We start from the raw sequence: 56,913 nt of genomic DNA, 5'->3' as shown, positions 1-56,913 counted from the left end.
GTGCAGTTCGGCGGCGGTCGCGGTCCGCGAGGTGTAGTAGAGCGTCCGCATCAGATGCTGGGGGACCAGCCGGGCGAGATGGGTGGCGGCGCCGAGGGCGCCCCGGTCCAGCTCGGGCAGACCGAAGACGGCGTCCTCGGCGGCGACGATCGCGTCGGCGTTGCCGACGAGCCCGATGCCGCCGCCCAGACAGTGCCCGGCGACCGCGGCCACCACCGGCACCTCGCACTCGTAGACGGCGGCGAAGGCCTCGGCGCAGCCGCTGTTGGCGCCGATCAGGGAGGTGTGCCCGGGGTCGCGCTGCAACTCCTTGATGTCGACGCCCGCGTTGAAGCCGCGGCCCTCGGCGGTGAGGACGACACAGCGGACCTCGGGGTCGCGGCCGGCCGTGCGGACGGCGTCGGCGAGCGCGTACCAGCCCTTGACGGGCAGGGCGTTGACGGGGGGGAAGTCGACGGTGACCAGGGCCACGCCCGGAGCGGGGCGCGAGGTGCAGACACCCATGAGTGGATCAGCTACCTTTCCACCAAACGTTTGTTAGGTAACCTCTTGAGGAGGAAGGTAGCAGCCGATGGAGCTGGACGGGAGGGTCGTGCTCGTCACCGGCGGAACCCGAGGCGTCGGAGCGGGCATCGCACGCGCCTTTCTGCGGGCCGGCGCCCGGGTCGCCGTCTGCGCCCGCAGACCCCCGGACACACCGGTCGCGGCGGAGGGCCGCACCGCCGACTTCCACCCGCTCGACCTGCGAGAACCCACCGCCGTACGGGAGTTCTTCACCGCCTTCGCCGAGCGGTACGGACGGCTGGACGCGCTCGTCAACAACGCGGGCGGCACGCCGTACCGACTCCTCGGCGAGGGCGAGGCCGAACGCCACGCGCGGGTCGTCGAACTCAACCTCACCGCCCCGCTCACCGTCAGCCTCGCCGCCCGCCCGCTGCTCCGCGCCTCGCGCGGCGCGGTCGTCATGATCGGCAGCGTCAGCGGCACCCGGCCCTCCCCGGGGACCGCCGCCTACGGCGCGGCCAAGGCGGGCCTGGAGAACCTGGCCCGCTCCATGGCCGTCGAATGGGCCCCCGAGATACGGGTCAACACCCTCGTCCTCGGCATGGTCAGGACCGAACTGTCCCATCTGCACTACGGCGACGAGGACGGGATCGCCGCCGTCGGCCGGACCGTACCGCTGGGCCGGCTCGCCGAACCGGACGAGATCGGGGAGGCGGCCGTCTTCCTCGCCTCCGGCCGGGCCGGCTATGTCTCGGGGGCCTCGCTCCTCGTGCACGGCGGCGGCGAACGCCCCGCCTTCCTGGACGCCGCAACCGCCAACAAGGAGAGCTGACATGGGGATCTGCGAGGGTCGCGTGGTCATCGTGACGGGAGCCGGACGCGGGCTCGGACGGGCGCACGCGCTCGCCTTCGCCGCCGAGGGCGCCCGGGTCGTCGTCAACGACCTGGGAGTCGGCCTCGACGGCCGCCCCGGGCCCGACAGCCCGGCGGCGGCGGTCGTCGAGGAGATCAGGGCCGCGGGCGGCGAGGCTGTCGCGCACGGCGGCGACATCGCGACCACCGAGGGCGCCGCCTCCCTCGTCGCGACCGCCCTCGACACGTACGGGCGGCTCGACACCCTCGTCAGCAACGCCGGCTTCCTGCGCGACCGGATGCTCGTCAACCTCGACGAGGAGGACTGGGACGCCGTCATGCGGGTCCACGGCAAGGGCCACTTCCTGCCGCTGCGGCACGCCGCCGCGTACTGGCGGGCCGAGGCGAAGGCCGGACGGACACCGGTGGCGCGGATCGTCCACACCACCTCGGGCGCCGGGCTCCTGGGCAGCGTCGGGCAGGGCAACTACGCGGCGGCCAAGGCCGCGATCGTCGGCCTCACCCTGGTCGCGGCGGCGGAACTGGCCCGCTACGGGGTCCAGGTCAACGCCATCGCCCCGTCGGCCAGGACCCGGATGACCGAGCAGGTCTTCGACGGGCTCGAAGCGCTGCCCGAGGACGTGTCACCGCTGGTGGTGTGGCTGGGCTCGGCCGCCTCCGAGGGTGTGACCGGCAGGGTCTTCGAGTCCGAGGGCGGCCGGCTCACCGTCATGGAGGGCTGGCGTCCGGGCCCGACGGCGGACAAGGGCGGACGCCGGACCCCGGCGGAGGCGGGCGAGACGGCCCGCGAACTCCTCGCGGAGGCGGAGCCGCCGGGCAAGGTGTACGGGGCCTAAGAGCTGCCTCTCGGATCACGCCGGCGGGGGTGTCCGGCCCTCTTCGGTGAGGCGTCCGGTCGCGGGGCGTCGGCGGTCGGTCGCCCCGGCCTGGATACGGGTGACCGTCGCCGGCTCCCCGTCGCCTCCGGCATGCGGGGCTTCCTCCCGGTCCTCCCGGTCCTCCCGGTCCTCCCGGTCCTCCCGGTCCTCGCGATCCCCGCGCCGCACACGGGATCCCCACGTTCGCGGGGAAGGGGTTAACGTCCGGAGAATTGAGGCCCGTCGGCCTTCCCGGCGGGATCTACGCGCGTCATCGTCGTAGTCATGCGAATCCCCCCTCGATTCACCCTCGCCGGCGGTGTCGCCACCGCCCTCCTGTCCTCCCTCCTCCTCGGCGCCCCCGCCACCGCCGCGCCGGCCCCCGCGCCCGCCGCCGTCGTGACCACCGTCGCGGCGACCGCCTCCGTCGGGGACATCTGCTACTCGGCCCTGCCGAGCCAGGCGTACACGACGCTGCGCCTCATCGACGCGGGCGGGCCCTTCCCGTACAGCCAGGACGGCTCCGTCTTCCAGAACCGGGAAGGCGTCCTGCCCTCCCACACGCTGGGCTACTACCACGAGTACACGGTCAAGACCCCGAACGTCTCCACCCGGGGCGCCCGCCGGATCGTGACCGGGAACGCGGCGGACGAGGACTACTACACCTCCGACCACTACGCGTCGTTCGACCTGATCGACCACGGCTGCTGACGCCCCTCCGCGCGCTCAGGCGCGGCGCGGGTGCATCCACTCCAGCCGGGTCCTGACCCGGGGGTCGTGCACGTACTCCAGGGCGGCGAGCGCTGTCTCCCGCGCCGCGCCCTCCGGGTCGCCGTCCGCCAGGACCGCGGCCAGCGCGTCGACGGCGCGCGGGTCCTGACGGATCGCCAGCCCGCGCGCCGCCTCCGCCGCCGTCTCCGGATCGCTGTCGCCGAGCCGCTCCGCGAGCCCCTCCCGTACGAGCGGGGTGTCGTCGGGCAGTTCGGCCAGGGCGAGCGTCGCCCAGTCCCGTACCCGCGCGTCACCGTCCCGGCTCAGCGCGAGCAGCACCCCGAGCGCCTCCACGTGCCCGGCCGGCACGATCCCGGCGAGCGCCCCCGCGACGGCCCGCCGCACCACCGGGTCGGGATGCTCCGCCACCGCGAGGAGTTCGGGCACGGCCGACGGCTCCGCGCACTCCCCGAGCGCCCACACCACCGACAGCGCCGGTTCGCGCGCGGTGCCCGCGGCCTCCGCCGCCACCCTCCGCAGCACCGGCACCGCGCTCGGCCCGAAGCCGGGCAGGGCGCCGAGGACCCGCGCGCCGAGCGCCCGGCGCAGCGGATCGCGGTACGCGCACCAGGCCGCCGCCGCCACGAAGGTCTCCTCGTCGGCCCGGCCGGCCAGTTCGGCCACCGCCGTCGTCCAGTCGTCCAGCTCCGGATCGCCGCAGCGCAGCGCCCGCGCGGCCAGCTCCTCGTGCGAGGTGTGCAGTCCGAGCGCGGTCTCCAGGAGGGTGGCGACCGCCGCGTGCCCGGTTCCCCGGTCGTCGCCGCGCCCCGGGGCGCCGTCCTCCCGCAGCAGTTCGACGACCACCGTCACCCCGCCGTCCTCCCGGACCCGGCGCACCACCGCCTCGTACGTCTCCCCGCCCTCGTTCCCTGCGACGAGCCCGCGCCGCAGCTCGGCCGCGATGTCCACGCCGATCCAGCGCCGCGCTTCCCGGAGCGCGGCCTCCCGCGCGTCCGCCCCGTGGTCCAGGAGCGCCCGCACACAGCCGGTGGAGCCGCGCCGGGCGGCGGCCACCAGGGGGAGCAGCCCGTCGGGTCCGCGCCGGTCCGGGTCGGCCCCGTACTCCAGGAGCACCCTGGCCGTGTCCGCGTGCCCGAGGCGCAGCGCCCAGGCGAGCGCCGTGAAGCCGTAGGCCTCCTCCTGGTCCGCCGGCGCGCCCGCCGAGAGCAGGGCCCGGACCACTCCTGCGTGCCCGCCGCAGGCGGCCCCGCACAGCGGCAGGTCGCCGTCGTCCTCGCCGCTGCCCCGGCCCGGGTCCGCCCCGGCGGCCAGCAGGACCCTTACGATTCCGGCCTCGTTGCTGACGGCCGCCCGGTAGAGGGCGGTCTCCTCGTCCTCCCGGTCCTCGGGGTCGGCCCCGTCCCGCAGGGCGCGTACGGCCCCGTCCTCGTCCCCGTCGCGGATGGCGTCGAACAACGTGCTCATGCCCCGACCCTGACCCCCCGTCCGGTCCTGGCGCAAATCGATCGCCCTCGCCGGGCGCGCCGCCGGGCCCGTCTAGGGCCTGTCGTCGAACTCCCGCCTGCCCCATGGGCGACGACGGGAGTGTGACGACAGGCCCTAGCCCGCGCACTCCAGTACCGTCCGGCACACCCCGCACCGGGCCCGCAGCGCCCGGCCCGCCGGGACGCGGAGGCGCTGGCGGCAGACCGGGCAGCGGAAGGAGACGCCCGTGGCAGGTGCTCCGCCGTCGAAGCGGTACGGGGCGCCCTCGCCCGCCCGGCCCCGCCGGCGCTCCCAGCCGTACCGGCGGCGCTCGGCCCAGCCCGCTCCGGCGAGCGGCGGCGGCGTCCGCTCCCGGTCGGCCTCCGCCCGACCGCGCACCCAGGCCTCGTAGGCCACGTCGCTGGTGAACCAGGGCGAGGGGTCCTCGCCGAAGACCTCGGCCCGTTTGGCGAGGACGTAGCCGAACTCCTCCGGGGTCAGATAACCCAGCTTCTGGCTCTCCACGCCGTCCTGCCGGAACGCGTCGAGCAGCAGCCAGCCCGCGCCCAGATAGGTGGTGACGACATCGGTGAGGATCTCGTTCTCCGCGGCGCCGGGGAACCCGAGGCCGAGCCGGTGCAGCAGGACATGGGTGATCTCGTGGGCGAGGGCCGCGCCGATGTCCCGGCGGCGGCTCCGGAAGCGGTCGTTCAGCTCCACGAAGTACTCGGGTCCCGCCGTGAGTTCGACGGCCGCCGCGTGCTCCATCTGCCGGAAGCTCACCACCATGCGCGCCTCGGGCAGCCGCAGGTGCCGGACCAGGGCGCGGGCCACCCGCTGGGTGCCGAGGTGGAGGTCCTCGTCGTCGCCGAGGGCCACGTCGGCGGCCGGCACGCTCGCCGGGTAGCGCTGCACGCCGTCGGGGGAGAGGCGCCGGTAGAGCGCGGTGACCGAGTCCCCGACCGCGGCGCGGTGCGGGAAGCCGTGGGCGACGCGAGCGCCCTCCTGGCGGTGCGGCATACCGGTTCCCCCCTTCCGTCCACTGTACGGTCCCCTTGCCGGGCCTGGCCGAAAACGCTTCCTTGTGGGGCCAGTTGGCCGTTGTCCATAATCCGGACATGCCTTGACGGGCGCATGTCATCGCCTGTGGAGGCCAACCCCCCATGAGAGAAGGCAGGCACATGAAGCAGCACCGCATGGTCCGCGCACTCCAGAAGCTGGCCGCCGCAGGCGCCGTCGTCCTGGCGGCCGTCAGCCTCCAGCCCACCACCGCGTCCGCCGCCCCCGCCCCCGTCGTCGGCGGCACCCGCGCCGCCCAGGGCGAGTTCCCCTGGATGGTCAGGCTCTCCATGGGCTGCGGCGGCTCGCTGATCAGCCCCCAGGTCGTGCTCACCGCCGCGCACTGCGTCAGCGGCTCCGGCAACAACACGAGCATCACCGCCACCGCCGGTGTCGTCGACCTGCAGAGCTCCAGCGCCATCAAGGTCAAGTCCACCAAGGTGCTCCAGGCCCCGGGCTACAACGGCAAGGGCAAGGACTGGGCGCTGATCAAGCTCGCCAGCCCCATCACCTCGGTGCCCAACCTGAAGATCGCCGACACCACCGCGTACAACAGCGGCACCTTCACCGTCGCCGGCTGGGGCGCCGCGACCGAGGGCGGCGGCCAGCAGCGCTACCTGCGCAAGGCGAACGTGCCGTTCGTCTCCGACGCCTCCTGCCAGTCCTCGTACGGCACCGACCTCGTCCCCGCCGAGGAGATCTGTGCCGGCTACAGCCAGGGCGGCGTCGACACCTGCCAGGGCGACTCCGGCGGCCCGATGTTCCGCAAGGACGACGCCGGCGCCTGGGTCCAGGTCGGCATCGTGAGCTGGGGCGAGGGCTGCGCGCGGGCCGGCTACCCCGGCGTCTACACGGAGGTCTCGACCTTCGCCGCCGCGATCAACTCGGCTGCGGCCACGCTGTAGCGGCCCCGTGAACAGGTGCCCCGGAGCGGCCTCGGCTCCGGGGCACCGTCACGTCCAGTGCGGCACCGTCACGACGTCCACGCGCGGCACCGTCACGTCCACGCGGGGCTCCGGGGCGCCGTTGTGTCTACGCCGGATCCAGCTCCACCGACGGAGCCGCGTCCCCCTCCAGCTCCAGCACCCACACCTCGTTCGTGCCCTCCCGCAGCACCGGACCCGGCACGAACAGCGCGTCCTGCGGCCCGGCCGCCGCCCAGTAGCGGCCCAGGCAGAAGCCGTTCACCCAGACGAAGCCCCGGGTCGCGCCCGGCAGCCGCAGCACCGCGTCCCCGGCCCCGGCCACCTCCAGCGTCCCCCGGTGGAGTCCCGGCCCGTACGCCTCCGCCGCCGCCTCGAACGCCAGCTTGTCCACCGCCGCCGCCTCGAACGCGTCGAGCCGCAGCCCCCGGGACCGGAACCCGTGCAGATACTGCCGCTCGTGCCGTACGCCCCCGGTGATCCCCTTCGGCTCCGCGAGGCGCGGCCCGTAGTTGACCCGGCCGAGCGACTCCACCCACAGGTCCACGACGGCGGGACCCGGCACCGGCTCGGGCAGGACGGAGTCCTCCCCGTCCAGCACCCCCGCCCGCAGCCCGTCGACCCACACCACCGCCCGGTCCCGCAGCCCCGTCACGCCCAGCGGATACGGCTGCCGGGGACCCGGCACCGCCACCCGGTAGCGGACCAGACCCCGGTCCACGCCCAGCTCCTCGAAGGCCGGCGGCACCGGCGTCACCGTCTCCTCCCCGCCGAGAGCCCCCAGGACCCCGTCCAGCGGCACCCAGCCGTCGAGCGCCCCGGAGACCGGCGCCGCGAGCCGCGCCGGCGGCTCCGGCACCTCCGGCAGCGGCCCCTCCGCGTACGCCGCGAGCACCTCGCGGAAGGCCCGGAACTTCTCCGTCGGCCGCCCCGCCTCGTCGATGGGAGCGTCGTAGTCGTACGAGGTCACCGTCGCCCGCAGCGGCCCGTCGTGCAGCTCACCGTCCCGGTTCGCCCCCGCCCAGCCGCCGAAGTTCGTCCCGCCGTGCGCCATGTAGACGTTGACCGAGGCCCCGCACTCCAGGATCTCCCGCAGCGCCTCCGCCGCGTCCGCCGCGTCCCGCACCGCGTGCTCCGTGCCCCAGTGGTCGAACCAGCCGCACCAGAACTCCATGCACATCAGCGGCCCCGACGGCTGATGGCGCCGCAGCGTCGCGAAGCCCTCCCGCGCCCCCGAACCGAAGTTCGCCGTGGCCAGCACCCCCGGCACCGAACCACCCGTCAGCATGTGGTCCTCGGGACCGTCCGAGGTGAAGAGCGGCACGCTCACCCCGCAGTCCCGCAGCAGCTGCGCCAGCCACTCCAGATATCCCCGGTCGCTGCCGTAACTCCCGTACTCGTTCTCCACCTGGACGAGGATCACCGGGCCGCCCCGGTCCACCTGCCGCTCCACCACCTGCGGAAGCAGCCGCCGGAACCAGGCCTCCACCGGCGCCAGGAACTCCGGGTCGAAGGTCCGCACCCGCCGGCCGAGCGGCCCGGTCACCCAGTGCGGCAGCCCGCCGTTCTCCCACTCGGCGCAGATGTACGGCCCCGGGCGCACGATCGCCCGCATCCCGGCCCGCGCCACCGCGTCCAGGAACCGGCCGAGCGCCTCCACGTCCGCGAACCGGCCCGGCTCCGGCTCGTGCAGATTCCAGGGGACGTACGTCTCCACGCAGTCGAGGCCCATCGCACGCAGCATCCCGAGCCGGTGCTCCCAGTGGCCCTCGTGCACCCGGAAGTAGTGCAGCGCCCCCGACAGCAGCCGCACCGGCCGCCCGTCGAGCAGAAAGTCCTCGTCACCCACAGCGAACGTGCTCATGGCCTCACCCTCACCCCCTGGCGGCGAACCGGTCCATGGACAAAGATCGTCGAAGTTTGGACGTTCAGGGTCCGCCGATGCCGGCCCCGACGTCAGGGCCCGACGGGGCCCGCCCGACCACGTGCCGGCCCGGGGAGGGCAACCACCGCATGTACCACACCTGGATGCGCTACTTCACGCCCAGCCCCGTCCACCACCGCCTCGGCCTCGTCTGCCTCGGCGTCGGACTCCAGCACGGCACCCTGCCCACCGTCGGCCCCCGCACCCTCGACCACCACGTGGCCGTCGTCGTCTCCGCCGGCAGCGGCTGGTACCGGGGCGCCGACGGGCGCCGCACCACCGTCACCGCCCCCGCCCTCCTCTGGCTCACCCCCGGCGTCCCCCACCACTACGGGGCCGACCCCGGCACCGGCTGGGACGAGGCCTTCGTCGACTTCTCGGGACCGGCCACCACCACCTACACCGAACTCGGCTACATCGAACCCGACCGGCCCGTCGTCCCCCTCTCCGACGCCGCGCCCGCCCGCGCCGCCATCGCCCGGATCGCCCGCGCCGCCCGCCCCGGCAACCCCCTCCTTGAGGTCGAGACCGGCGCCGCCGTCCACGAACTCCTCGTCGCGCTGCGCCGTGCCCGCGCCGACACCAACGCCGACGGCGACCCCGTCCTCGCCGCCCTCGCCCGCGACGCCTTCCAGCCGCTCTCCGTCGCCGAGCACGCCGCCCGGCACGGCATGACCGCCGCCGAACTGCGCACCGCCGTCCGCCGGGCCGCCGGATGCAGCCCCAAGGACTACCTGCTCACCGTCCGCCTCGGCCGCGCCAAGGAACTCCTCGCCGCCACCGAACTGCCCGTCGCCGCCGTCGCCCGCCGCGTCGGCTACGACGACCCCGCCTACTTCTCCCGGCTCTTCACCCGACGGGTCGGCACCGCCCCCATCCGCTTCCGCGAGCAGCAGGGACGGTCCGTGCACGGGGGCTGGAGCAACCGCGTTCCGGATCCCGAACACCCGCCCACGATCCTCCCGAGATCCGTCTAAGCTCGCAGATCATGAGCGACTCCCGCGCGAATGACCCCACCGTCCCCGCAGACGCGATCGACCCGGCCGTCACCGCCGAACTGACCCGCCTGCGCGAAAGCATCGACAACATCGACGCGGCGGTCGTCCACATGCTCGCCGAGCGCTTCAAGTGCACCCAGCAGGTCGGCGTCCTCAAGGCCCGCCACCAGCTGCCGCCCGCCGACCCCGCACGCGAGGCCCGCCAGATCGCCCGGCTGCGGGAACTCGCCGGGAACGCGAAACTGGACCCGGCCTTCGCGGAGAAACTCCTCAACTTCATCATCGCCGAGGTCATCCGCCACCACGAGACGATTGCGGACGGAGCACGCTGATGGCCCGCGTCACGGTCTTCACCCTCGGAGGGACGATCTCCGCCCGCGGCGGCGACGCGGCCCGGATGAGCGGACAGGAGGTCCTCGCCGAGCTCGGCGGCGACCTCGACGTGGTCCTCAAGGACTTCCGCCGCGTCCCCAGCTCCTCCCTCACCCACGAGGACCTCGCCGCCCTCGCCGCCGAGGTGCGCGCCACCGTCGCCGACGGCTCCGGCGTGGTCGTCGTCCAGGGCACCGACACCCTGGAGGAGACCGCCTTCGTCCTCGACCTGCTCTGCACCACCGAGCGGCCGATCGCCGTCACCGGCGCCATGCGCCGCCCCGACCTGCCGGGCGCCGACGGCCCCGCCAACCTGGCCGCCGCGCTCGCCGTCGCCGCCGACCCCGCCTGCCGCGGCCTCGGCGTCCTCGTCGTCCTCGCCGACGAGATCCACGCCGCCCGGTTCGCCCGGAAGACCCACACGACCTCCGTGGCCACCTTCGCCTCGCCCGGCGCCGGGCCGATCGGCTCGATCGTCGAGGGGGAGCCCCGCATCCTGCTCCGCCCCGCCGTCCCGCCCGCTCTCTGCCGGCTGAAACTCGACCCCGGGGTACGGGTGGCCCTGGTGACCCTCTCCCAGGGCGACCGCGGCGAACTCCTCGAAGCCGTCGACCACCGCTTCCAGGGCCTCGTCGTCGCCGCCTTCGGCGCCGGACACGTCCCCACCTGGCTGGTCGAACCCCTCGAAGAGCTCGCCCACCGCATCCCGGTCGTCCTCGCCTCCCGTACCGGCGGCGGCGCGACCCTCTCGCACACCTACCGCGGCCCCGGCTCCGAGTACGACCTGCTGCACCGCGGACTGATCCCGGCCGGCCCGCTCGACCCCGCCAAGGCCCGGATCCTGCTCCACACCCTGCTCTCCAGCGGCGCGGCCGGCCCGGCCGGCTACGACCGCCCCCGGATCGCCGCCGCCTTCGCCCACCTGAACGGCTCCGGACTCGCCTGAGCGGGATTGTCCGACCACCCCTGCCCGTCGCCGCGAGCATCGGGCAGCATAGGGCCATGTCCGTACTGACGCGCGACGAAGCGCAGACCCGTGCCCAGCTCCTCGACGTCCACCACTACCGCGTGGACCTCGACCTCACCACCGGCGACGAGACCTTCCACTCACGGAGCCTCATCCGCTTCACGGCCCGCGCCGCGGGGGACACCTTCGTCGAGCTCAAGCCCGAGACACTGCACTCCGCCCTCCTCGACGGCATGCCCCTCGACATCAGCGCCCTCGACGGCAACCGCCTGCCGCTGAGCGTCACCGAGGGCGAGCACGTCCTGCGGATCAGCACCACCATGCGGTACTCCCGCACCGGCGAGGGCATGCACCGCTTCACGGACCCCACGGACGGCGAGTCGTACGCCTACACCCAGCTCTTCATGGAGGACGTCCAGCGCGTCTTCGCCGCCTTCGACCAGCCCGACCTGAAGGCCGTCTTCGAGCTGTCCGTCACCGCCCCCGAGGGCTGGACCGTCCTCTCCAACGGCATCACCGAGCAGCAGCCCGACGGCCGCTGGCAGTCCGCCCCCACCCCGCTGCTCTCCACCTACTTCGTCTGCGTCGCCGCCGGCCCCTGGCACAGCATCCGCACCGAGCACGCCGGGCTGCCGTTCGGCATCCACTGCCGCCGCTCCCTCGCCGCCCACCTCGACGCCGACGCCGACGAGATCCTCGCCGTCACCAGGGCCTGCTACGACCGCTACCACGAGAAGTTCGACGAGCCGTACCCCTTCGACTCGTACGACCAGGCCTTCGTCCCCGAGTTCAACGCGGGCGCCATGGAGAACCCCGGCCTCGTCACCTTCCGCGACGAGTTCGTCTTCCGCTCCGCCGTCACCGTCACCGAGCGCCAGAGCCGCGCCATGGTCATCGCCCACGAGATGGCCCACATGTGGTTCGGCGACCTCGTCACCCTGCGCTGGTGGGACGACATCTGGCTGAACGAGTCCTTCGCCGAGTACATGGGCTTCCAGACCGTCAACGAAGCCTGCGCCGACCTCTTCCCCGACACCTGGGTCGACTTCGGCGTCACCCGGAAGGCCTGGGGTTACGAGGCCGACCAGCGGCCCTCCACCCACCCCGTCGCCCCCGACCCGGAGTCCGTCCCCGACACCGCCTCCGCGCTCCTCAACTTCGACGGCATCTCCTACGCCAAGGGCGCCTCCGCCCTCCGCCAGCTCGTCACCTGGCTCGGCGAGAAGGACTTCCTCGCCGGCATCAACATCCACTTCAAGCGCCACAAGTTCGGCAACGCCACCCTCGCCGACTTCATCGACAACCTCGCCGCCGCCACCGACCGCGACGTCCACGCCTGGGCCGAGCAGTGGCTGCGCACCACCGGCGTCGACACCCTCACCCCCCGCCTCGAAGGCGAGGGCAGCCAGTGGCGGCTGCACGTCGACCGCGACGGCAGCCGCCCGCACCGCATCCGGGCGGGGATCTACGACCGGCAGCCCGACGGCGCACTCGCCCTGCGCGAGCGCCGCGAGCTCGACGTCCCGCAGGAGGCGCCCGCCGAGCTGACCGGCCCGCGCCCCGCGCTCGTCGTCCTCAACGACGGCGACCTCACCTACACCAAGCTCCGCTTCGACGAGGTCTCCGAGGAGTCCGCCCTGCGCGGCCTCTCCCGCATCCCCGACGCCCTCACCCGGGCCGTCGTCTGGAACAGCCTGCGCGACATGGTCCGCGACGGGCAGCTGGAACCCGCCGCCTATCTGGAGACCGCGCGGGCGCACCTCGCCGACGAGAACGAACTCGCCCTCGTCCAGGGCGTCCTCGGCTTCGCCCGCCACCAGATCGCCGACCGGTACGTCACGGAGGCCGAGCGTCCGGCCGCCCTCGCCGTGATCGGCGAGATCGCCCGCGCGCTGCTCCGCCGCACCGAGGACGGCGAGGAGCCCGGACTGCGCCTGACCGCCGTCCGCGCCTGCGTGGACAGCGCCACCACCCCCGACAAGATCGCCTCCTGGCTCGCCGAGGACACCGTCCACGGCGGCCCGGAACTCGACCACGAGCTGCGCTGGCGCATCCTCGCCAGGCTCGCCGTCCTCGGCGCCACCGACGAGACCGTGATCGCCGCGGAACTCGAGCGGGACCCGAGCGCCACCGGGCAGGAGGGCGCCGCCCGCTGCCGGGCCTCGCTCCCCACGGCGGAGGCCAAGGCGGCGGCCTGGTCGGCCCTCTTCGACACGGACGACCTGTCCAACTACCTGTTCACCGCCACCGCCGTGGGCTTCTGGCAGCCCGAACAGGCGGAGCTGGTACGGGAGTACGTGCCGCGCTTCTACCCGGCCGCCATCGCGCTCGCCGGCCGCCGGGGCCCGGCGATGGCGGAGGCGGCGGGGCGCTACGCGTTCCCGTCGTACGCGATCGACGCGGACTCCCTGGCCCTGGGCGAGTCCCACCTCGAGGCGGACCGGATGATCCCGGCCCTCCACCGCAAGCTGGTGGACCAACTGGACGACCTGCGCCGCGCGCTGACGGCCCGAACGGCGTGACCCGGTCGCGGGGGCCGCTCCACCGGGACGGCCCCCGCGCCCCTCGTGGTGGGCAACTGTTCCACGGGGGCGGCTCCCGGCCACCCGCACGCCCGCCGCGTGCGGGCCGGGCGCCGCCGCCCACCGCCGTGTGCCGCAGCGCCGCGTTCCTGGCGTCCCACATCCCATCCCCCGTTCGGGTCACAACAGCCTCACTCCCCGGACAAACCCCGACAACCCCCGGCACCCTGTCGACCATGCGTGCCGCACCCCCACCCCTCGCCGGAGGCGCCCCCGGCGCCGACGCCCTCCGCCCCCTCCTGGACACCGTCCTCGACGCCCTCCGGGAAGGGGCGCACGCCAGGGGCGGGCCCCTCCCGGCCGGCGGTCCGGAGGCGGCGGCACGGCGGGTGCGCGAGGCCCTCGGGGAGCCGCTCCCGGATACGGGCCGGGGCGCCGACGAAGCCCTCCGCACCCTCGTACACGCCCTGGCGGAAGGCGCCGCCGACCCCGCCCACCCCCTCTGCGCCGCCCACCTCCACACCCCGCCCCTCGCACTCGCCGCCGCCGCCGATCTCGCGGCCTCCGCGCTGAACCCGTCCATGGACTCCTGGGACCAGGCGCCCGCCGCCTCCGCCGTGGAGGCCCTGGTGACGGCCGCGCTCGCCGCCGAGGTCTTCCCCGCCGCCGACCGGCCCGACGCCCTCGTCACGACCGGCGGCACCGAGTCCAACCAACTGGCCCTGCTCCTCGCCAGGGAGCGCCACGGCCCCGCCCTCCGTACCGTCGTCGGAGCCAACGCCCACCACTCCTTCCACCGTGCCGCCTGGCTCCTCGGCCTGCCCGAGCCGGTCGTCGTGCCCACGCCCCGGGGGACGCTCGACCCGGCCGCCCTCGACACGGCACTGGCGGCCCTCGGGGGCCCCGGCCGCCCCGTCCTCGTAGCCGCCACCGCGGGCACCACCGACGAGGGCCTGATCGACCCGCTCCCGGACCTCGCCGAACTGTGCGAGGCCCGGCACGCCGTGTTCCACGTCGACGCGGCCTACGGCGGCCCCGCCCTCTTCAGCCGTACCCACCGGCACCTCCTGGACGGCCTGGCCCGCGCCCGTACCGTCACCGTCGACCTGCACAAACTCGGCTGGCAGCCGGCCGCCGCCGGGCTCCTCGCCGTACGCGACGCCGACGACCTCGCCGTCCTCGGACACACCGCCGACTACCTCAACGCCGACGACGACACCGACGCGGGCCTGCCCGACCTGCTCGGCCGCTCCCTGCGCACCACCCGCCGCCCCGACGTCCTCAAGACCGCCGTGACCCTCCGGGCCCTCGGCCGCGACGGGCTCGGCGTCCTCGTCGACGCCTGTGTCGACCTGGCCCGGGACCTCGCCGACCTGGTGGAGAAGGCGCCGGGGCTCGATCTGCGCGCCCGGCCGACGCTCACCACCGTCCTGTTCCGGCCGAGCGGCGCCGAGGACACGACGGTCGCCGCGATCCGCCGCACCCTCCTCACCGAGGGCCGCGCCGTCCTCGGCCGCGCCGAGGCGGACGGCCGGCTCTGGCTCAAGGCCACCCTGCTCAACCCCCACGCCACCCCCGGCGACCTGGCTCAGCTCATCACCCTCGTGGAAGGCAGTGCGCACCGATGACCGGCAGCACCCCCAAGGACGACCTCGACCGCCCCCACGATCTGGTGGGCATCGGCATCGGCCCCTTCAACCTCTCGCTCGCGGCGCTCGCGCACGGCGTCCCCGGCGGACTCGCCGCCACCTTCTACGAGCAGAAGCCGGCCTTCCAGTGGCACCCGGGGCTCCTCGTCGAGGGCGCCACCCTCCAGGTCCCCTTCCTCGCCGACCTGGTGACCCTGGCGGATCCCGCCAGCCCGTGGACCTTCCTCAACTACCTGAAGAGCCGTGAGCGCCTCTTCCCCTTCTACTTCGCCGAGAAGTTCCACATCCAGCGCGCCGAGTACGACGCCTACTGCCGCTGGGTCAGTGAGCGGCTGCCGGGACTGCACTTCGGCCACCAGGTCGACTCGGTCCGCTGGAACCCCGAACGGCGGCTTTTCGAGGTCGACTTCACCCAGATCGACCCGGACGGCGAGGCGGAGGCCCTGGGCCGCGCCTACACCCGGAACGTCGTCCTGGGCGTCGGCACCGCACCGTACGTCCCCGAGCCGCTCAGGCCGCTCGCCGAGGCCCCCGGCGTCCCGGTGATCCACTCCGCCGACTACCTCACCCACCGCGAGACCCTGCTGCGCGCCGGCCACGTCACCGTGATCGGCTCCGGCCAGTCCGGCGCCGAGATCTTCCTCGACCTGCTCAGGGCCCGCCCCGCCGGAGCCGAGCGCATCCACTGGCTGACCCGCACCGAGGCCTTCGCCCCGATGGAGTACTCCAAGCTGGGCCTGGAGCACTTCACCCCCGACTACACCCGCTACTTCCACGCCCTGCCCGAGCCGGTACGGGCCGAACTCATGCCCCGGCAGTGGCAGCTGCACAAGGGCATCGACGCCGAGACGATCGCGGCCATCCACGACGAGCTGTACCGCCGCACCCTGCACGGCGGCTGGCCGGACGCCGTCCTCACCCCCGGCGTCCGGGTGCGTACGGCGGGCCGTGTCGCCACCACCCAGGTCGAACTGCACCTGGAGCACCTCCAGCAGGGCAGCCGTTCGCGGCTCACCACCGACGCCGTCGTCCTCGCCACCGGCTACCGGGAGCGCCCGGTGGACCGGATGCTGGCGGGGCTCGACCCGTACCTGCGGCACGACTCCGCGGGGCGCGCCCGGATCGACGAGCGCTACCGGCTGGTCCTGGACCCCTCCGTCACCGGCTCCGTGTACGTCCAGAACGCCGAGCGGCACACCCACGGCGTCGGCGCCCCCGACCTCGGCCTCGCGGCCTGGCGCAGCGCGACCATCCTCAACGCGGTCACCGGCAAGGAGCCGTACCCGCTGCCCCGCAGGACCGCCTTCACCCGCTTCGGCCTGGAGACGCGAGAGGCGCCGGTCATCCCGTCCCAGGACCGGAAGCTGACGCCTCTCACACAGATCGTCTAGCGGGGGCTAGAACACCGGCACGCCGTCCCGGGTCAGCTTCCAGTCCACCGACGCGAAGGTGCCCGGGTCGACCGTGCCCTTCGCCTTCACCCACTGGATGATGGTGTTGCGGATCTCGTCCGAGTTCGCCCACAGCTGCTGGGCGCCCGCGACGTGCGGGAACGCGCCGCCGCCGCTCGCCCGGTAGTTGTTCACCGCGAGGACGAACTTCGCCGCCGGGTCGAGCGGCTTGCCCTCGAAGGCCAGGTTCACGATCCGCGAGCCGGCCGGCTTCGCGATGTCGATCTCGTAGGTCAGACCGGACACGGCGTCGTAGTTGTAGTCCGGGGTGTTGTCCGCGTTCGTCAGCTTCGCGGTGTCGACGGGCGCGCCCGCCGGGGTCTGGACGTAGTACTTCGCCGAGTACTCCAGGTAGTCCTTCAGCTGGGCGCCCGTCATCAGCCGGGCTTCCATGGTGTTCTCGAAGGGGTACAGGCCGGCGGCGTCCTTGATGGTGATCTCACCGGACGGGATGCGGGCCGTACGCGAGAAGCAGGAGGCCTGCGAGAGCACCGGCAGGGCCGCGTACGCGCCGCCCGCGAGGGCCGCCTTCACCGTCTCGGCCTGGACGACGTTGATCAGGTCGATGATCGGCTCGTCCTTCCACGGCGCGTCGGCCGTGGTCATGGCGGCGGTGGAGGTGCCGATGACCTGGTTGACGTACGCGACGACCTTCTTGTGCTCGTCCGCGAGCAGCCCGGTGATCTCCGGGTCCTCCGCCACCGTGTTGGAGTTGAGGACCTGCGCGCCGACCTTCTCGACGACCCAGCGGCCCTTCTCCCACACCAGGTCGAAGTCGAAGAGGGTGAGGCGCTGGCCCCACTTGAGCGGCTCGGACAGGACGACGTCCTTGCCGGTCTCCTTGTTCCTCACCCGGTACTCGGGGATCTCGCTGTGCGCGTGGCCGACGAGGATCGCGTCGATGCCCGGCACCTGCTCGGCGACGAGCCCGGCCGCGTTCTCGACGTACGGGAGCTGGTCACCGTACGAGGAGGTGCCGCTGGAGCCGGAGTGCGCCGAGACGACGACCACGTCGGCGCCCATCGAGCGCAGCTTCGGCACCCACTTCGCGGCCTGCTCCTCAAGGCCGGGGAAGACCATCTTCCCGCTGACGTTCGCCTTGTCCCAGATGGCGATGCCGGGGTTGGTCAGGCCGAGCACGGCGACCTTGACGTCCTTGCCGTGCGGGGTGCGCAGGCAGTGCATGCTGTACGGGGCGAAGGCCGGGCGCAGCGTCCTGGCATCGAGGGCGTTGGCGCCGAGCAGCGGGAAGTCGCACTGCTCCTCGAACTTCCGCAGCACCGGGATGCCGTAGTTGAACTCGTGGTTGCCGAGCGCGGCGGCGTCGTAGCCGATGGCGTTCATGGCCTGGGCCATCGGGTGGACCGGGCCGCGGCGGGCGGTGATCGGGTCGACCTTGGCGTAGTAGTAGGAGAGCTGGGTGCCCTGGATGGTGTCACCGGCGTCGATGAGCAGGGTGTTGCGGCGGCCCTTGGCCGCGCGGACCTGGTCGACGAGGGTGGAGATCTTGGCGAGGCCGACGTCGTTGTGGGCCTTGTCGTCGAACTCCTTGTCCGTGAAGTAGTCCCAGTTGAAGACGTTGCCGTGCAGGTCGGTCGTGCCCATCACGGTGAAGGAGTACCGCTTCTGCGGACGCGGGCGGCCGGGCCCGTGGGCCTCGGCGGGAACGGCTACGGCTCCGGCGACGGCCACTCCGGCCCCGGCGGCGGCGGTGCGCTCCAGGAACGTCCTGCGGTTCAGCGGCATGTTCTTCTCTCCCCTTGGTTCAGTGACATCGGCGCCGACTGCGGCACACAACGCGCGTAGATTCTGGCTCAGGAGTCACCTCGGCAACAGACCTTTCGGGTTACGGAGTGGGAAAGTGTTCGGTGACACCGACGAAGCCGTACCTGGAGGAGCCCGCGATGACGCAGGAACACCCGACCCCCGAGGCGCCCCAGGTGACGGTCCGTGGGGAGGGCCGCCTCGAGGTCGATCCCGAGCTGGCCCAGGTCTGGGTGACGGTCGCCGTGCGCGGGACGGACCGGGCGGCGGCGCTCGCCGACCTGACCGGGCGCAACGCCCGGGTGCTCGATCTGCTCAAGGCGCAGGGCACGTCGGTGGAGAAGGTGGAGACGGGCAGTCTGTCGATCGCCCCGGACCTCGGCAGGCGCGGGCGCGGCGAGCGGGTGCAGAGCTATCGGGGCCGGGTCCTGGTGAAGGCCGAGCTGACCGACTTCACGGTGCTCGGGGAGCTGGTGGCGCGGCTGGCCGATCTGGAGATGACGAGCGTGGAGGGCCCGTGGTGGGCGCTGCGGCCGGACTCCCCGGCGTACGCGGAGGCGCGCCGGCTCGCGGTGACGGAGGCGGTGCAGCGGGCGCGGGCGTACGCGGAGGCGCTCGGCACCTCGCTGGCCTCACTCCTCGAACTGTCGGACGCCGGCGCGGACCGGGGCCCGATGTCGAGGGACATGGGGTACGGCGGGGGGCCGGTCGCCTTCGCGGCGGAGGCGGCCGGCGGAGCCCCGGCGCTCGACCTGGAACCGCAGCGGCAGACGGTCACGGCGGAGGTCGTGGCACGGTTCACGATGCGGCCGCCCGCACTCTGAGACGGGGAGCGCTGGGGCGCGGAAACCGCTCATCGGAGCACCCCGGCGCACAGATTCAAGACTTGTCAACAGCCTTTCACGGAAAGGTTGTTGAGTAGTCATGTCCCGCCAACTCGCTACCGGTGGGTAAGGCCTAGGCTCGACCCATGCGCCGAGCGAAAATCGTTTGTACCCTTGGGCCCGCCACCGAAACATACGACCAGATCAAGGCGTTGGTCGAGGCCGGAATGGACGTGGCCCGCTTCAATCTCAGCCACGGTTCGTACGTCGAGCACGAGGAGCGCTACCGGAACGTCCGCAAAGCCTCCGACGAGACCGGCCGCAGCGTCGGGGTCCTCGCCGACCTTCAAGGTCCGAAGATCCGCCTCGGCCGCTTCCGCGAAGGTCCCGTACTCCTTGAACGCGGAGACGAGTTCGCCATCACCGTCGAGCCGATGGAGGGCGACCGTCACTGCTGCGGGACGACCTACTCGGGCCTCGCCGCGGACGTGACCGCCGGGGAGCGCATCCTCGTCGACGACGGCCGCGTCACCCTGGAGGTCACCTCCGTCGAGGGCCCCCGGGTGAACACCCTGGTCATCGAGGGCGGCATGGTCTCCGACCACAAGGGCCTCAACCTCCCCGGTGTCTCCGTCTCCGTCCCCGCCCTCTCCGAGAAGGACATCGAGGACCTGCGGTGGGCGCTGCGCATCGGCGCCGACGTCATCGCCCTGTCCTTCGTCCGCAGCGCCCGTGACATCGACGACGTGCACCGGATCATGGACGAGGAGGACCGCCGGCTGCCCGTCATCGCCAAGATCGAGAAGCCGCAGGCCGTCGAGAACATCGAGGAGATCGTCGCCGCCTTCGACGGCATCATGGTCGCCCGCGGCGACCTGGGCGTCGAAATGCCCCTGGAGCAGGTGCCGATCGTCCAGAAGCGCGCCGTCAAGCTGGCCAAGCGCAATGCCAAGCCGGTCATCGTCGCCACCCAGATGCTCGACTCGATGATCGACAACTCCCGCCCCACCCGCGCGGAGGCGAGCGATGTCGCCAACGCCGTCATCGACGGCACCGACGCGGTGATGCTCTCCGGTGAGACCAGCGTCGGCCGCTACCCGATCGAGACCGTGCGCACCATGAGCCGGATCGTCGAGGCCGCCGAGGAGGACGTCCTCGCGAAGGGCCTGCCGCCGCTGACCGAGCGGAACAAGCCCCGGACCCAGGGCGGCGCGGTGGCCCGCGCGGCGGCCGAGATGGGTGACTTCCTCGGCGCCAAGTTCCTCGTGGCCTTCACGCAGTCCGGCGACACGGTCAAGCGGCTGTCCCGCTATCGCTCGCCGATCCCGCTGCTTGCCTTCACCCCGGAGCCGGAGACCCGCTCCCAGCTCAATCTGACCTGGGGCGTCGAGACCTTCCTCGGCCCGCACGTCGACTCGACGGACGCGATGGTGGCCCAGGTGGACGAGGAACTGCTGCGGATCGGCCGCTGCCGGAAGGGCGACATCGTGGTCATCACGGCGGGCTCCCCGCCGGGTGTCGCGGGATCGACGAACCTGGTCCGGGTGCATCACATCGGAGAGGCTCTGACGTAGGACGGGCCATTCGTCTCATACCTTGGAATCAAAGGTAAAGTGCCCCGGGTGGGATTCGAACCCACGCTGTATGGTGTTTGAGACCACTGCCTCTTCCGCTGGGCTACCGGGGCATCCTTCGAAACGAAGGTCGGTGATCACCCGCCGTGCCCCTACCTTACAGGAGGTAGGTAGGCTCATGGGGAGCTGTATCCGCCTCGGAACGAGGCCATCGAACGAGGAGCCCGCGTGACCGCCCCCGAGTCGCCCCAGCCCGCCGACGACGCCGACACGTCGCACGTCCCGCCGCTGACGACCCGCGTCGTCATCGCCGAGGACGAGGCCCTCATCCGCCTCGACCTCAAAGAGATGCTGGAGGAAGAGGGCTACACGGTCGTCGGTGAGGCCGGCGACGGCGCCACCGCCGTCGAGCTCGCCCGCGAGCACCGCCCCGACCTCGTCATCCTCGATGTGAAGATGCCCGTCCTCGACGGCATCTCGGCCGCCGAGAAGATCGCGGGCGAGTCCATCGCCCCGGTCCTCATGCTCACCGCCTTCTCGCAGCGCGAGCTCGTCGAGCGGGCCCGGGACGCCGGCGCCATGGCGTACCTCGTGAAGCCGTTCAGCAAGAGCGACGTCGTGCCGGCCATCGAGATGGCCGTCTCCCGCTTCTCCGAACTGCGCGCCCTGGAGCAGGAGGTCGCGGACCTCTCCCAGCGCCTGGAGACCCGCAAGCTGGTGGACCGCGCCAAGTCGGTCCTGCAGACCCAGTACGGGCTGACGGAGCCGGCCGCGTTCCGCTGGATCCAGAAGACCTCCATGGACCGCCGCATGTCGATGCAGCAGGTCGCCGAGGCGGTCATCGAGGACGCCGAGGAGAAGAAGGCGGCCAAGGGCCAGTAGCCGGCCCCGCACCCCGTACACGAGAAGGCCCGCCCCACAGCACCGTGGGGCGGGCCTTCGCTTCGTGGTGCTCAGTCCTCGCCGAGGTACGCCTTGCGGACGGACTCGTCGTGGAGCAGGTTCTGCCCCGTGCCCGAGAGCACGATCTTGCCGATCTCCATCACGTGACCCTGGTCCGCCAGGGCCAGCGCCGCCTGGGCGTTCTGCTCGACGAGCAGGATGGTGGTGCCCTGGGCCTTCAGCTCGGCGATGGTCGCCATGATCTTCTGCATCATGATCGGCGAGAGACCCATCGAGGGCTCGTCGAGCATGAGCAGCTTCGGCTGGGACATCAGCGCCCGGCCCATGGCGAGCATCTGCTGCTCACCGCCGGAGAGCGTGCCGGCCGCCTGCTTGCGACGCTCGCCCAGGATCGGGAAGAGGTCGTAGGCGCGCTGGACGTCCTTGGCGATGCCCGCGGTGTCCTTCCGGAGGAAGGCGCCGAGAAGCAGGTTCTCCTCGATCGACATCCGGGGGAAGATGTGGCGGCCCTCGGGGGAGTGGGCCAGACCCAGCGAGACGATCTTGTGCGCGGGGATCTTGCGGAGGGACTTGCCCTCGAACTTGATCTGGCCGCCGACCGGCTTGAGGAGCCCGGAGAGGGTCCGCAGGGTGGTGGTCTTCCCGGCGCCGTTGGTGCCGATGAGGGTGACGACCTCACCGGCGTCGACGGAGAAGGAGATGCCCTTGACGGCCTCGATCTTTCCGTAGGCGACGCGCAGGTCCTCGACTTCGAGCAGTGCGGTCATGCGTCGTTCTCCTTGCCCGAAGCAGGGTCGTGCGGGGTGTCCTCCGAGGACTCTTCGGCGGCGGCCTCGGGGGCGTCCTCGCTCGCGTCGGCCTCGGCGGTCTCGTCGGCGGCGGGGGCCTCGTCAGCCTCTTCGGCCTCTTCGGTCGCGGGGGCCTCCGGGGCGTCGGGCTCCGCGACCGGGGGCTTCTCCGACTCGACCGGCTCGCCCAGGTACGCGGCGATGACCCGCTCGTCGCTCTGCACGGTCTGGCTGTCGCCCTCGATCAGCTTCTGGCCCTGGACGAGCACGGCGACCCGGTCGCAGAGGTTGAAGATGAACCGCATGTCGTGCTCGATGACGAGCACCGCGACGCCCATGTCCCGGATGGCGAAGATGAGTTCCTCCGCCGCCCGCGTCTCCTGCGGGTTCATGCCGGCGGTGGGCTCGTCGAGCAGGATCAGACCCGGGTCGCTCGCGAGGGCGCGGGCGATCTCCAGCTTGCGCTGCTCGCCGTACGGGAGGTTCTTCGCGAGGTGCTGTGCCTTGTCCTGGAGGCCGATGAACTCCAGCAGCTCCATCGCCCGCTTCGACGCCTCGGCCTCGGTCTTCCGGAAGCCGGGCAGCCGGAGCAGCGCGGACCAGAGGCCCTGCTTCATCCGGGTGTGGCGTCCGACGAGCACGTTCTCCAGGACCGTCATGTTGTGGAAGAGACGGATGTTCTGGAAGGTACGGGCGATGCCGGCGTCGGTGACCTTGAAGGACGTGGGCGGCAGAACCGTGCCCTTGTACCGGACTTCACCCTCGGTCGGGATGTAGAGACCGGTGAGGCAGTTGAAGAAGGTGGTCTTGCCGGCGCCGTTGGGGCCGATGAGACCGACGATCTCGCCGCTGTTCACGGTGAGGTTCACATCGCGCACGGCGGTGAGGCCGCCGAACCGCATGGTGACCCCGCGCGCGTCGAGCACGGTCTCGCGGGCGGCCGGCTCGGCGGTCGCCTCGGCCTTGGTGGTGGTCGTCATGGTTCAGGCACCTGCCTTGGCGAGCGTGGCGGGCGTCTCGTCCTTCTCGTGGAACTCCAGCTGGTTGCGCCGGTTGGCGATCATGCCCTCCGGGCGGAAGCGCATGAGCAGGATCAGCGCGACGCCGAAGAGCAGCAGCTGGTACTCGCCCATGAACTGGAGCTTGTTCGGGATGAGGAAGAGCAGGGACGCGCCGACCAGGGGACCGCTCATGGTGCCCATGCCGCCGAGGACGACGGCCGCGAGCAGGAAGGCGGAGTTGGGCGGGATGGGACCGGCGAAGAGGTACTGCTCCGGGGTCACCGTGTAGGTGACGTGCGCCTGCACGGTGCCCGCGAGACCGGCCAGCGAGGCGCCGAGCGCGAAGGCGATGAGCTTGACCCGGAAGCCGTTGATGCCCATGGCGAGCGCGGCGGTCTCGTCCTCGCGGATCGCGACCCAGGCACGGCCGATACGGGAGTCGCCGCTGCGCCGGAAGACCAGCACGACGACCGCCATGATCAGCAGCATCAGGAAGAAGTAGTTCGCGAAGCGGCCGATGGTGAAGCCGCCGATCACGTGCTCGGCGCCGAAGTCGAACCCGAACATGCTCAGGTTCGGGATGGACGCGATGCCGTTGGAGCCGTTGGTGATGTCGGGACCGGAGGTGCCGTCGGTGTTGTTCACCGTGATCCGGAAGATCTCACCGAAACCGAGCGTGACGATCGCGAGGTAGTCGCCGCGCAGCCGCAGGGTCGGGGCGCCGATGAGGACACCGAAGACCAGGGAGGCCGCCGCACCGACCAGGATGGCCGCCCAGAAGGGGAAGTGCAGGCCGAACGGGGAGGTCGGGGCGCCCGAGACGAGGGCGGCCGCGTAGGCGCCGACGCCGAGGAAGGCGACGTAACCGAGGTCGAGGAGACCGGCGAGGCCGACGACGATGTTCAGGCCCAGGGCGACCGTGGCGAAGATCAGGATGTAGACGCCGAGCGTCGCGTACTGGTCGTCGGCCTGGGTGAAGGGGAAGAGCGCCGCGGCGGTGAACGCGCCCGCGATGGACAGGTTCTGGTGCTTGCCGGTGAGCTGCGTGGCCTGCGCGATGAGGCCCGACTTGTTGAGCGCGGCGAAGCCGAGGCCGGCCGTGATCAGGAAGCCGAGGAACAGCTCGTCGTACTCCGTGCCGACACCGTAGGTGAAGACACCGAGCGCCACGGCGAGCACGCCCGCGATGATCAGGATCTCGACGGAGGAGTGCATCGTGGGCAGCCGGCGCACCGAACCGGTGGTCGCGAAGGCGGCCTTGAAGTTGGTCCAGTCGTTGCTCGCACGGTGCTTGAACTGGTCCCAGCCGGTGTCCTCGGGGTCCACGGGCAGCGTCTTCGGCCGCTCGTAGGGGAGGGCGAGGGCGCCGAGCAGGGCGAGCAGCGTGGCGAGCGCGACGATCGCGCCGCCCGGCTCCAGGTTCACCGGGCCGCCGAGCTCGACGCTGATCGCGCCGACCGTGAACCAGGCGGTGCCGAAGGAGGCGAGCGCGGCGAGCTTGAGGGCCGCGTCACCGCCGGCGGGGGTCAGCCAGCGGGTGCCCTTGACGCCGTACGAGGAGACGGCGAAAAGGATGGTGAGCAGGCCCAGGACCAGGACCTGGAGCTGGAGGCCGCCCGGGTAGCCGGTGACCGTGAGGTCGCCCGGGAAGCGGGGCGTCCAGGTCCAGGCGAGGAAGCAGCTGGCGACGGTGAGGACGCCGCCGCCCAGGGTGAGCGCGCGGGCGATCCGGGCCGGGACGAAGCCGATGAGGCCGGTCGCGCCGACAGCCTCGGAGTCGGACGCCGCGGGCGCCGTCGGGTTCTCGGAGATGGAGGTCATGGTGCTCACGCCCTGTCCGCGACGCGCTCGCCGAGGAGGCCTTGTGGCCGGGCGAGGAGTACGACGATGAGGAGTACGAAGGCCCAGACGTCGGCCCAGGACTGGCCGCCGAGCTGATCCATACCGGGGATGTGGCTGATGTACGCCGTCGCCATGGTCTCCGCGACGCCGAGGACGACACCGCCGATCATGGCCCCGTAGATGTTGCCGATGCCGCCGAGGACGGCGGCGGTGAACGCCTTGAGTCCGAGGAGGAAGCCCATCTTGTAGTCGACGACGCCGTACTTGAGGCCGTAGGCGACGGCGCCGACCGCGGCGAACGCGGCGCCGAGGGCGAACGCGATCACGATGATCCGGTCGGTGTTGACGCCCATGAGCTTCGCGGTGTCCGGGTCCTGCGCCGTGGCCTGCATGCCGCGGCCGACGCGGGTGCGCATCACGAAGAAGGCGAGGACGGCCATGCAGATGGGGGCGGCGATCAGGAGGAAGACGTCGCCGGTCTGGATGGTGACCGGGCCGAGTTCGATCGGACCGCCGGGGATCTGCGGGAAGGTCCGGGCGGACTTGGCCTCCGGGTAGAAGGTCCAGACGGCCTGCTGGAGGGCGAGCGAGAGACCGATCGCGGTGATGAGCGGGGCGAGGCGGGGGCCACCGCGCAACGGGCGGTAGGCCAGGCGCTCGGCCCCGACGGCTATCGTCGTCGCGACGAGCACGGCACCGATGATCATGAGGGGCAGCGCGACCCACATCGTGGTGCCGCCGGGCAGGATGAGCCAGACCGTGAGCGCCCCGAAGCCGCCGGTCATGAAGATCTCGCCATGGGCGAAGTTGATGAGCTGGACGATGCCGTAGACCATCGTGTAGCCGACGGCGACCAGCCCGTACATGGATCCCAGTAGCAGGCCGTTGACCAGCTGCTGCGGCAGTTCGTTCACCGCATTGTCCTCCGAGACTTTCGACGGATGTGACACCGCGCGGGGCGCCTGGTGCGGCCCCCCGCGCGATGAAGGTGGTGCTGAGAGTGGGACTGCTGAGGATCAGCCGCCGAAGGTGCCGGACTCGACCGGCTTGTACGCGCCGCCCGTGACCTTGTAGACGGTCAGCTGCTTGTTGGTGGTGTCACCGAACTCGTCGAAGGAGACCTTGCCGGTCACACCCTCGAAGGAGACGCCCTGCATGGCCTCGACGACCTTGGCACGCTCCGGGACCTTGCCGCCGTTGCCCTCGGTGGCCTTCTTGACGGCCTCGATGACCGCCCAGGTCGAGTCGTAGGCGTAGCCGCCGTAGGCCTCGTAGGCCTCCTTGTAGCCCTTGGCCTTGTAGTTGGCCAGGAACTCCTTGGCGGACGGCAGGGACTCGATCGGCGAACCGACGGAGGTGGCGATGTCGCCCTCGGCCGCCGCGGCGCCCGCCAGCTTCACGTACTCGGGGCTGTAGATCGCGTCGCCGCCGACGACGGTGACCTTCGCGCCGGCCTCCTTGATCTGCTTGGCCAGCGGGCCGGCGGCCGGGTACTCGCCACCGTAGTAGACGACGTCGGCGCCGGAGCTCTTCACCTTGGTCGCGACCGCGGAGAAGTCCTTGGTGTCCGGGTTGATGTGCTCGGTGCCGAGGACCTTGCCGCCGAGCTTCTCGAACTCGCCCTTGAAGGTGCCCGCGAGGCCGGCGCCGTAGGTCTTCTTGTCGTCGATGATGAAGGCCTTGGTCTTCTTGGCCTTGTTGAAGACGTACTGCGCGGCGAACGGGCCCTGGATGGCGTCCGTGGTCGCGGTACGGAAGTACGACTTGTAGCCGCGCTTCTTGTCACCGGTGGACCAGTTGGGGCCCTGGCTCAGGGACGGGTTGGTGTTGGCCGGGGAGACCTGCACCAGCTTGGCGTCGTCGAAGACCTTCTGCATCGACTCGGACACCGAGGAGTTCAGCGGGCCCACGACGCCGAGGACGCCCTTGTCGGCGACGAACTTCGTGGCGTTCTGCTGGCCGGCGGAGGGCTGCGCCTGGTCGTCCAGGGTCTCCAGCTTGAAGGTCACGCCCTTGACGTAGGCCTTCTCGTTGGCCGTCTTGACCGCGAGGTCGGCCGAGTTCTTGATGCCGAGGCCGAGGGCGGACAGCTCACCCGTGAGGGGCGCGTCGAGACCGATGGTCACGGTGACATTGCCGCCGTCACCGTTCTCGGCCGCGCCACCCTTGTCGTCGCGAGAACCACAGGCGGTGAGCGTGAGCGCTCCCGCGGTGACCGCGGTGGTGAGTATGAGCAACGAACGGTTTCGCACGAAGGGTCCTTTCCCTGGCGCGGCCCCCTCGGAAGAGGCGGTGCCGTGAAGCTGCGGAGCGAGGGGTGCCGTTTTGGAACGCCGGGCCGTACTGGGTTTGGTACAGGGCCGTGCAGTAGAACGCGCCCGGCGGCGCGGTGACTGGCGGTGACTCTAAGCGCAGGTGGGGAGGGTCGGGGAGCGGCGAGGTCAGGATGTGACTGTCTTGTTATGCCGAGGGGGGAAGAGTGTGCGCGGCGCCTGGGAATACCGGGGCATAGGGGTCGCTAACGCGGTGTTCACATACTGAGAACGCCCAGTTCCGCTAAGGGGCTTGAGCGATTCTTGGTACTGACGGTCCGCTCAGCGGACTCTCCGGATATCGGACAACGGCAGAAACCTGAGCGGACGAACCGGCCCTTCCGCTTCGGGTCGGGGCGGATCGTGTGTATGTGACACAGGGTGACGGGCGGGCGGGCGGGGGCGGGCGGGAACGCCGAAGGGGGCGGCACCCGTAGGTGCCGCCCCCTTCGTGGTCCGCCGCTGGTCAGGCGCCCGGAGTCACCGCCGCACCCGCGCCGGAGCCCGGCTCCCCGCCCGAGGCGGGGCCGCCGCCGGTCAGCATCGCGGCGTCCTTCGCGGTGACCTCGCGCAGCAGACAGGTCAGCCGCGCCGAGCAGACCCGGTTGCCCTGCTCGTCACTGATCACGATCTCGTACGTGGCCGTCGTCCGGCCGCGGTGCACCGGGGTCGCCACACCGGTCACCAGCCCGCTGCGCACCCCGCGGTGATGGGTGCAGTTCAGGTCGACGCCCACGGCGATCCGGGAGGACCCGCCGTGCAGCATCGAGCCGACGGAGCCCAGCGTCTCGGCGAGCACCGCCGACGCGCCGCCGTGCAGCAGACCGTACGGCTGGGTGTTCCCCTCCACCGGCATCGTGCCGACCACCCGCTCGGCGGACGCCTCCACGATCTGGACACCCATCCGGTTCCCCAGGTGCCCGGCGGAGAAGAGCGCCGGGAGGTCGACGCCCAGCGCCGCGTACTCGTCGATGACCTCCTGCGGGAACGTCACGTGCTGCTGCTCACCCATGGGCCGGCTCCGTTCGTCTTCGTACGGCGACTGCTCTTCGTACGGCTGCTGATACCGCCTGAGCAAACGCTTAGGCGGAAGGGGATTGTTCCAGACGGACGACCACGGACTTGCTCGCGGGGGTGTTGCTGACGTCCGCCGTCGACTCCAGCGGCACCAGGACGTTCGTCTCCGGGTAGTAGGCCGCCGCGCACCCCCGTGACGTCGGGTAGTGCACCACCCGGAAACCGGGCGCCCGCCGCTCGCTGCCGTCCGTCCACTCGCTCACCAGATCCGCGTACGCGCCGTCGGCGAAGCCCAGCGCCACCGCGTCCTCCGGATGGACCAGCACCACCCGGCGGCCCCCCTTGATGCCCCGGTAGCGGTCGTCCAGACCGTAGATCGTGGTGTTGTACTGATCGTGCGAGCGCAGCGTCTGGAGCAGCAGCCGCCCCTCCGGCACCCGCGGGTACTCCACGGGCGCCGCCGTGAAGTTGGCCTTGCCCGTCTTCGTCGGGAAACGGCGCTCGTCACGCGGCCCGTGCGGCAGCGCGAAGCCGCCGGGGCTGGCCGCGAGCCGTGCGTTGAAGTCCTCGAAACCGGGCACCACGCGCGCGATGCGGTCCCTGATCGTCGCGTAGTCGGCCTCGAACTCCTCCCAGGGCGTGGCCGATCCGGCGCCGAGGACGGCGCGCGCGAGCCGCGCCACGATCGCCGGCTCCGAGAGCAGACGCGGGCCCGCCGGCGGCAGATTGCCGCGCGAGGCGTGCACCAGGCTCATCGAGTCCTCGACCGTCACGAACTGCTTGCCGCTCTTCTGCACGTCCTTGTCGGTGCGCCCGAGCGTGGGCAGGATCAGCGCCCGCGTGCCCGTGACCGCGTGCGAGCGGTTCAGCTTCGTCGACACGTGCACGGTCAGCCGCGCGTTCCGCATCGCGGCCTCGGTGACCTCGGTGTCCGGGGTCGCGCCGACGAAGTTCCCGCCCATCGCGAAGAACACCTTCGCCTCGCCGTCGCGCAGCGCCTGGATCGACCGCACCACGTCGAAGCCGTGGTGGCGCGGCGAGACGATCCCGAACTCCTTGTCCAGCGCGTCCAGGAAGGCGGGCGCGGGCCGCTCGAAGATCCCCATCGTGCGGTCGCCCTGCACGTTCGAATGGCCGCGCACCGGGCACACCCCGGCGCCCGGCCGGCCGATGTTCCCGCGCAGCAGCAGGAAGTTGACCACCTCGCGGATGGTCGGCACGGAGTGCTTGTGCTGGGTGAGCCCCATCGCCCAGCAGACCACCGTCCGCTCCGAGGCGAGCACCAGCTCGAGGGCGCGCTCGATCTCGGCGCGCGTCAGGCCGGTCGCGGCGAGCGTCTCGTCCCAGTCCGCCGCCTTCGCCGCCGCGGCGAACTCCTCGTACCCATGGGTGTGTTCGCGTACGAACGCCTCGTCGACCGCCCCGGCCGTCTCCAGGACCAGCTTGTTGAGCAGCCGGAAGAGGGCCTGGTCGCCGCCGATCCTGATCTGGAGGAAGAGATCGGTGAGCGCGGCGCCCTTGAGCATGCCCTGCGGGGTCTGCGGGTTCTTGAAGCGTTCGAGCCCCGCCTCCGGCAGCGGGTTCACCGAGATGATCCGCGCGCCCGCCGACTTCGCCTTCTCCAGGGCGGAGAGCATCCGGGGATGGTTCGTCCCCGGGTTCTGCCCGGCCACGATGATCAGGTCCGCCCGGTGCAGGTCCTCCAGGGAGACACTGCCCTTTCCTATGCCGATGGTCTCCGTCAGCGCCGAGCCCGAGGACTCGTGGCACATGTTGGAGCAGTCCGGCAGGTTGTTCGTACCGAACTCGCGGGCGAAGAGCTGGAGCAGGAACGCGGCCTCGTTGCTCGTACGCCCCGAGGTGTAGAAGAGCGCCTCGTCGGGGGAGCCGAGCGCCCGGAGCTCCTCCGCGAGGATCGCGAAGGCCCGCTCCCAGGTCACCGGCTCGTACCGGTCGCCGCCCTCGGGCAGCAGCATCGGCTCCGTGATCCGGCCCTGCTGGCCCAGCCAGTACCCGCTGCGGGTCGCCAGGTCCGCCACCGGGTGCGCGGCGAAGAACTCCGGGGTCACCCGGCGCAGCGTCGCCTCCTCGGCGACCGCCTTCGCGCCGTTCTCGCAGAACTCCGCCACATGCCGTTTGTCGCCCTCCGGCCAGGCGCAGCCGGGACAGTCGAAACCGTCCTTCTGATTGACCTTGAGCAGGGTCCGGGCGGTGCGCAGCGTGCCCATCTGCTCCTGCGCGATCCGCAGCGTGTGACCGACCGCGGGCAGGCCGGCGGCGGCGTGCTGCGGCGGCGTGACCTGCGGTGCGTCCTGGACCGGGTCGCCGACCGGCGGCTTGCTGACCATCGCGCTCTCCCTTGAGCGGTAATCCTGTGTCGTACGTCTCCGATCCTGTCACGCGGCACCGACAGCCCGGGACCCCACCGGTGTGGACGGGATTGTCAGCGGTCCGTGGCAGGATCGTCGTGTGGCCGAGACAGCATCGAAGAACCCCGCAGACACCCGCCCCCGCCTGCTCCTCATGGACGGGCACTCGCTCGCGTACCGGGCGTTCTACGCGCTGCCCGCGGAGAACTTCACCACCGCGACCGGACAGCCGACGAACGCGATCTACGGGTTCGCCTCGATGCTGGCGAACACGCTCCGCGACGAGGCCCCCACGCACTTCGCGGTCGCCTTCGACGTGTCCCGCAAGACCTGGCGGTCCGAGGAGTTCCCGGAGTACAAGGCGAACCGCTCCAAGACCCCCGACGAGTTCAAGGGACAGGTCGAGCTGATCGGCGAGCTGCTCGACGCGATGCACGCGCCGCGCTTCGCCGTCGACGGCTTCGAGGCGGACGACGTCATCGCGACCCTCGTCACCCAGGCGGAGGCCGAGGGCTTCGACGTCCTCATCGTCACCGGCGACCGGGACTCCTTCCAGCTGGTCTCCGACCGCACGACCGTGCTCTACCCCACCAAGGGCGTCTCCGAGCTGACCCGCTTCACCCCGGAGAAGGTCCAGGAGAAGTACGGCCTCACGCCCTCGCAGTACCCCGACTTCGCGGCCCTGCGCGGCGACCCGTCCGACAACCTCCCCGGCATCCCGGGCGTCGGCGAGAAGACCGCCGCCAAGTGGATCAACCAGTTCGGTTCCTTCGCCGAGCTCGTCGAGCGCGCCGAGGAGGTCAAGGGCAAGGCCGGACAGAACTTCCGCGACCACCTGGAAGCGGTCAAGCTCAACCGCCGGCTCACCGAGATGTCCAAGGACGTCGAGCTGCCGAAGACGGTCACCGACCTCGCCCGCGAGCCGTACGACCGCGGGGCCGTCGCCCTCGTCCTCGACACCCTGGAGATCCGCAACCCCTCGCTGCGCGAGCGGCTCCTCGCCGTCGACCCGGGCGCCGCCGAGGAGGCCGCCCCGGCCCCCGCCGCCGGGGTCGAGATCGACGGCACCGTCCTCGGCGCCGGCGAGCTGGCCCCCTGGCTCGCCGAGCACGGCACCGAGCCCCTCGGCGTCGCCACCGTCGACAGCTGGGCCCTCGGCACGGGGAACGTGAGCGAGATCGCCCTCGCCGCCGCCGGCGGCGCCGCCGCCTGGTTCGAGCCCAGCTCGCTCGACGAGGCCGACGAGCGCGCCTGGGCCGAGTGGATCTCCGACGCCGGCCGCGCCAAGGTCCTGCACAACGCCAAGGGCGCCATGCGGGTCTTCCCCGAGCACGGCTGGAGCGTCGCGGGCGTCACCATGGACACCGCGCTCGCCGCCTACCTCGTCAAGCCCGGCCGCCGCTCCTTCGCCCTCGACGCGCTCTCCGTCGAGTACCTCGGCCGTGAGCTGGCCCCGGCCGCCGCCGCCGACGGACAGCTCGCCTTCGGCGCCGACGACACCGCCGAGGCCGAGGCGCTCATGACCCAGGCGAGGGCCGTCCTCGACCTGGCCGGCGCCTTCGAGGAGCGGCTCGGCGAGGTCGGCGCCCGCGAGCTGCTCCACGAGGTCGAGCTGCCCACCTCCGCCCTCCTCGCCCGCCTGGAGCGGCACGGCATCGCCGCCGACCGCGACCATCTGGAGGCGATGGAGCAGCAGTTCGCCGGGGCCGTGCAGCAGGCCGTGAAGGAGGCGCACGCCTCCGTCGGCCACGAGTTCAACCTCGGCTCGCCCAAGCAGCTCCAGGAGGTCTTCTTCGGCGAGCTGAACCTGCCGAAGACCAAGAAGACCAAGACCGGGTACACGACGGACGCCGACGCGCTCGCCTGGCTGGCCGGCCAGACCGAGCACGACCTGCCGGTGATCATGCTCCGCCACCGCGAGCAGGCGCGACTGCGCTCGACGGTCGAGGGCCTGATCAAGACCGTCGCCGCCGACGGCCGGATCCACACCACCTTCAGCCAGACCGTCGCCGCCACCGGCCGTCTCTCCTCCACCGACCCCAACCTGCAGAACGTGCCGGTGCGGACGGACGAGGGACGCGCCATCCGGCACGGCTTCGTCGTCGGCGAGGGCTTCGAGGCCCTCATGACCGCCGACTACAGCCAGATCGAGCTGCGCGTCATGGCCCACCTCTCCGAGGACGAGGGGCTCATCGAGGCCTTCACCTCCGGCGAGGACCTGCACACCACCGTCGCCTCCCAGGTCTTCGGCGTCGAGCGGTCCGCCGTCGACGCCGAGATGCGCCGCAAGATCAAGGCCATGTCGTACGGCCTGGCCTACGGCCTCTCCGCCTTCGGCCTCTCGCAGCAGCTGAACATCGACCCGGGCGAGGCCCGCGGCCTGATGGACACCTACTTCGAGCGCTTCGGAGGGGTACGGGACTACCTGCGCCGCGTCGTCGACGAGGCCCGCGCCACCGGGTACACCGAGACGATGCTCGGCCGCCGCCGCTACCTCCCCGACCTCAACAGCGACAACCGGCAGCGCCGCGAGGCGGCCGAGCGGATGGCGCTCAACGCCCCGATCCAGGGCACGGCCGCCGATATCGTCAAGGTCGCCATGCTCAAGGTCGACCGGGCGCTGACCGAGGCGGGCCTCTCCTCCCGGATGCTCCTCCAGGTCCACGACGAAATCGTGCTCGAACTCGCCCCCGGCGAGCGCGAGCGGGTCGAGGCCCTGCTCCGCGAACAGATGTCGGCCGCGGCCGACCTGCGCGCCCCGCTGGACGTCTCGGTAGGCGTGGGCCCGAACTGGGACTCGGCGGCGCACTGACACGACATCGCCCACCACGTTGTGGGCATTCGTCCCGCCCCGCCGTGTGGGCAGTCGTCCCGCTGGGGCGGGACGGGTGGGCACACGGGACGTCGCCCTCCGCCGGGCCGAGGCTCCGATGCCTGAACCCGCACCGAACGAGCTGGTGGTGCGGGTCAGGACACAGGGGGCGCCCCGCCGCCTGTGCGCCAGTCGGACCAGTCGGAAGGCAGCCCACCACCCCCGCTCCCGAAACTGGGGAGCATGATCCCGCGCCGCCGCCCCCACCTCCCCACCTGGGCCTTGCTCGGCGCCCTCCTCGGCGCGTCCGCCACCGCCTGGTCCTGGCCCGCGGCGGCACACCCCGCCCCCGCCCTGTGCACCTCGGCCCGCGAACCCGCCCTCGCCGCCCGGCTCTCCCAGGACATCGAGGCCGCCCTCAAGGGCCGCGACGGCACGGTCTCCGTCGCCGTCCACGACCCCGGACGCCGACTGCGCTGCCGGCTCGGCGACACCCTGGCCTACGACTCCGCCAGCATCGCCAAGGTGCTCATCCTGCAGGCCGTCCTCGGTCGCGCCGAGGAACTGGGCCGGGCGCCCACGGCCCTGGAGTCCCGGCGGATGAAGGCGATGATCACCCGCTCCGACAACACCGCCGCCTCCGAACTGTGGGAGGGGCTCTCCCGCGCCCGGCTGAACAGGGTGCTGCGCGAGGCCGGCGCCCAGGACACCGTCCTCGGCCACGACCGCTACTGGGGGCTCACCCGCACCACCGCCCGCGACCAACTGGCCCTGCTCGCCGCCGTCTCCCGCCGCGCCGTGGCGATGGACCTGATGGGCCAGGTCGTCCGCGGCCAGGCCTGGGGCGTCTCCGCGGGAGCCTCCCGCCCGGTCAAGGTCCACCTCAAGAACGGCTGGCTGTCCCGCGGCACCCACGCCTGGCGCGTCCACAGCATCGGCATCGCGCGCCCGGCCGCCCCCGCCCCGGGCGGTGCGACCGACTACCGGATCGCCCTCCTCAGCCACGACAACCCCACCATGCGGTACGGCGTACGGACCCTGGAGGGGATCGCCCTCGTCGTACACCGCGCCCTCTCCGGCGGCGCCGAGGCCCGGGACTTCACCCCGCCGGAGAAGATCAGCGAGACCCCTGACGGGAGCGCTCCGCACGAGGCGCCGGGCCCGCGCCCTCCGGAACGCGCCGACCCGACGCAGCAGCTTCCTCCGACAGAGCGGCTTCCCCCGACGGAACAGGGGTGGCCCGGCCCGGCCGGGCGGACAGCCGTACCCACGTCCCGTACAGCACGAGCCCGACGGCGAGCCCCGCGCCGGCCCCGAAGCAGGCCGTCGGAATGACGTCCAGGGGCGTCTCGATCCGGTCCCAGCCCCAGTACGCGGCCCAGCGCAGCACCCGGTGCGCGATCCCGGCGAGGACGCAGCCGCCGATCAGCCCGACGGCCAGGAGCCGCCCCCGCCGGTCCGGGACCGGCACCCCGGCGGGCAGCTCAGGGCCGGGAGCGGCGGAGCGCAGCGCCCGCGCGAGGAACCACCCGAGGAATCCCAGGGCCAGCGCCGAACTCCCGTACTGCGTGTAGAGGTAGACCGGGAACCCGGCGACGACGTCGCCGAGCACCGGGATCGCCCGCGTGCCCCAGCGGTCGATATGGGTGAAGGAGTCCCACACGACGTGCGTGGTCGCGCCGAGCGCCGCGGAGAGGACGAACCACCCGGCGAGCACGGCGGGGTGCCGGTCACGCCAGGGCAGGCCCCGGACCAGCCCGTACACCCGCCCGTGCCATCCGGCGGGCAGCAGCGCCACGAGCGGCTCGCGCACGGTCAGCCACAGGCCCACGAGCAGGGCTGTGATCAGCACGTCGGCGGTGACGATGCCGACGGGGGAGTGGGTGACGTCCCCGAAGGTCATCGCTCCGGGGAAGGCCGTGGCGGCGAAGTAGGTCATGTCGGGCGCGAAGGAGCCCGCGACCAGCGCGGACGCCACCAGCGGCCCGCGCGCGGTCCCGTTCCGGCGCAGTCCGGGCAGCACGGCAGCGGCATGACTCAGCGTGAACGGCAACGGGACTTCCCCCAGGCTCCGGCGGTGACGGCCGAGGCACCTCGTCGGCCGCAGAGGAAGAGGCTCCGGACCCACCCCCCCGGTTCCCGTACGCCTTCGGTGCCGTACGCCTTCGGTCCCGCCCGCGCCCGTTCCCGTAGGCGCCCGGTCCGGAAGCGGCCGAGAGGTGACGAAAGCGTGAAACAGGGTCAGGCGCCGGTGCCCGGTGGGCCGGAGTTGGCATAGGGTCGCCAGGGGTCGCACGCGGGGAGCGTGGGGCCGGAGTCGAGGGGGAAGGGACCACGGACATGTCAGCGACGCACTTGGGCCGCAGGCTGCGCAGGGGAGCCACCAGCGGTGCGGTGGTGGCCGCGGCGGTCGCCGCGCTCGCCGCCTCGCAGGCTCCGGAGACGGTCTCTCCGCCCACGGACAACGCCGGAGGCGACCGTTCCGTCGGCGCCGGGGACACCGCGACGCCGCCCGGTGACGGTTCCGCCACCGGTGACTCGCCGTACTACACGGACCTGCCGCCGCTGAACACCCCGAACAAGCCCGGGGCGATGCCCGCCCTTCCGCCGGTCTTCACCGGGCCCGCCGAAGCCGGCATACCCGCGTCCGTGTTCTCCGCCTACCAGCGCGCCGAGCAGTCGATCCGCTCCACCGACCCCGGCTGCAACCTGCCCTGGCAACTGCTCGCCGGCATCGGCAAGGTCGAGTCCGGCCAGGCGCGCGGCGGCCGGGTCGACGCCAACGGCACGACGCTCTCGCCGATCCTCGGCCCCATCCTCGACGGTGTCGGATTCGCCAACATCTCCGACACCGACGGCGGCGCCTACGACGGCGACAAGACCCACGACCGCGCCGTCGGCCCGATGCAGTTCATCCCGTCCACCTGGGCCACCTGGGGCCAGGACGCGAACAGCGACGGGAAGAAGGACCCGAACAACATCTACGACGCCGCCCAGGCCGCCGGTCTCTACCTCTGCGCCAACGACCGCAACCTGGCTCTCAAGGCCGACCTCGACCGGGCGATCCTCAGCTACAACCGCTCGACGGAGTACCTGAACACGGTCCTGTCCTGGTTCACGTACTACCAGCGCGGCACCCACCAGGTCCCGGACGGCACGGGCGTGCTCCCGGTCGACCGCAGCGACGGCCGGGGCCAGGGCAACCGCCCCGCCCCCACCTCGCCGCCGCCGCGGATCCCGGCGACCCCCTCGCCGAAGCCGAAGCCGAAGCCGGGCACCCCGGGCGACGCCACCGCGCCGCCGACCAAGCCGCCGACCTCCGTCAAGCCCCCGGTCACCAAGCCGACGAAGCCGCCGACCGTCCCGCCCGCCGCCAAGGTCACCCGGCTCTCGCCCGTCGCGACGGGCCCGTTGACCGCGACCACCGGGAGCGCTTTCAGCAAGGCCCCCGCGGTCGCCGCGCTCGACGGCGTCGGCGCCCCGGTCAGCGGGGTCGACATCCGCTTCGAGATCACCGGGACCACCGACTCCCGCTTCCCCGGCGGCTCGACCACCGCGACCGTCACCACGGGCTCCACCGGCATCGCGACGGCCCCGCTGCCGAAGGCCGGCGAGAAGACCGGGTCGTTCACGATCAAGGCCACCGTCGTGGGCCGCACCCTGGGCGCGACCGAGTTCACCGCGACCGTCACCGAGCGCCGGGCGGACACCCTCGCCCGGGTCGGGGGTGACCCCCTCTCGGCCACCACCGGCACCGCCTACGCCCAGCGGGTGCAGGTCAAGGCCACCGACGGAGGCGCGCTCGCCCCCGGAGTCCTCGTCACCGCCGTGGTCGTCGCCTCGGCGGCGGACACCCAGGAGAGCGCCGAGGGCCCGTACTTCAAGGACGCGGCGGGCACGTCCCTGCGCACCCTCACCCTCACGACCGACGAGAACGGTCTGATCTCCCTCCCCGAGCTCTTCGCGGGCGACAAGGCCGGCGAGTACGTGCTGCGCCTCACCGCGCCTGGCGGAGGCAGCGCGGAGATCAAGCTGACGGTCACGGCACCGGCCACGCCGACCCCGGATCCGTCCCCGTCCGGCAGCGGCTCGCCCGAGGCCACCCCCTCCGCCTCCCCTTCCTCCCCCTCCTCCTCGCCCTCGGCCTGACCCCAGGCCCTCGGCCGGACACCACCCGCGCTCAGCGCCGCCTCCCCGCGCCGCTTCTCCGCCCATCGGGCGGAGGGGCGGCGCTCCGCGTTCCCCGGGTACAACGTGTTCTCATCTCGCGGTCGCGTTGCTACGGTGCCCCCGCCCTGACGACTCATCAGATCGCATACCGGGAGGCCGACCATGCGTGCCCTCGTCGCCGCCGCCATCGGACTCGCACCAGTCCTCCTCTTAGTTCTGCTCATCTCGGTGGTCGATCTGCCGCCCGACGGCCCCACCTCGCCCAAGCCCCTGCTGACCGCCGATCCCGGCCCCAAGAAGTAAAGGGGCGACCGTGCGCCGCCGAGCCAGTCTCGTCCTGCTCTCCCTCGCCGTCTTCTGCGCCGCGATGGCCCCGACCCTGCGCTGGTACGCCTTCCCCAGACTGGCGAAGATCCCGTCGAACCAGTACCAGGAGACCGTCCTGGAGGCGAAGCCCGCGACCCTCCTCAACTACTCCACGCTCAAGTCGGAGCAGGTCGACAAGATCACGATCGTCCAGACCCTCAAGGGCAACGTGGAGGAGTCCCGGCGCATCGAGCGCGACGCCGGCCGGGACGTCGTCGTCTGGGACGCCCTCGCCTACGTCATGGGCCCCGACGGGAAGATGGTCTCCAAGGTCCCCGAGCGGTACATCTTCGACGCCCACTCCCAGGACCCCGTCCACGTCACCGGCGAGTCCGTCGACGGCGAGGCCGTCCGGCGCGAGGGCATCGAGTTCAAGTTCCCCTTCCTCACCGAGAAGCGGGACTACCAGTACTTCGACGCCCAGACGCGCACCTCGGCCCCCATCCACTTCGTGGGCACCCGCACCTTCCGGGGCATGGAGGTCTACTACTTCGAGCAGACCATCCCGTGGACCCAGGTCCCCATGCCCAAGACCATGCCGGTGAAGATCCCGCCGGAGGTCATCACCGAATCCGGTCTCACCCGCTGGTACTCGACCAAGCGGATGTTCTGGATCGAGCCGGTCACCGGCGCCCCCGTCAACGGCGAGGAGATCCACAAGGAGGAGCTCCGCAACGCCAAGACGCTGATGGGCCAGGACACCCTCACGGTCTTCGAGGGGCACGTGAAGATGCGCGAGGACTACCTCAAGAGCATCGGCGACATGGTCTCCTCCAATCGTCTGATGGTGCTGATGCTCGTCTCCTACCTCCCCTGGAGCTTCACCGTCCTGGCCCTCCTTCTCCTCGCCCTCTCCCTCTGGCTCGAAGCCCGCTCCCGCCGTCCGGCCGACGACGCACCCGCCGACACCTTCACCGCCGGGGCCCCGGTCACCCCTCCCGTCTGAGCCGCGCGCTCGTGTGCCGGGTCGGCTCCGCCGTCGCGGGGTCCTCCGGCCACGGGTGCTTCGGGTACCGCCCCCTCAGCTCCGCCCGCACCGCCCGGTAGCCGTCCCTCCAGAACGACGCCAGGTCGGCGGTCACGGCCGCCGGCCGTCCGGCGGGGGAGAGGAGATGGACCAGGACCGGGACCCCTGCCACCCGGGGCGTCTCGGCCAGTCCGAACATCTCCTGGAGCTTCACCGCGAGCACCGGCCGCTCGCCCCCGTACTCGACCCGGATCCTCGAACCGCTCGGCACCTCGATCCGCTCCGGTGCCAGCTCGCCCAGCCGGCCCGCCTCGCCCGACGCCCACGGCAACAGCCGCCGCAGGGCCTCCCCGGCGTCGATCCGCCCCAGATCGGCGCGCCGCGCGGCCCGGGAGAGCTCCGGCTCCAGCCACTCCCCGGCCCGGTCGACCAGCGTCCCGTCCGCCATGTCCGGCCAGGGCTCACCCAGCTCCCGGTGCAGGAAGGCCAGCCGCTCGCGCAGTTCCCCGGCCTCCCGGCTCCACCGCAGCAGCCCGAGCCCCTCCCGCCGCAGACCGTCGAGCAGTGCCTCCCTTACGAGCGCCGGATCGGCCTTCGCCCCGAGCGGACGGACCGTCAGCTCGACCGCGCCCAGCCGGTCGACCGAGCGGGCGACCACGTCCCCCTCCTCCCAGTGGACCTCCTCACCGGTCGAGCGCAGATGCCCTGCCGCCCACCGGGCCATCTCCCCGTCCACCACGGCCGCCAGGCGCACCCGGGCCGTCGCGTCCCGCGCCGTACGGTCCGCCACCGCCACGGCCAGCCAGGGCGAGGTCCGCAGCGCGGAGCCTTCGGCGAGCCTGGCCCCGCTCCCCGACACCATCAGATACCCGCCCTGCTCCCGGGCCCGAGCCACCCGCTCGGGAAAGGCCAGCGCCGTCACCAGCCCGACCACCGCGTCGTCCCCGACCACACCTCCCACCGCCGCGCCGGGCACCCAGGCCGACACCGCCCCCTTCCCGGCGTCACCCCGTCCCGCACCGCCAGTACCAGCACCGCCAGAACCCGCACCGCCAGTACCCGCACCGCCCCTCTCCGCACCGGCCGCGCCCGCACCATCCCGTCCCGCACCGCCGGGCCCGGCACCCTCCTTCCTGGTATTGCCCGCTCCCGCTCCCGCTCCGCCCGTCGCCTCCCCGGCCGAGCGCTCCAGGCGGCGCGCCTCCGTCCTCCAGCGGGCGCCGTATCCGTCGGCGCCCCGGCGGGCCGTCCGCCAGGCCGCCGCCAGGTCGTCCCCGTAGTCGCGCGGCGGTTCCTCGCTGAGCAGCGCCACCACCTCCGCCGCCCGCCGTGCCCCGACCTCCGGCGCGCCGTCCAGGAGCGCGCGCCCCAGCCGGGGGTGGAGCCCCAGGCGGGACATGCGTACCCCGCGCCCGGTCGCCCGGCCCGCCGCGTCCACGGCTCCGATCGACCCGAGGACCGAGCGCGCCGCCGCCATCGCCCCGGCGGGCGGCGGGTCGAGCAGGGCGAGCCCCCGCGCCGTCGGATCGCCCCAGCAGGCGACCCGGAGGGCGAAGTCCGCCAGGTCGGCGACCTTGATCTCCGGGGACGGGAACCGCGGCCTGCCCCCGTCGTTCGCCTCGGCCCAGCAGCGATACACCTGCCCGAAGGCCTCACGGCCCGCCCGGCCCAGGCGCTGGGTCGCCGTCGCCTCGGAGACCGTCACCGTCGCCAGCGAGCCCAGCCCCCTCGCGTGGTCCGTCCGCGGCTCCCGCGCCAGCCCCGAGTCCACGACGATCCGCACCCCCGGCACCGTCAGGCTCGACTCGGCCACCGAGGTCGTGAGCACCACCCTGCGCCGCCCGCCGGGCTCGGTGCCGCGCAGCACCGCGTCCTGCACCGACGCGGCGGCCCGCCCGTGCAGCTGGAGCACCTCCGCGTCGACGCCGGCCAGCAGCCCGGCCGTCCGCGCGATCTCCCCCGTACCCGGAAGGAAACAGAGGACGTCCCCCTCGTGCCGCTCCATCGCCAGCCGGACCGTCGCGGCGACGTGCCGCAGCAGCGCCGGGTCCACCCAGGTGCCGTGCGCCGGCCGGATGCCGGCGGGCGGAGCCGCGTAGTGGACCCGGCAGCCGTGTCCCTCGCCCTTGCTCCACACCACCGGCGCCGGGCCCGAGCCCTCCAGGACCGTGAGGAGATCCGCCCAGGCCGCCGCGTCGCTCGTCGCCGAGGCGGCGATCAGCGCCAGCTCCGGCCGCAGCGTGGCCCGCACGTCCACCAGGAAGGCCATGGCCGTGTCGGCGTCCAGATGCCGTTCGTGGCACTCGTCGAGCAGGACCACGTCCACGCCCGCCAGCTCGGGGTCCCGCTGGAGCCGCTGGAGCAGGATGCCCGTGGTCACCACCTCGACCCTGGTCGCGGGTCCGGTCCGGCGCTCGCCGCGCACGGAGAAGCCGACCGTGCCGCCGACCTCCTCGCCGAGCAGCCACGCCATCCGCCGCGCCGCCGCCCGCACCGCCATCCGGCGCGGCTCGGCCACCAGGACCCGCCGCCCCGGTCCCTCCCCTATGAGGCCCGCGAGCGCGAGCGGCACCAGGGTCGTCTTGCCCGTGCCGGGAGGCGCGGACAGCACGGCCGTACCGCGCCGGTCGAGCGCGTCGAGCAGCTCGGGGACGGCATGGCGGACGGGGAGACGGTCGAGTGCGTCATTTCGGATCACGCACTCAGTCTCGTACGCGAAGAAAAAAGGTGGGCCCCGTTGTCCACAGGACCCACCTATAAGTACGACAAGCGCAACGATCCGCACGGCTGCACCCGGGCCGTACAGCCGCGCCCCGGCCGTACGACTACCCCACCGCTACTCCGCGCGCTCGCAGACGAAGATCGCCGTTCCCGGGATCAGGTTCCCCCGCAGCGGGGACCAGCCGCCCCACTCCTGGCTGTTCCACGCCGGCCACTCCGGCTCGACCAGGTCCACCAGCCGGAAGCCGCCGGCCACCACGTCCCGCACCCGGTCGCCGATCGTCCGGTGGTGCTCCACGTACACCGCCCGCCCCTGCTCGTCCTGCTCCACATAAGGGGTGCGGTCGAAATAGGAGGCCGCGACCGACAGGCCCTCGGGGCCCGGTTCGTCGGGGAACGCCCAGCGGATCGGGTGGGTCACCGAGAAGACCCACCGGCCGCCCGGCCGCAGCACCCGCCGCACCTCACGGAACACCCGCACCGGGTCGGCGACGAACGGCACCGCGCCGTACGCCGAGCACGCCAGGTCGAAGGAGGCGTCCCGGAAGGGCAGCGCCCCTGCGTCGGCCTCCACGAGCGGCACCTCCCCGCCGATCCGCAGCGCGTGCTGCAGCTGCCGGTGCGAGAGGTCGAGCGCCACCGGCCGCGCCCCCTGCGCCGCCAGCCACCGCGAGCACTGGGCCGCGCCCGCGCCGATCTCCAGTACGTCGAGGCCCTTCAGCGACGCGGCCGGCCCGAGGAGCCCGGCCTCCGCCTCGTCGAGCCCCTCGGGACCCCAGACGAACCGGTCGTCGCCCAGGAACGATCCGTGGTCGCTCTGGTACTCGTCGGCGTTCCTGTCCCACCAGCCACGGCTGGCCCGGCTGCTCTCCGCTTCCCCCGCGTCACGCCGGGTCGCCTCCGCCTCGTCCTCGGCCGAGTCGGAGGGGACTTCGTGTTCGTACTCTTGGTTCATCTCGCCCGCCGATGTAGTTTGCGCTCAGTGCCGCTGTGCGCGGATCCCGCCGATGAGGCGTGGAAGGACACAAGTTGGTGCCGGAGTTGAGGGGATCTGCCCCGGGTGCGCGCTTCGCGCATTGACCCTGTCCGGCCGCCCCCGTATGCTAAAGGTTGCGCTGCGGGCCTGCGCGCCTCAGACGGAGCAGGCCGCGCTCGTACCTGTTGTATGTCCCCTCGGTTTTCGAGGCTCCCTCCCGTTCGCGGAAGGGCGCTTCATTGGCTGTCCGGCTTCTTGGTGCGATACGGGCTCTCGGCGTAGCAGTACCTACGACTTTCTGTCCGTAACCGGAGCCCTTTCCCACATGACGAGCAGCACCGAGACCACCGCCACCAGCACCACCCCGCAGGTTGCGGTCAACGACATCGGTAACGAGGAAGCCTTCCTCGCCGCGATCGACGAGACGATCAAGTACTTCAACGACGGCGACATCGTCGACGGCGTCATCGTGAAGGTCGACCGGGACGAGGTCCTGCTCGACATCGGTTACAAGACCGAAGGCGTGATCCCGAGCCGTGAGCTCTCGATCAAGCACGACGTCGACCCGAACGAGGTCGTCAAGGTCGGCGACGAGATCGAGGCCCTGGTTCTCCAGAAGGAGGACAAGGAAGGCCGCCTGATCCTGTCCAAGAAGCGCGCTCAGTACGAGCGTGCCTGGGGCACGATCGAGAAGATCAAGGAAGAAGACGGCATCGTCACCGGTACCGTCATCGAGGTCGTCAAGGGTGGTCTCATCCTCGACATCGGCCTCCGCGGCTTCCTGCCGGCCTCCCTCGTCGAGATGCGTCGCGTCCGCGACCTCCAGCCCTACGTGGGCAAGGAGCTCGAGGCGAAGATCATCGAGCTGGACAAGAACCGCAACAACGTGGTCCTGTCCCGCCGCGCCTGGCTCGAGCAGACCCAGTCCGAGGTTCGCCAGACGTTCCTCACCACCCTGCAGAAGGGTCAGGTCCGCTCCGGCGTCGTTTCCTCGATCGTCAACTTCGGTGCCTTCGTGGACCTGGGTGGCGTCGACGGTCTCGTGCACGTCTCCGAGCTGTCCTGGAAGCACATCGACCACCCGTCCGAGGTTGTCGAGGTCGGCCAGGAGGTCACCGTCGAGGTTCTCGACGTGGACATGGACCGCGAGCGTGTCTCCCTGTCGCTGAAGGCGACGCAGGAGGACCCGTGGCAGCAGTTCGCCCGGACCCACCAGATCGGTCAGGTCGTCCCGGGTAAGGTCACCAAGCTGGTTCCGTTCGGTGCGTTCGTCCGCGTGGACGAGGGCATCGAGGGTCTGGTCCACATCTCCGAGCTGGCCGAGCGCCACGTGGAGATCCCGGAGCAGGTCGTCCAGGTCAACGACGAGATCTTCGTCAAGGTCATCGACATCGACCTCGAGCGTCGTCGCATCAGCCTCTCGCTGAAGCAGGCCAACGAGTCCTTCGGTGCCGACCCGGCCTCGGTCGAGTTCGACCCGACCCTGTACGGCATGGCCGCGTCCTACGACGACCAGGGCAACTACATCTACCCCGAGGGCTTCGACCCCGAGACCAACGACTGGCTCGAGGGCTTCGAGACCCAGCGCGAGGCCTGGGAGACCCAGTACGCCGAGGCGCAGACTCGTTTCGAGCAGCACCAGGCTCAGGTCATCAAGTCCCGCGAGGCCGACGAGGCCGCTGCTGCCGAGGGCGCTGCCGCCCCGGCCGCCGGTGGCAACGCCGGTGCGGGCATCTCGGGTGGTTCGTACTCCTCGGAGTCGGACGACAACTCCGGCGCCCTGGCGTCGGACGAGGCGCTTGCCGCCCTGCGCGAGAAGCTGGCCGGCGGCCAGAGCTGAACAGGCTCTCCGCTGAGCGCTAGCCGCTAGCGAATCGAGGCCCGCTTCCCTTCGGGGGAGCGGGCCTCGGTCATGTCCCGGCACTGTTCCCCGGCGGATCAGGGCGTGACGGGGATGTTCGTCAGGCCGTTCCCGCCGGTCACCGTGTTCGAGGCGTACACCGTGGTCGCACAGCTCCCGCTCCGGTTGGTGACGTTGATCGCCAGCCGCTGCGGTCCGGTGGCCCCCGTCAGGTCCGAACGGTTGCCGCGGAAGACGGTCCCGCAGCCCCAGCCGCTCTGCTGGGTGTGGGTCTCGTAGCCGTTGTTGGTCGTGTTCACTCCGGTGTTGTTCTCGACGAGGACGTTGTTGCCCTTCACGTCGACCCAGGAGTCGTCGTAGTTGGCGCCTGTCAGGCCGCGCCCGTCGAAGGTGTTGCCGACGATCCGCGCCCCGGTCGTCCCCTCCTTGATGTCGACGCTCTCGCCGCCGACGTCCGGACCGATGACGTTGTTCAGGATCTGCGCGTTGTCGCTGCGGTCGGCGAGCGTGTTGGCGGTGCCGACGTACACCCCCTCGCCCATGCCCCGGCCGTCGTTCCCGGTGTCGTAGATCCGCGAGTTCCTGATCACTCCGTTCCTGCTGGAGTTGCGGAAGTGCACGCCCTCCATGTCCAGGTCGTGCACGGTCACCCCGTCGATCACCACGCCCTCCGCGGCGTCGGCCATGATCCCCTTCTGGCCGCCCGTCACCGTGAGGCCCTCGACCGTCCAGTACGAGGCACCGTTCAGATGCAGCCCGTAGCCGCCGCCGGCGGTCAGCACCGCGCGCGAGGAGCCGGTCAGGGTGATCCGGGCCGAGGAGGTGGCCGGGGTCGTGGCCTTGAAGTTCCCCGCGTACGTGCCGTCCGCGAGGCGGATCGTGTCGCCGGGGCGGGCATTGGTGAGCGCGGTCTTCAGCTGCGCCGCCGTCGAGACCTCGACGGTCGCGGCGGGGGTGAGGGTGGCGGAGGCAGGGGTGGTGGCGAGGGGGACGGCGAGGAGCGCCGGGATCAGGGGGAGGAGCAGCGTCCGGGTGCGCATGGGGATGCCTTCCGTGCGGAGTGGGGGAGTTCCTGTATGTGCACGATGGTCGAAATGCTGAACGCGATGCTGTCCCGAGACGGTAGGGAGCGGTGCTGGACGTGTCAAGGTCTGGACCAGTGGCCGGAGTTCGCGCGGCCGGCCGTCGGAGGACCGCCCGCCGGAAGACGGCCCGTCACGGGAATGGTCGCGCGGCGCGAGACGTTTTCAGAGAGAACACGAGGAGGAGCGGTAATCGTGCTTGATCCCCAGGATTTGTACGAATGGGACGCGAAGGGCCTGGCGGTCGTCGATCTGGCCCTGGCGCAGGAGTCGGCCGGGCTGGTCATGCTCTACCACTTCGAGGGCTACATCGACGCGGGCGAGACCGGCGAGCAGATCATCGAGGGACTGCTCGACACCCTGCCCCACCAGCTGGTGGCCCGCTTCGACCACGACCGGCTCGTGGACTACCGCGCCCGCCGCCCGCTGCTCACCTTCCGGCGCGACCGCTGGACCGCGTACGAGACGCCGTCCATCGAGGTCCGCCTCGTCCAGGACGCCACCGGGGCCCCCTTCCTCGTACTGTCCGGCCCCGAGCCCGACGTGGAGTGGGAGCGCTTCGCCGCCGCCGTCCGGCAGATCATCGAGCGTCTCGGCGTGCGCCTCTCCGTGAACTTCCACGGCATCCCGATGGGCGTGCCGCACACCCGCCCCGTGGGACTCACCCCGCACGGCAGCCGCACCGACCTCATGCCCGGCCACCGCAGCCCCTTCGACGAGGCCCAGGTGCCCGGCAGCGCCGAGTCCCTCGTCGAGTACCGGCTGACCGAGTCCGGTCACGACACCCTCGGTGTCGCCGCGCACGTCCCGCACTACGTCGCGCGTTCCCCGTACCCGGACGCGGCCCTGACCGCCCTGGAGGCCGTGACCGCCGCCACCGGCCTCGTCCTGCCCGGGGTGGCCCACTCCCTGCGGACCGAGGCCCGCCGCACCCAGACCGAGATCGACCGCCAGATCGGCGAGGGCGACGAGGAGCTGGTCGCGCTGGTGCAGGGCCTTGAGCACCAGTACGACGCGGTGGCCGGGGCCGAGACCCGCGGCAGCCTGGTCGCGGAGCCGGTCGACCTGCCGTCGGCGGACGAGCTCGGCCGTGAGTTCGAGCGCTTCCTCGCGGAGCGCGAGGGCGACGGCTAGCCACGCCGGGGCAGGCCCGGTCGGTCTAAGCTGCCGCTCATGCTGAAGGTGGGCCTGACCGGCGGGATCGGCGCCGGCAAGAGCGAAGTGTCACGGCTGCTCGTCTCGTACGGGGCCGTGCTGATCGATGCGGACCGGATCGCCCGCGAGGTCGTCGAACCCGGTACGCCGGGGCTCGCGGCCGTCGTCGAGGCCTTCGGGGACGGCGTACTCACCGGGGAAGGGGCGCTCGACCGGCCGAAGCTCGGCTCCATCGTGTTCGCCGACCCCGACCGCCTCGCCACCCTCAACGCCATCGTGCACCCCCTGGTCGGGGCCCGGTCGGCGGAGCTGGAGGGCCGCGCGGGGAGCGGAGACGTCGTCGTCCACGACGTACCCCTGCTCGCCGAGAACGGTCTCGCACCTCTGTACGACCTGGTCGTGGTCGTCGACGCGTCCCCCGAGACCCAGCTCGACCGGCTCGTACGGCTCCGGGGCATGGCCGAGTCCGAGGCGCGCAACCGGATGGCGGCCCAGGTCACGCGTGCGCGGCGGCTGGAGGTGGCGGACGTGGTCATCGACAACGACGGGCCGCTCGACGCGCTGGAACCGCAGGTGCGGAAGGTGTGGGAGGAACTGGAGCGCAGGGCGGCCGGCACCGCGTAGGAGCCGTGGGGGAGCGGCCTGCCCCGGCGGCGGCGGAATGAGGGTGCCGGGTCCGGTGTTCAACCACCGGATCGAGGGGAAGGATGCCATGGTGGCCGACAGAAACCCGGAAACGCACGTCATCGACTTCCGCGCCGCCGAGCACCTGCTGGCCGCGCGGGACCCTCGGGGCGCGGTGAAGCTGCTGGACTCGGTGATCGCCGCCCATCCCGAGAACACGGCGGCCCGGCTGCTGCGCGCCCGCGCGTTCTTCGCCGCCGCGCAGCTGCGTCCCGCCCAGCTGGAATTCGAACTGGTCCTGGAGCGCGAGCCGGACAACGCGTTCGCGCACTTCGCGCTCGCCCGCACCTTCGAGCGCTCCGGCCTGACCGCCCAGGCCACCCGGCACTTCCGGCTCGCCGCCGCGCTCGACCCGAAGCCGGAGTACCTCCAGGCGGCGGGCTTCGACTCGGAAAAGTAGGCGCGGCCGGCCGTTGACGCGGAGCGCGGGCCCTCGGCGCGCGGAAACGGCTCTCAGCGGCGTGTGCCGCCGTGGTCGGGTTCGTACGGGGGGACGTTCCGGCCCGGCTGCCAGTGCGGGCCCTGGTGGATGTGGTGCAGCACCATCGTCATGTCGACCAGGACCACCAGGAACAGCACGCCGCAGGCCGCGGCCCAGCCGGCGCGGTCGAGCAGCGAGAACACGGTCGTGCCGAAGGCCGCCCAGAGCAGCCCCCACACACTCAGCCAGAACCTCAGACGCAGGGCGCTGCGCGCGTTCGCCGGTTCGTTCCCGGTCCGCATGACGGTCACCGTCTCCCGTGGGAGCCCATGGAGGGTCACTTCCAGGATGGACCCGATGGCCGGGGAAGGGAACCGGCGCCGGGACCGGCCGGGACGGACGCCCGGCCCGGCGCCGCGGCGTGGCTAGTGGACGACGCTGTAGCTGCGCCACGGCAGGGTGCCCGGCGCGATCCGGTCGGAGGTGTTGGTGGGGACGTAGATGGAGTTCTCGCCCCCGCAGTCGCGCGTCCGGTACATCACGACGTCGACCAGGGTGTTGTTCACAACGGTGGTCACACCGCTGGGCGCGAGGCGGTGGCAGCCCTTCACCGAGGGGCTCGTCAGGGTCACCGCCAGCTCGCGCTGCGTCTCGTAGGAGAGCGTGCCCACGGCGGTGCGGCCGAGGCCCGAACAACCGGCGACGGCGAGGGTGAGCAGCACGGCCCCGGTGGCGGTCGTGAGACGCCGGCGTACGGACATGGCGGATCCTCTTCTGTCGTGGTCGATCTCGGTCGTGGCGGAGCTCCGCCGCGGTCGGTCCCTGGCACGGTCGACGCGCTGCTCGCCACCCTTCCGCCCCCGGAGTCCGCTGTCATCCGGGGCTGGGCCGCTCGGGCGACCCCGCCTGGCGGCCGTTGTCAGACCCCACCCGTAAGGTCGGAGGTCCAGTCGGAAGTTCCGCCGTACGGGCTTCCGCCACCCGATCGAACCCGTCAGGCGGGAAGGAGCGCGAAGCCGTGGCACACACCTGGATCGGCAGCGCCGCCGTCTTCCTGCCCGCCGCCCTGCCCCGCGAGGGCCGGGTCGCGTTCTGGGCACCCGACGGCGAGGCCCTCCCGGACCCGGCGGACAGCGGCGCGGAGCGCGTCGAGCTGACCGTGGTCCGGCGGCACGGCGGCGGTGCCCGAAGTCGTGCCGTGCCCGCCCTGACACTCCCCGTCGACGCCGCCCTGCCCCATCTCGTCGCGGCCCGGCACCATCCGGCCGCACATCCCGCCACCGCCGGCTGGGGCGCCGCCGCCCTGCACGCCCTGCACCTCGTGGCGCGGGGCCGGCTGCTGCCCGGTCTGACCCGCGAGGACCTGGACGCCTGGCGGGCCGGACCGCTGGACGCCGACGACATCGCCCATCTGCGGGCCGTCGCCGCGGCCCTGCCCTACGAGGCGCACGCCGTGCCCGTCCCCGGGAGCGGACCGCTGCGGCTGCCCGACCCCGAGGCCCTGGTGCGCGCCTTCCTCGACGCGGTCGCCGACATCCTGCCCCGCAGCCCGGCCGCCGCGTACGCCGTCGGGGCGCCGTTCGCGGCCCGCACCCCGCAGCACCTGCCCCGCGCGCGGGCCTGGGCCGCCGAGGCGGCGGCGGGCATGGACGCGGGCGTCCGCGTCTCGCTCCGCCTCGACCTGTCGGCGTCGGAGCTCTTCGACTCGGCCGCGGGGGAGGACCCGACCGAAGGCGGCGGTACCCGCCCGGACCACCGAGTGGGCGCCGACCAAGAGAAAGGGGTCGACCGCGGGCGGCACGCCGCCGCCGCGATCCTCCAGATCCACAGCCTCGCCGACCCCACCCTCGTCATCGACGCCACCGCCCTGTGGGCCGGAGACGGCGAGCACTTCGGCCCACGCGCCCGGATCGACGCCGTCCTCGCCCTGCGCCGGGCCGCCCGCGTCTGGCCCCCGCTCGCCCGCCTCCTGGAGCGGGACGTGCCCGACGTCCTCGCCGTCGCCGAGGACGAGCTGTACGAACTGCTCGGCCCGGCGGCCGCCCGCCTCGCCGACGCCGGGGTCGCCGTCCACTGGCCGCGCGAGCTCGCCCGCTCGCTCAGCGCCTCCGCCGTGGTCCGCCCCGCCCAGGCGGCGCCCGGCTCCGCGACCGACGGCACCGCCTTCTTCGACAGCGAGGAACTGCTGCGGTTCAACTGGCAGCTCGCCCTCGACGGCGATCCGCTCACCGACCGCGAGATGGACCTCCTGGCCGAGGCGCACCGGCCCGTCGTACGGCTCCGCGACCAGTGGGTCGTCATCGACCCGGCCCTCGTCCGCAAGGCCCGCAAGCGGGAACTCGGCCTGCTCGAACCGGTCGACGCCCTCGCCGTCGCCCTCACCGGCACCGCCGAGGTGGACGGCGAGACCGTGCCCGCCGTCCCCGTCGGGGCGCTCGCCGCGCTCCGCGACCGGCTCCTCGCCGGGCCCGAGGACGTCCAGCCCCCGCCCGGCCTGACCGCGACCCTCCGCGACTACCAGCTCCGCGGTCTGGCCTGGCTCGATCTGATGACCTCGCTCGGCCTCGGCGGCTGCCTCGCCGACGACATGGGCCTCGGCAAGACCGTCACCCTGATCGCCCTCCATCTGCGCCGCGCCCGCCGCGCCCCCACCCTCGTCGTCTGCCCGGCCTCCCTGCTCGGCAACTGGCAGCGGGAAGTGGGGAAGTTCGCGCCCGATGTGCCCGTACGACGGTTCCACGGCGCCGAGCGCGATCTCGCGGGCGCCGAGGGCGGCTTCGTCCTCACCACCTACGGCACCCTGCGCACCAGCGCCGCCGAACTCGCCGCGCGGGAATGGGGGATGGTCGTCGCCGACGAGGCCCAGCACGTCAAGAATCCGTTCTCCGCGACCGCGAAGGCGCTGCGTGAGATCCCCGCGCCCGCCCGGGTCGCCCTCACCGGCACCCCCGTCGAGAACAACCTCTCCGAACTCTGGGCGCTGCTCGACTGGACCACCCCCGGCCTCCTCGGCCCGCTGAAGGCCTTCCGCGCGCGCCACGCCCGCGCCGTGGAGAACCACGAGGAGATCGAGCACGCCGAGGCCGTCGAGCGGCTCGCCCGGCTCGTGCGGCCCTTCCTGCTGCGTCGCCGCAAGTCCGACCCCGGCATCGTCCCCGAGCTGCCGCCCAAGACCGAGTCCGACCACCCCGTCTCCCTCACCCGGGAACAGGCCTCGCTGTACGAGGCGGTCGTCCGGGAGACCATGGGCCGGATCGAGGAGGCCGAGGGCATGGCCCGGCGCGGTCTCGTCATGAAGCTGCTGACCTCCCTCAAGCAGATCTGCAACCATCCCGCGCAGTACCTGAAGGAACAGGCGCCGCGCGGCAGCGGCACCGCACGGCTCGCCGGCCGCTCGGGGAAGCTCGCGCTGCTCGACGAACTGCTCGACACGATCCTCGCCGAGGACGGGTCGGTGCTCGTCTTCACGCAGTACGTGTCGATGGCCCGGCTGCTCGCCGACCACCTGGCCGCGCGCGGCGTCCAGGCCCAACTCCTGCACGGCGGCACCCCGGTGGCCGAGCGGGAGCGGATGGTCGACCACTTCCAGGCGGGCGAGGTGCCCGTCTTTCTGCTCTCCCTGAAAGCGGCGGGCACCGGCCTCAACCTCACCCGGGCCGGCCATGTCGTCCACTACGACCGCTGGTGGAACCCCGCAGTGGAGGAGCAGGCCACCGACCGGGCCTACCGCATCGGGCAGACCCAGCCGGTGCAGGTCCACCGGCTCGTCGCCGAGGGCACCGTCGAGGACCGGATCGCCGAGATGCTCCGGGCCAAGCGGGCGCTCGCCGACGCCGTCCTCGGCTCGGGCGAGGCGGCCCTCACCGAACTGACCGACCGGGAGCTGGCCGACCTGGTGTCCCTGAGGAGGTCCTCGTGAACAGCGCACGCGGCGCGCGCGGAGCCGTCCCCCGCCACGACGACCGCCGCCGCAGCTTCCCCCAGGTCGCGCCCCGCGAGACCCCCGACGGGCGGTTCGCCGCCACCTGGTGGGGGAACGCGTGGGTGGAAGCCCTGGAGGACACCGCGCTCGACCCGGCGCGCCTCGCCCGGGGCAAGGCGTACGCGGGCCGGGGCCATGTCGACGCGATCACCGTCACCCCCGGCCGGGTCGTCGCGTACGTCCACGGCAGCCGCCCCCGCCCGTACCGCACCGAGATCAGGATGCGGACCCTCGGCGACGACGGCTGGGAGCGGTTCCTCGACGAGGCCACCGCCCGCCCCGACCACATCGCGGCCCTGCTCGACAAGGACGTGCCGCACGCCCTTGAGGCGGTCACCGGACTGCTGCCCGCGCCGGGCGACCTCGTCCCCGACTGCTCCTGCCCGGACGACGGTTACCCCTGCAAGCACGCCGCCGCCCTCTGCTACCAGGCCGCGCGCCTCCTCGACGAGGACCCGTTCGTCCTCTTCCTGATGAGAGGCCGCGGCGAGCAGGAACTCCTCGCCGAACTCACCCGGCGCAATGCCGCGAGGTCCGCCGCCGAGACCACCGCCGCGGCGCCCCCGATGCCCACCGTCCCCGCCCGTGCCGTGCTCACCGCGACCGGGCCCGCGCTGCCGCTGCCCCCCGAGCTGCCCGTCCCGGACCGTCCCGGCCGCCCCGCCGTCTTCCCGCCCGACCCCGACGCCCCCGATCCGCTCGCCCTCGACCTGCTCGCCACCGAGGCCGCCGCCCGCGCCCTCGCCTTCCTCGCCACCGGCCACGACCCGGTCGCCGCGCTCACCCCCTGGCAGGACGCCGTCCGGCTGGCCGCCGCCCACCCCGGCTCCGGACTCACCGCCTCGACCCGCGCGCTCTACCGGGACCTGGCGTACGCGCTCGAACGCACACCCACGGACCTCGCCCGCGCCGTCGCCGCCTGGCGGCAGGGCGGCGCCGCCGGCCTCGCCGTACTGGAGGAGCCCTGGGATCCGCCGGCGGGCCCGTTCGACCGCGCCCGGCCCGCGCTGCTCGCCGCCGACTTCCCCGCCTTCCGCCCCTGGCGCAACCGGCTGTCCACCGAGTCCCTCCAGCTCCGTCTGGGCCGGGACGGCCTCTGGTACGGGTACGAGTCGGACGCCGGCCGGGAGGACTGGTGGCCGCGCGGCGCCCCCGATCCGGACCCGGTCGGCGCCCTCACCGACCTTCTGGGGCACTGACCGACACTCGAACGGATTCCCACTCGTTGGAGTGAAACCCCTCAACGGACGGATCCGGCAGGTGCGTTTGTCGCGTTGATTCCGGTACGGGCACTTGCCCGTGCACAACTCCGGAAGGCAGGAAGCCATGAGGCAGATTCGCCGAAGTGGTCTGGCCACACTGTTGGTCACGGGTGGAGCGCTCGCGCTCTCGGCGGGCGCCGCGCACGCCGACTCCGGCGCGCAGGGCGCCGCGGTCGGTTCGCCGGGCGTCGGTTCCGGCAACACGGTTCAGCTGCCGGTGCACGTGCCGGTCAACGTCTGCGGGAACACGGTCAACGTCGTCGGGCTCCTCAACCCGGCCTTCGGCAACGGCTGTGCGAACCGCTCGGCCGCGCCCGAGTCCGGGGGGTACGGGTCGTCGAAGGGCGGCGACCGGTCCCACAAGGACCAGCCCGGCACCCCGCGCGGCGGCGAGCAGGCGGGCGGCTCCGGCGGGAGCGGCTCCCAGAGCGGCGGTTCGTCGAACGGCGGCGGATCCACGGCCGAGACCCATGTCGCGGGATCTCCCGGCGTGCTCTCCGGGAACGGCCTCCAGCTGCCCATCGACCTGCCCGTGAACCTCAGCGGCAACTCGGTCAATGTGGTCGGTGTCGGCAACCCGGTCTTCGGCAACACCTCGGTCAACGGCCCGGGCAAGCCCCAGCAGCCGATCGAGAAGCCGACCCCGCGCCCGCAGACCCCCGTGCGCAATGTGCCGGTTCCGCAGGCCGAGACCGAGACCCCCGCTCCGGCGCCCGCGCCGCAGGGTGAGTCGAGCTCCGCCTCGCTGGCCGCCACCGGTTCGGACACCATCGGGTACGCCGCCCCCGCGAGCGCCGCGCTGCTGCTCGGCGGCGCCCTGCTGTACCGTCGCGCGCGCCGCGCCGGAGACCGCGCCTGACGGTCCCGTCCCAGCGGCCGACCCGCGCTGACGCCCGAGTCGTCAGCCGTGTCCCCGGCCGAGGGCGTTATCGCCGCCGTGACGCCAGGCCCGGAGCACCGCCTCGATGGCGGGAGCGACCCTCGTCCGGGCCTGGTACCGAGGAACCCCCTGCATCAGCAGGGTGTCGTACGGCGTGTCCACGTGCCGCACGGAGGCCCGCACCGCGGCCGTGACGGCACCGCGGTCGAGCGCGCGGCCCGCGGCCGTGCGCCCGACCCGTCCACTGCCCTTCGCCGAGGCGTGGACGGCGACCTCCGTGGCCCGGTCCGCCGGGCAGGAAGGGAAGAGCCGCAGGATCTCCGCCCGGAGGACCTCGGTGACCTCGGCGTCGAGCGACGCGCGCCGTACGGCGTCCCGGGCCCGCCGCCTGGCCCGCGCGTCCGCGTCCGCCAGACAGGCCCTCTCCGCCCCGGCGAGCGCCGCCTCCTCGACGAGCAGACCCTGTCGTTCGTACCGGGTGCGGCGCCTGTTGTGCCGTACGACCACGGCCCAGAGGGTGCTGTTCTCGCGGGCCCGCCGGGTGAGCGCGGTGTCCCCGCGCCGCAGGAAGACGAGATGCCCGAGGTCCGCGCAGTCCAGGCAGACCGGCGCGTTGAACTCGACGATCATCCGCTCCAGCGGGCCCTGCCCGCACTCCGAGCAGCGGCGGCGCTTCAGCGGCTCGACGACGACCGGCGCGACGAGGTCCATGTGCCCGCCCCGCTCAACGGATGCCGGGCGCGGCGGCGGCGATGAACACGGCGAGTGCCTCCTTCGCATGCGCGGAGCGGCGGGCGCGCTCGGACTCGCCGTCCGCGTCGTGCATGCAGTGGGTCGCCTCGAAGGCGGCCTCCGCCAGCCGGCGCAGAGCCGGGTCGTCGCACACCAACTGGACGCGGAACAGGGCCTGTCGCGCGGCGGTGCGCTGCCGGTAGGAGGCGTGCCTGGACTCCTCCGCCTCCTCCGAGCCGGGCTCCTTGAACGCCCGGAACCAGCGGTCGTTCTGGCTGTGCCGGTAGTCGACGACCGCGCCGGCGTAGGCGCTGTAGGTCGCGATCCTCTCCTGGCGGAGCTGCTCGGTCCGGGCGAGCGAGGCCGTACGCTCGGTGGCCCGCCCTTGGAACCAGTGCGTGGCGATGACACCTAACAAGGTCCCCGCCACGGCTATCAGCGCCACATCCATGACCGGCCGCCCCCTCCGTCCGTTCGTCGGTCCGAAGGATCTTCGGACTCTCAGATCATGACAGCAGACGGGGTGTCACGTCACTGCCGGTAGCCGCTCAGGAAGCGGCCGATGCGGCTGATGGCGGCGTCGAGGTCGTCGGCGTACGGCAGGGTCAGGATGCGGAAGTGGTCGGGGCGCGGCCAGTTGAAGCCGGTTCCCTGGACGACCTGGATCTTCTCGCGCAGGAGCAGGTCGAGGACGAACCTCTCGTCGTCGTGGATCTTGTGCACCTTCGGGTCGAGGCGCGGGAAGGCGTACAGCGCGCCCTTCGGCTTCACGCAGGAGACGCCCGGGATCTCGTTGAGCTTCTCCCAGGCCCGGTCGCGCTGTTCGCGCAGCCGGCCGCCGGGGGCGGTCAGCTCGTGGATGGACTGCCGGCCGCCGAGCGCGGCCTGGATGGCGTACTGGGCTGGGGCGTTGGGGCAGAGCCGCATGGAGGCCAGCATGGTGAGGCCCTCCAGATAGTTCCTGGCGTGCTGCTTCGGGCCGGTGACGACCAGCCAGCCGGAGCGGAAGCCCGCCACCCGGTAGGTCTTGGAGAGCCCGCCGAAGGTGAGGACGACCAGGTCGGGGGCGAGGGAGGCGGCCGGGTGGTGGACGGCCCCGTCGTAGACGATCTGGTCGTAGATCTCGTCGGCGAGGACCATCAGGCCGTGGCGCCGGGCGAGTTCGAAGATGCCCTCCAGGATCTCCTTCGGGTAGACGGCGCCCGTGGGGTTGTTGGGGTTGATGACGACGATGGCCTTGGTGCGGTCGGTGATCTTCGACGCCATGTCGTCGAGGTCCGGGTACCAGTCGGCGGACTCGTCGCACAGGTAGTGCACGGGCCTGCCGCCCGCGAGCGTGACCACCGCCGTCCACAACGGGTAGTCCGGGGCGGGTACGAGGACCTCGTCACCGTCTTCCAGGAGGGCCTGCACGGCCATCGAGATCAGCTCGGACACGCCGTTGCCGAGGAAGATGTCGTCGACGTCCACGTCCTGCAGGCCCATGGACTGGTAGCGCTGGGCGACCGCGCGGCGGGCGGAGAGGATGCCGCGCGAGTCGGTGTAGCCATGGGCCCTGGGGAGCATCCGGATCATGTCCTGGACGATCTCCTCGGGCGCCTCGAAGCCGAAGAGCGCCGGATTGCCGGTGTTGAGGCGCAGGACGCTGTGGCCCGCCTCCTCCAGCGCGTTGGCGTGCTCGATGACCGGGCCCCGGATCTCGTAACAGACCTCGCTCAGCTTGCTCGACTGCCGGAACTCCATGTCCGACCTCCCCAGGTCCCCGGAATCAGTGGTGCGTGTTGCTTGGTTTTACCAAGTCCGAGCTTGGAAAGTCCAACAACATGTCTAGACTGCGTCGCATGCCACGTCAGCCACGCCGCCGCAGCTACGACCAGCACTGCGCCGCCGCGCGCGCCCTCGACCTCGTCGGCGACCGCTGGACCCTGCTCGTCGTCCGCGAACTCCTCGCCGGACCACGCCGCTACACCGACCTCCACGCCGACCTCCCCGGCGTCAGCACGGACATGCTCGCCGGCCGCCTCAAGGACATGGAGGCGGCCGAGCTGGTCACCCGCCGCCGACTGCCCCCGCCCGCCTCGGCGTTCGTCTACGAGCTCACCGCGCGCGGACGCGAGCTGCTGCCCGTGCTGCGCAGCCTCGCCGCCTGGGGG

Annotated in this window: 47 protein-coding genes, 1 tRNA gene and 1 pseudogene (2 of these 49 only partly in view); 26 read left to right on the top strand and 23 right to left on the bottom strand. The window is 72.5% G+C overall.

What is annotated here, in order from left to right; translation table 11 throughout:
- Positions 1-504, bottom strand: partial view of an enoyl-CoA hydratase family protein gene (locus V4Y03_RS07795; RefSeq protein WP_317877632.1) — the 5' portion only. 246 nt of this gene lie to the left of the window's left edge; the window shows 504 of its 750 coding nt (coding positions 1-504); it begins with the start codon at positions 502-504; the stop codon falls past the left edge of the window.
- A 67-nt stretch (positions 505-571) separates the two neighbouring features.
- Between V4Y03_RS07795 and V4Y03_RS07790 the strand changes: the two genes are divergently transcribed.
- Both V4Y03_RS07790 and V4Y03_RS07785 read left to right on the top strand, forming a co-directional pair.
- Positions 572-1,336 carry an SDR family oxidoreductase gene (locus V4Y03_RS07790; RefSeq protein ID WP_317877631.1) on the top strand — a complete coding sequence of 255 codons (765 nt, stop codon included), beginning with the start codon at positions 572-574 and terminating at the stop codon, positions 1,334-1,336.
- Position 1,337: 1 nt separating this feature from the next.
- On the top strand, positions 1,338-2,213 hold the full coding sequence (locus V4Y03_RS07785; protein ID WP_332434444.1) for an SDR family oxidoreductase: 876 nt from the start codon (positions 1,338-1,340) through the stop codon (positions 2,211-2,213).
- Between the two features lie 15 nt (positions 2,214-2,228).
- Here the strand turns inward: V4Y03_RS07785 and V4Y03_RS07780 are convergent, their stop codons facing one another.
- Positions 2,229-2,423, bottom strand: a complete 195-nt coding sequence (locus V4Y03_RS07780; protein ID WP_332434443.1) for a hypothetical protein — start codon at positions 2,421-2,423, stop codon at positions 2,229-2,231.
- Positions 2,424-2,519: 96 nt separating this feature from the next.
- Here V4Y03_RS07780 and V4Y03_RS07775 point away from each other — a divergent pair, with 96 nt between their 5' ends.
- Positions 2,520-2,945: a ribonuclease domain-containing protein gene (locus tag V4Y03_RS07775; protein WP_332434442.1), complete on the top strand. Its 426-nt coding sequence runs from the start codon at positions 2,520-2,522 to the stop codon at positions 2,943-2,945.
- A 15-nt stretch (positions 2,946-2,960) separates the two neighbouring features.
- On the opposite strand, the gene V4Y03_RS07770 is transcribed toward V4Y03_RS07775, so the two are convergent.
- Positions 2,961-4,430: an ankyrin repeat domain-containing protein gene (locus V4Y03_RS07770; protein WP_332434441.1), complete on the bottom strand. Its 1,470-nt coding sequence runs from the start codon at positions 4,428-4,430 to the stop codon at positions 2,961-2,963.
- Between the two features lie 135 nt (positions 4,431-4,565).
- Entirely contained in the window at positions 4,566-5,450 is an 885-nt protein-coding gene (locus V4Y03_RS07765) for a hypothetical protein (protein WP_332434440.1), read from the bottom strand.
- Positions 5,451-5,611: 161 nt separating this feature from the next.
- Between V4Y03_RS07765 and V4Y03_RS07760 the strand changes: the two genes are divergently transcribed.
- Entirely contained in the window at positions 5,612-6,394 is a 783-nt protein-coding gene (locus V4Y03_RS07760; protein ID WP_332434439.1) for a S1 family peptidase, read from the top strand.
- Positions 6,395-6,521: 127 nt separating this feature from the next.
- On the opposite strand, the gene V4Y03_RS07755 is transcribed toward V4Y03_RS07760, so the two are convergent.
- The gene (locus tag V4Y03_RS07755; RefSeq protein ID WP_332434438.1) at positions 6,522-8,276 is read right to left on the bottom strand and encodes a glycoside hydrolase family 35 protein; all 1,755 of its coding nucleotides are present in this window, start codon (positions 8,274-8,276) and stop codon (positions 6,522-6,524) included.
- A 149-nt stretch (positions 8,277-8,425) separates the two neighbouring features.
- Here V4Y03_RS07755 and V4Y03_RS07750 point away from each other — a divergent pair, with 149 nt between their 5' ends.
- The 6 genes from V4Y03_RS07750 to V4Y03_RS07725 all read left to right on the top strand — a co-directional run bounded on the left by V4Y03_RS07750 (position 8,426) and on the right by V4Y03_RS07725 (position 16,235).
- The gene (locus V4Y03_RS07750; protein ID WP_332434437.1) at positions 8,426-9,313 is read left to right on the top strand and encodes a helix-turn-helix transcriptional regulator; all 888 of its coding nucleotides are present in this window, start codon (positions 8,426-8,428) and stop codon (positions 9,311-9,313) included.
- An 11-nt stretch (positions 9,314-9,324) separates the two neighbouring features.
- Complete coding sequence (locus tag V4Y03_RS07745) at positions 9,325-9,666, top strand: chorismate mutase (protein WP_332434436.1); 342 nt, start codon at positions 9,325-9,327, stop codon at positions 9,664-9,666.
- Positions 9,666-10,652 carry an asparaginase gene (locus tag V4Y03_RS07740; RefSeq protein ID WP_332434435.1) on the top strand — a complete coding sequence of 329 codons (987 nt, stop codon included), beginning with the start codon at positions 9,666-9,668 and terminating at the stop codon, positions 10,650-10,652. Before V4Y03_RS07745 ends, V4Y03_RS07740 begins: the two co-directional genes overlap by 1 nt.
- Before the next feature lie 56 nt (positions 10,653-10,708).
- Complete coding sequence (pepN, locus tag V4Y03_RS07735) at positions 10,709-13,195, top strand: aminopeptidase N (RefSeq protein WP_332434434.1); 2,487 nt, start codon at positions 10,709-10,711, stop codon at positions 13,193-13,195.
- Positions 13,196-13,431: 236 nt separating this feature from the next.
- Positions 13,432-14,823, top strand: coding sequence for a pyridoxal phosphate-dependent decarboxylase family protein (locus V4Y03_RS07730; RefSeq protein ID WP_332434433.1), 1,392 nt, complete (start codon positions 13,432-13,434; stop codon positions 14,821-14,823).
- Positions 14,820-16,235, top strand: coding sequence for a lysine N(6)-hydroxylase/L-ornithine N(5)-oxygenase family protein (locus tag V4Y03_RS07725; RefSeq protein ID WP_317874348.1), 1,416 nt, complete (start codon positions 14,820-14,822; stop codon positions 16,233-16,235). The genes V4Y03_RS07730 and V4Y03_RS07725 overlap by 4 nt, the downstream gene beginning before the upstream one ends.
- Before the next feature lie 6 nt (positions 16,236-16,241).
- On the opposite strand, the gene V4Y03_RS07720 is transcribed toward V4Y03_RS07725, so the two are convergent.
- Positions 16,242-18,041, bottom strand: a complete 1,800-nt coding sequence (locus V4Y03_RS07720; protein WP_317874349.1) for a bifunctional metallophosphatase/5'-nucleotidase — start codon at positions 18,039-18,041, stop codon at positions 16,242-16,244.
- A 158-nt stretch (positions 18,042-18,199) separates the two neighbouring features.
- Here V4Y03_RS07720 and V4Y03_RS07715 point away from each other — a divergent pair, with 158 nt between their 5' ends.
- Positions 18,200-18,883: an SIMPL domain-containing protein gene (locus V4Y03_RS07715; protein WP_317874350.1), complete on the top strand. Its 684-nt coding sequence runs from the start codon at positions 18,200-18,202 to the stop codon at positions 18,881-18,883.
- A 146-nt stretch (positions 18,884-19,029) separates the two neighbouring features.
- Positions 19,030-20,457 (top strand): pyruvate kinase, encoded by a 1,428-nt coding sequence (gene pyk / locus V4Y03_RS07710; RefSeq protein ID WP_317874351.1) that lies wholly within the window; start codon positions 19,030-19,032, stop codon positions 20,455-20,457.
- A 40-nt stretch (positions 20,458-20,497) separates the two neighbouring features.
- Here pyk and V4Y03_RS07705 read toward each other — a convergent pair.
- Positions 20,498-20,570 (bottom strand) — tRNA-Leu (locus V4Y03_RS07705).
- A gap of 115 nt (positions 20,571-20,685) precedes the next feature.
- Here V4Y03_RS07705 and V4Y03_RS07700 point away from each other — a divergent pair.
- Positions 20,686-21,339 (top strand): ANTAR domain-containing response regulator, encoded by a 654-nt coding sequence (locus V4Y03_RS07700; RefSeq protein WP_317874352.1) that lies wholly within the window; start codon positions 20,686-20,688, stop codon positions 21,337-21,339.
- Positions 21,340-21,410: 71 nt separating this feature from the next.
- Here V4Y03_RS07700 and V4Y03_RS07695 read toward each other — a convergent pair whose 3' ends face one another.
- The 7 genes from V4Y03_RS07695 to V4Y03_RS07665 form a co-directional block, all read right to left on the bottom strand.
- On the bottom strand, positions 21,411-22,127 hold the full coding sequence (locus V4Y03_RS07695; protein WP_317874353.1) for an ABC transporter ATP-binding protein: 717 nt from the start codon (positions 22,125-22,127) through the stop codon (positions 21,411-21,413).
- Positions 22,124-23,128, bottom strand: coding sequence for an ABC transporter ATP-binding protein (locus tag V4Y03_RS07690; protein ID WP_332434432.1), 1,005 nt, complete (start codon positions 23,126-23,128; stop codon positions 22,124-22,126). Before V4Y03_RS07690 ends, V4Y03_RS07695 begins: the two co-directional genes overlap by 4 nt.
- 3 nt (positions 23,129-23,131) lie before the next feature.
- Positions 23,132-24,979, bottom strand: coding sequence for a branched-chain amino acid ABC transporter permease (locus V4Y03_RS07685; RefSeq protein ID WP_442809576.1), 1,848 nt, complete (start codon positions 24,977-24,979; stop codon positions 23,132-23,134).
- Positions 24,976-25,905, bottom strand: a complete 930-nt coding sequence (locus tag V4Y03_RS07680) for a branched-chain amino acid ABC transporter permease (protein WP_056560876.1) — start codon at positions 25,903-25,905, stop codon at positions 24,976-24,978. The genes V4Y03_RS07685 and V4Y03_RS07680 overlap by 4 nt, the downstream gene beginning before the upstream one ends.
- 102 nt (positions 25,906-26,007) lie before the next feature.
- Positions 26,008-27,243 carry a branched-chain amino acid ABC transporter substrate-binding protein gene (locus V4Y03_RS07675; RefSeq protein ID WP_317874355.1) on the bottom strand — a complete coding sequence of 412 codons (1,236 nt, stop codon included), beginning with the start codon at positions 27,241-27,243 and terminating at the stop codon, positions 26,008-26,010.
- 526 nt (positions 27,244-27,769) lie between these two features.
- Entirely contained in the window at positions 27,770-28,315 is a 546-nt protein-coding gene (locus V4Y03_RS07670) for a PaaI family thioesterase (RefSeq protein WP_332434431.1), read from the bottom strand.
- A gap of 70 nt (positions 28,316-28,385) precedes the next feature.
- Positions 28,386-30,668 (bottom strand): FdhF/YdeP family oxidoreductase, encoded by a 2,283-nt coding sequence (locus V4Y03_RS07665; RefSeq protein ID WP_332434430.1) that lies wholly within the window; start codon positions 30,666-30,668, stop codon positions 28,386-28,388.
- Positions 30,669-30,789: 121 nt separating this feature from the next.
- Here V4Y03_RS07665 and polA point away from each other — a divergent pair, with 121 nt between their 5' ends.
- Positions 30,790-33,501 carry a DNA polymerase I gene (gene polA, locus V4Y03_RS07660; RefSeq protein ID WP_443079754.1) on the top strand — a complete coding sequence of 904 codons (2,712 nt, stop codon included), beginning with the start codon at positions 30,790-30,792 and terminating at the stop codon, positions 33,499-33,501.
- 243 nt (positions 33,502-33,744) lie between these two features.
- A pseudogene (locus tag V4Y03_RS07655) lies at positions 33,745-34,401 on the top strand (serine hydrolase); the annotation flags it as partial.
- Positions 34,402-34,618: 217 nt separating this feature from the next.
- On the opposite strand, the gene V4Y03_RS07650 reads toward V4Y03_RS07655, so the two are convergent.
- Positions 34,619-35,554 (bottom strand): DUF4184 family protein, encoded by a 936-nt coding sequence (locus tag V4Y03_RS07650; protein WP_332434428.1) that lies wholly within the window; start codon positions 35,552-35,554, stop codon positions 34,619-34,621.
- A 287-nt stretch (positions 35,555-35,841) separates the two neighbouring features.
- Between V4Y03_RS07650 and V4Y03_RS07645 the strand changes: the two genes are divergently transcribed.
- The 3 genes from V4Y03_RS07645 to V4Y03_RS07635 all read left to right on the top strand — a co-directional run bounded on the left by V4Y03_RS07645 (position 35,842) and on the right by V4Y03_RS07635 (position 38,983).
- On the top strand, positions 35,842-37,650 hold the full coding sequence (locus tag V4Y03_RS07645; protein ID WP_332434427.1) for a lytic transglycosylase domain-containing protein: 1,809 nt from the start codon (positions 35,842-35,844) through the stop codon (positions 37,648-37,650).
- 183 nt (positions 37,651-37,833) lie between these two features.
- Positions 37,834-37,974, top strand: a complete 141-nt coding sequence (locus tag V4Y03_RS07640) for an SPW_0924 family protein (RefSeq protein ID WP_332434426.1) — start codon at positions 37,834-37,836, stop codon at positions 37,972-37,974.
- 10 nt (positions 37,975-37,984) lie between these two features.
- Positions 37,985-38,983 (top strand): DUF3068 domain-containing protein, encoded by a 999-nt coding sequence (locus tag V4Y03_RS07635; RefSeq protein ID WP_332434425.1) that lies wholly within the window; start codon positions 37,985-37,987, stop codon positions 38,981-38,983.
- Here the strand turns inward: V4Y03_RS07635 and V4Y03_RS07630 are convergent.
- Positions 38,967-41,702, bottom strand: a complete 2,736-nt coding sequence (locus V4Y03_RS07630) for an ATP-dependent RNA helicase (RefSeq protein WP_332434423.1) — start codon at positions 41,700-41,702, stop codon at positions 38,967-38,969. The two genes, V4Y03_RS07635 and V4Y03_RS07630, sit on opposite strands and share 17 nt — an antisense overlap.
- 138 nt (positions 41,703-41,840) lie before the next feature.
- Complete coding sequence (locus V4Y03_RS07625; protein WP_332434422.1) at positions 41,841-42,680, bottom strand: class I SAM-dependent methyltransferase; 840 nt, start codon at positions 42,678-42,680, stop codon at positions 41,841-41,843.
- Between the two features lie 346 nt (positions 42,681-43,026).
- Here V4Y03_RS07625 and rpsA point away from each other — a divergent pair, with 346 nt between their 5' ends.
- Positions 43,027-44,541, top strand: a complete 1,515-nt coding sequence (gene rpsA / locus V4Y03_RS07620; protein ID WP_148004571.1) for a 30S ribosomal protein S1 — start codon at positions 43,027-43,029, stop codon at positions 44,539-44,541.
- 98 nt (positions 44,542-44,639) lie between these two features.
- Here the strand turns inward: rpsA and V4Y03_RS07615 are convergent, their stop codons facing one another.
- Positions 44,640-45,602: a right-handed parallel beta-helix repeat-containing protein gene (locus V4Y03_RS07615; RefSeq protein WP_332434421.1), complete on the bottom strand. Its 963-nt coding sequence runs from the start codon at positions 45,600-45,602 to the stop codon at positions 44,640-44,642.
- A gap of 237 nt (positions 45,603-45,839) precedes the next feature.
- On the opposite strand from V4Y03_RS07615, the gene V4Y03_RS07610 reads away from it, so the two are divergent.
- The 3 genes from V4Y03_RS07610 to V4Y03_RS07600 all read left to right on the top strand — a co-directional run bounded on the left by V4Y03_RS07610 (position 45,840) and on the right by V4Y03_RS07600 (position 47,883).
- A complete protein-coding gene (locus tag V4Y03_RS07610; RefSeq protein WP_317877236.1) occupies positions 45,840-46,778 on the top strand; it encodes a PAC2 family protein in 939 nt (312 codons plus the stop codon).
- 39 nt (positions 46,779-46,817) lie between these two features.
- Complete coding sequence (gene coaE, locus V4Y03_RS07605) at positions 46,818-47,423, top strand: dephospho-CoA kinase (RefSeq protein ID WP_332434419.1); 606 nt, start codon at positions 46,818-46,820, stop codon at positions 47,421-47,423.
- Positions 47,424-47,514: 91 nt separating this feature from the next.
- Positions 47,515-47,883: a tetratricopeptide repeat protein gene (locus V4Y03_RS07600; protein ID WP_317877240.1), complete on the top strand. Its 369-nt coding sequence runs from the start codon at positions 47,515-47,517 to the stop codon at positions 47,881-47,883.
- A gap of 53 nt (positions 47,884-47,936) precedes the next feature.
- Here V4Y03_RS07600 and V4Y03_RS07595 read toward each other — a convergent pair whose 3' ends face one another.
- Together V4Y03_RS07595 and V4Y03_RS07590 are read right to left on the bottom strand one after the other, a co-directional pair.
- The gene (locus tag V4Y03_RS07595; protein ID WP_317877238.1) at positions 47,937-48,206 is read right to left on the bottom strand and encodes a DUF6343 family protein; all 270 of its coding nucleotides are present in this window, start codon (positions 48,204-48,206) and stop codon (positions 47,937-47,939) included.
- Positions 48,207-48,329: 123 nt separating this feature from the next.
- Positions 48,330-48,665, bottom strand: a complete 336-nt coding sequence (locus V4Y03_RS07590) for a hypothetical protein (RefSeq protein ID WP_317877239.1) — start codon at positions 48,663-48,665, stop codon at positions 48,330-48,332.
- A 257-nt stretch (positions 48,666-48,922) separates the two neighbouring features.
- Between V4Y03_RS07590 and V4Y03_RS07585 the strand changes: the two genes are divergently transcribed.
- The 3 genes from V4Y03_RS07585 (at position 48,923) to V4Y03_RS07575 (ending at position 54,007) form a co-directional block, all read left to right on the top strand.
- Positions 48,923-51,823, top strand: a complete 2,901-nt coding sequence (locus V4Y03_RS07585) for a DEAD/DEAH box helicase (RefSeq protein WP_332434418.1) — start codon at positions 48,923-48,925, stop codon at positions 51,821-51,823.
- Entirely contained in the window at positions 51,820-53,085 is a 1,266-nt protein-coding gene (locus V4Y03_RS07580) for an SWIM zinc finger family protein (RefSeq protein WP_332434417.1), read from the top strand. The genes V4Y03_RS07585 and V4Y03_RS07580 overlap by 4 nt, the downstream gene beginning before the upstream one ends.
- Before the next feature lie 127 nt (positions 53,086-53,212).
- Complete coding sequence (locus V4Y03_RS07575; RefSeq protein ID WP_332434416.1) at positions 53,213-54,007, top strand: chaplin; 795 nt, start codon at positions 53,213-53,215, stop codon at positions 54,005-54,007.
- Between the two features lie 42 nt (positions 54,008-54,049).
- Here V4Y03_RS07575 and V4Y03_RS07570 read toward each other — a convergent pair whose 3' ends face one another.
- The 3 genes from V4Y03_RS07570 to V4Y03_RS07560 all read right to left on the bottom strand — a co-directional run bounded on the left by V4Y03_RS07570 (position 54,050) and on the right by V4Y03_RS07560 (position 56,503).
- Positions 54,050-54,739, bottom strand: a complete 690-nt coding sequence (locus tag V4Y03_RS07570) for a DUF2293 domain-containing protein (protein WP_317877718.1) — start codon at positions 54,737-54,739, stop codon at positions 54,050-54,052.
- A gap of 13 nt (positions 54,740-54,752) precedes the next feature.
- Positions 54,753-55,211, bottom strand: a complete 459-nt coding sequence (locus V4Y03_RS07565; protein ID WP_317877717.1) for a hypothetical protein — start codon at positions 55,209-55,211, stop codon at positions 54,753-54,755.
- Between the two features lie 80 nt (positions 55,212-55,291).
- Positions 55,292-56,503 (bottom strand): pyridoxal phosphate-dependent aminotransferase, encoded by a 1,212-nt coding sequence (locus V4Y03_RS07560; RefSeq protein ID WP_332434415.1) that lies wholly within the window; start codon positions 56,501-56,503, stop codon positions 55,292-55,294.
- Positions 56,504-56,601: 98 nt separating this feature from the next.
- Here V4Y03_RS07560 and V4Y03_RS07555 point away from each other — a divergent pair, with 98 nt between their 5' ends.
- Positions 56,602-56,913 carry the beginning of a winged helix-turn-helix transcriptional regulator gene (locus tag V4Y03_RS07555; RefSeq protein ID WP_332434414.1) on the top strand. The gene runs 333 nt beyond the window's last position, so 312 of the gene's 645 nt are visible here — the first part of the coding sequence; it begins with the start codon at positions 56,602-56,604; the stop codon falls past the right edge of the window.

This window comes from Streptomyces sp. P9-A4, assembly GCF_036634195.1.
Lineage (GTDB): Bacteria > Actinomycetota > Actinomycetes > Streptomycetales > Streptomycetaceae > Streptomyces.
Note: the sequence above shows the minus strand (reverse complement) of the source record. Positions and strands in the feature narration are given on the sequence as shown.

Excerpts from the sequence above, each read along its gene's own strand:
- V4Y03_RS07790 (WP_317877631.1), top strand. The coding sequence starts at position 572 with ATGGAGCTGGACGGGAGGGTCGTGCTCGTCACCGGCGGAACCCGAGGC.
- V4Y03_RS07785 (WP_332434444.1), top strand. The coding sequence starts at position 1,338 with ATGGGGATCTGCGAGGGTCGCGTGGTCATCGTGACGGGAGCCGGACGC.
- V4Y03_RS07775 (WP_332434442.1), top strand. The coding sequence starts at position 2,520 with ATGCGAATCCCCCCTCGATTCACCCTCGCCGGCGGTGTCGCCACCGCC.
- V4Y03_RS07770 (WP_332434441.1), bottom strand. The coding sequence starts at position 4,430 with ATGAGCACGTTGTTCGACGCCATCCGCGACGGGGACGAGGACGGGGCC.
- V4Y03_RS07765 (WP_332434440.1), bottom strand. The coding sequence starts at position 5,450 with ATGCCGCACCGCCAGGAGGGCGCTCGCGTCGCCCACGGCTTCCCGCAC.
- V4Y03_RS07760 (WP_332434439.1), top strand. The coding sequence starts at position 5,612 with ATGAAGCAGCACCGCATGGTCCGCGCACTCCAGAAGCTGGCCGCCGCA.
- V4Y03_RS07755 (WP_332434438.1), bottom strand. The coding sequence starts at position 8,276 with ATGAGCACGTTCGCTGTGGGTGACGAGGACTTTCTGCTCGACGGGCGG.
- V4Y03_RS07750 (WP_332434437.1), top strand. The coding sequence starts at position 8,426 with ATGTACCACACCTGGATGCGCTACTTCACGCCCAGCCCCGTCCACCAC.
- V4Y03_RS07745 (WP_332434436.1), top strand. The coding sequence starts at position 9,325 with ATGAGCGACTCCCGCGCGAATGACCCCACCGTCCCCGCAGACGCGATC.
- V4Y03_RS07740 (WP_332434435.1), top strand. The coding sequence starts at position 9,666 with ATGGCCCGCGTCACGGTCTTCACCCTCGGAGGGACGATCTCCGCCCGC.
- pepN (WP_332434434.1), top strand. The coding sequence starts at position 10,709 with ATGTCCGTACTGACGCGCGACGAAGCGCAGACCCGTGCCCAGCTCCTC.
- V4Y03_RS07730 (WP_332434433.1), top strand. The coding sequence starts at position 13,432 with ATGCGTGCCGCACCCCCACCCCTCGCCGGAGGCGCCCCCGGCGCCGAC.
- V4Y03_RS07725 (WP_317874348.1), top strand. The coding sequence starts at position 14,820 with ATGACCGGCAGCACCCCCAAGGACGACCTCGACCGCCCCCACGATCTG.
- V4Y03_RS07720 (WP_317874349.1), bottom strand. The coding sequence starts at position 18,041 with ATGCCGCTGAACCGCAGGACGTTCCTGGAGCGCACCGCCGCCGCCGGG.
- V4Y03_RS07715 (WP_317874350.1), top strand. The coding sequence starts at position 18,200 with ATGACGCAGGAACACCCGACCCCCGAGGCGCCCCAGGTGACGGTCCGT.
- pyk (WP_317874351.1), top strand. The coding sequence starts at position 19,030 with ATGCGCCGAGCGAAAATCGTTTGTACCCTTGGGCCCGCCACCGAAACA.
- V4Y03_RS07695 (WP_317874353.1), bottom strand. The coding sequence starts at position 22,127 with ATGACCGCACTGCTCGAAGTCGAGGACCTGCGCGTCGCCTACGGAAAG.
- V4Y03_RS07690 (WP_332434432.1), bottom strand. The coding sequence starts at position 23,128 with ATGACGACCACCACCAAGGCCGAGGCGACCGCCGAGCCGGCCGCCCGC.
- V4Y03_RS07670 (WP_332434431.1), bottom strand. The coding sequence starts at position 28,315 with ATGGGTGAGCAGCAGCACGTGACGTTCCCGCAGGAGGTCATCGACGAG.
- V4Y03_RS07665 (WP_332434430.1), bottom strand. The coding sequence starts at position 30,668 with ATGGTCAGCAAGCCGCCGGTCGGCGACCCGGTCCAGGACGCACCGCAG.
- V4Y03_RS07645 (WP_332434427.1), top strand. The coding sequence starts at position 35,842 with ATGTCAGCGACGCACTTGGGCCGCAGGCTGCGCAGGGGAGCCACCAGC.
- V4Y03_RS07640 (WP_332434426.1), top strand. The coding sequence starts at position 37,834 with ATGCGTGCCCTCGTCGCCGCCGCCATCGGACTCGCACCAGTCCTCCTC.
- V4Y03_RS07625 (WP_332434422.1), bottom strand. The coding sequence starts at position 42,680 with ATGAACCAAGAGTACGAACACGAAGTCCCCTCCGACTCGGCCGAGGAC.
- rpsA (WP_148004571.1), top strand. The coding sequence starts at position 43,027 with ATGACGAGCAGCACCGAGACCACCGCCACCAGCACCACCCCGCAGGTT.
- V4Y03_RS07615 (WP_332434421.1), bottom strand. The coding sequence starts at position 45,602 with ATGCGCACCCGGACGCTGCTCCTCCCCCTGATCCCGGCGCTCCTCGCC.
- coaE (WP_332434419.1), top strand. The coding sequence starts at position 46,818 with ATGCTGAAGGTGGGCCTGACCGGCGGGATCGGCGCCGGCAAGAGCGAA.
- V4Y03_RS07595 (WP_317877238.1), bottom strand. The coding sequence starts at position 48,206 with ATGCGGACCGGGAACGAACCGGCGAACGCGCGCAGCGCCCTGCGTCTG.
- V4Y03_RS07590 (WP_317877239.1), bottom strand. The coding sequence starts at position 48,665 with ATGTCCGTACGCCGGCGTCTCACGACCGCCACCGGGGCCGTGCTGCTC.
- V4Y03_RS07575 (WP_332434416.1), top strand. The coding sequence starts at position 53,213 with ATGAGGCAGATTCGCCGAAGTGGTCTGGCCACACTGTTGGTCACGGGT.
- V4Y03_RS07570 (WP_317877718.1), bottom strand. The coding sequence starts at position 54,739 with ATGGACCTCGTCGCGCCGGTCGTCGTCGAGCCGCTGAAGCGCCGCCGC.
- V4Y03_RS07565 (WP_317877717.1), bottom strand. The coding sequence starts at position 55,211 with ATGGATGTGGCGCTGATAGCCGTGGCGGGGACCTTGTTAGGTGTCATC.
- V4Y03_RS07560 (WP_332434415.1), bottom strand. The coding sequence starts at position 56,503 with ATGGAGTTCCGGCAGTCGAGCAAGCTGAGCGAGGTCTGTTACGAGATC.